The organism is Halosimplex marinum, assembly GCF_051414075.1.
GTDB lineage: Archaea > Halobacteriota > Halobacteria > Halobacteriales > Haloarculaceae > Halosimplex > Halosimplex marinum.
Map to the genome: position 1 here is coordinate 941094 of NZ_JBLKNY010000004.1, position 55440 is coordinate 996533.

Below are 55440 nucleotides of genomic sequence, written 5' to 3' on the forward strand. Positions count from 1 at the left end.
GTTGTCGTCGAGGTGGGCGACCAGCCGCTCGCGGTCGGGCGCGCGGACGGTGTACTGGTGGAAGGCGTGGTCGACCTCCTCCGGGACCGTCGGCGGGTCGAGCGGCGTGTCGGCGAGGGCGGCGTCGAGCGCGGCGGCGTTGTCCCGGCGGGCGCGGACGAACCGCGACAGGCGCTTGAGCTGGACGCGGCCGATGGCCGCGGCGATGTTCGTCATCCGGAAGTTGTGACCGAGTTCGACGTGGTCGTACTGGTCGTTCCGGCCGTGGTTGACGAACCGCGCGGCGCGGTCGGCGACCGCCCCGTCGTCGGTGACGACCATCCCGCCCTCGCCGGTGGTCATGTTCTTCGTCGGGTAGAAGGAGAAGGCGGCGGCGTCGCCCAGCGACCCGACCGGCTCGTCGCGATAGCGGGCGCCGTGGGCCTGGGCCGCGTCCTCGACGACGACGGCGTCGTACTCCTCGGCCAGCGCGGTCAGTTCGTCCATCGGAGCGGGCAGGCCGTAGAGGTGGACCGGGAGGACGGCGTCCACGTCGCCGCCGCGGATCTCGATGGCCTCGCGGACCGCCGTCGGGTCGAGGTTGTAGGTGTCGGGGTCGATGTCGGCGAAGACGGGCTCGGCGCCGCAGAACCGGACGGCGTTGGCGGTTGCGACGAACGAGAACGGCGTCGTGACGACGGTGTCGCCCTCTCCGATCCCGCAGGCTCGCAGGGCGGTGTGGAGCGCCGTCGTCCCGTTCGAGGTGGCGACGCCGTGGTCGACGCGGCAGGCGGTGGCGAACTCCCGCTCGAACGCGCGGACCTCCTCGCCGTCGGCGATCATCCCGCTGTCGAGGACTTCCCGGACGCGCTCGCGCTCCTCCTCGCCGAGCGCAGGTTCGGCGATCGGGATCTGTCGGTGGTCCTCGAGGCTCACAGCTCGTTCCCCCCGTCCAGTTCGTCGGGCAGGGGTTCGTGGCGCGCGGGGTTGCCCATCGCCAGCGTCCCGGGCGGCACGTCCTCGGTGACGACCGAGCCGGCGGCGACGAACGAGCCCTCGCCGACGGTCACGCCGGGGAGGATCGTCGCGTTCGCGCCGACGGAGACGTTCGGTTCGAGCGTCGCGCCGACGAGCTCGCTCGTCTCGCGGACCGGGTACGGGTCGTTCGTGACGACCGCGTGCGGGCCGAGAAACACGTCGTCGCCGACGACCGTCTCGGGCGGGAGGTAGACGCCGGTCTGACAGCTGACCCGCGACCCGAGTGCTACGTCGCCGTCGAGGACCGCGTGGCTCCCCACGAGGACGTCGTCGCCGACCGTGGTCCCGCCGCGGACCAGCGCGTGGTGGCCCGTCGAGAAGCCGTCGCCGATCTCCACGTCCGTGTAGACGATGGTGCCACCGCGGACTGTCGCGTCGTCGCCGATACGGGTCGGTGCGTCGCCCGAGCCCCCGGGCTCGCCGACGACCGCCGTCTCGGCGATGTCGCAGCCCTCGCCGGTCCGGACGGTCGGGAGGTCGTGTTCGCTCATGTGACGGTCGACGGTCGGGACCGTTCGACCTTTGTTATGGAGCGCCTGTGGCTCCCGCCGCTCGTCGGCCGTCGCCGATCGTCCGCGCGACCTATGACTGGGCAGTCGCGGACGGTCGGGCCGTCGCCGACGGCTGGCCGGCCGCGACCGACCGGTCCGTCGGCCTCCGTCACTCCGCGGAGAACTGGTCCATCGCGAGTTCGAGGTACGGGACGGCGACGGCCGTCGACTCGGTGGGGCGGACCGTCCGGTCGTCGCGGTCGTACTCGACGAGTCCGGCGTCGTCGAGCTTCGGGAGGTTCGAGTGGACGAGCCGCGTCGCGACCCGGTCGCGGAACTCCGCCGCCGAGAGGCCGTCGGGCGTGTCCGCCCCGTCGACGACGTTCTCGACGAGGTCCTCGTAGGGCACGGGCCCGTCGGCCCGGTGGAGGTACGCCAGCGCGTACCGGTTGCCCGGCCGGGCGAGCAACTCGAACAGGTCGTCGACCGACACCGGCCGCTCGCGGGCGTCGCTGTCCCCCCGTTCCGTGTGCGATGCGTCCGGCACGTCCCGGTCGGACGGCTCGGTGTCCCGCCGGTCTTCCCCCGAACCGGCGGGTCGCCGTGCGTCGTCGTCGTCACTCGACCGGCTCTCCGGTGGCTGCTCTGACCCCATACGCCCCACTTCTCACCCCGCTGTTATATATTCTCGGCCCCTACCACGTGGTGGTTAGCCCGCGAGCCGAAAACTACAGTCGCTCCGCGCGGTCCGGCCGCGCGAGCGCCCGGGGGAGGCCCGGTCGCCCGTCCACCGTCCAGACCCAGCCCGCGAGCGCCAGCAGGAGGAGTTCCGCGACCAGGTACGCCAGCCCGAGCGGCGTCGCGAGGAAGGCGACGAACTGCTCGACGAGCGCCAGCACGTACGGGAGAGTGCGCGCGGGGCCGTCGCCCGGTGCCGCCCGGAGCGGCCACAGGAGGAACCACAGTTTGGCGTCCCCGCCGAGGACCATCGGGTAGATAACGTCGCCGGGCAGGTGGCTCAGGTAGCCGACGGCGAACGCGAGGGCGGGTCGCTCGCGGCCGAGTGCGACCCCGGCGGCCAGGACGACCAGAGAGAGCGGGACCGCGGTCAAAAGCGAGTGGGCGAGCGTCGTCCCGCCGGGGAGCACGCCGAGCCACCAGCCCAGCGGCTTGTCCACGAGGTCGGGGAACTGCGTCCCGAGGGCGACGGCGGCGACGACCGCCCCCGTCGGCGGCTCGCGCCAGGCGACCCGGCCGACCACCGCGTACGCGAGGTAGCCGACGGCGAGGTGTTCCCAGGGCCACATCCTACCGCCCGCCGGTCGGCCGGGTGCGGTCGTCCGACGCGGGACGGTCGACGACCCCTCCGCGGGTCGGCGGGCGCGAGCGCTCCGAGCGGGGCGGCGAGTGCATACGCGGGTCCGCGCGAGCCGGCCGGATTGTTATGCCGAGGTTACGGTCCCGCGGGCGGGGTCAGGCCGACCGTTCGGACCGCCGTAATCGCGGTACGGAGAGCGAACTATCTGGAGCGTCGAAACCTCTATACGTGGTAGCCGACTCGGTGTGAGTACAGCGGAAAGTGGGACGCAACCGGGTCCCGACGGCAGTCTCCGCGTGAGTTCCCGGTCACCGACCGCCAGCAGGACGCATCCGTCCGACACTACATCGCAACAATGAGCACAGATTGGGACGACGTCAGCTTCGTCATCAGTTCGCGGTACCGCGTCGCGGTTCTCAAACGACTCGCAGACGGCCCCTCGACGCCGTCGCAGATAGCCTCCGACGAGGACGTGGGCATCGCGCACGTCTCGCGGGCGCTCCAGCGGCTCCGCGAGCGGTCGCTCGTCGACCTGCTCGTCTCCGACGACCGCAAGAAGGGCCGCGTCTACGGCCTCACCGAGCAGGGCCGCGACGTGTGGGACAAGATCGAGGCCGAGAACATGATCTGACAGCGAGCCGCCGACGGCACCGCCCGGGAGCCGCCCGCCCCGCCGGCCCACCGCCCGCCCCGCTGACCCACTGCTCGCGTATCCGACGAGTAAGCCGACCCAACTCGCGAGTACGACGCCCATACCCCGACGCTCGCTCCTTCTGCGCCGATTCTTCCGCCCCGTCGCCGCGTTCGACCGGCCGGGCGGCGGCGCGCGACTTTACAGACATAGGTTTGTAATGGCCTGCTCCGGAGTAGGCCGGCGTTACGGGTTCGACCGGGGGCAGAATAGACCTAATTCCGGGCGGTCCCGGCAGCCGGGTGCTGGCTGTGCCTCGGCGGCGCCCCCGACCACCGACCCGGTGATCGCCGGGCTCGGGCGCGCGCGAGTCCCGTCGCCTGCCGGGCCGTTGCGGCTCGCGAGCGGGGTCCGTGCGAGTCGATACCGCGGACCGGTCGCCTCCGGGCCCGGTGGTTATCGGGCACGTGCGGATACCCTGCCGGGACGCCCTCCGGCGGTCACGCGCCGCGAAGCGGCTTTAGGGGACGGATTACTATCGGTCGGTAGGACGGGATCACAGCCGATGACGGAACACCTCTCAGACAGCGACCTGGAGCGGATCGCCCAGTTCGTGGACACACCGGCCTACGAGCGCGAGCCCGAGCAGCTGTTGCCCGAGGAGATCGAGGAGGAGTAGTCGCCGACCGCGGCTGCGACGCACGCCCGTCACTCGCCCGTGGCCGCCGTTTCTGACGGTCGCTCTCGCCACCCAGCGGCGCGTCCGCGACCGCCGAGCGGCCCCGACGGCGGGAGTTTCGGTCGGTCCCGACGACCACAGCCTCCGAAGCCGTCCTGTCGACCGCGCCGACGAGCCGGTGGCTCGTCGCTGAGGCGGCGTGTCCGCCGGGGACGGGTCAGGAGTGTCGGCGGAGGTCGTCGGGGACCTGCCGGCGGTTCATGGTCCAGACGACGATGTGCGCGCCGACGGTGAGGAGGAATCCGGAGAAGATGATGACGCCGAGCGTGACCTCGGTCATGTCCGCGAAGATCCAGACGTTCAGGTTCGACAGCGCGACGAGGGTGAGCCCCAGGATGGCGAGCGGGAGGTACAGGTACTGCCAGGGGACCTCCCGGTCGCCCGGGTTGAGGTACTGGTCGACGTCGCTGGCCGCCGGGGTCAGCTCGACCTCGCCGGTGTCCTGGTCGTAGCGGACCAGGCCGGCGTCCTCGAGTTTGGGGACGTGCGTCTGGTAGAGCGAGACGTACACGCGCTTGCGCTGCTGTTTCGTCAGCTCCTCGACGGTCGTGTCGTTCTCCCAGGCCGCCACGTCCTCGGCGAGCTCGGTCAGCTCGACCGGGGCGTCCTCGGTGCGGAGCAGGTACAGCACGTAGCGCCGCCTGGCGCTGCTGAGGATGTCGAAGACGACGTCCTGCGTGAGGGTTCCCTCGTCTGTCGACATCCGCATCAGCCCTCGCGTCGGTCCGTCGGTGTGCTGTCACTACTGGCAGCCACCCCTCTGTCGTATCTCGACACAAAGGTGCAGATCAGTGGGTCGCACTTTGTTACGAACCGGTTACCCGGCCCCGGATCTCGGCGGTCCGACGGATCGGGTGCGAGTCCGGCTCAGGCGAACGAACACGCGACATCGGGGCGGACGGATCGCCCCGCCGTGCGCGTATCGACCGGCTACCGGTCAAAAGAAACGCATAACAAAGCCGACGCTCGGCGCTACCCCCGGGTGATTCATGAACCACGGACGGTCGACATCGGCGGCCAGCCCCGCGTTGCACAACCGCGCTCCGGACGCCTCGAACTGCCCCTCCGAGCGGGTCGTACGAGCGCGGGGAGCGCCGAGCGCGGGTTGCGGCCGCGGCGACGCCGGGAACGGGGGACGGGCATGAGCGAGCGGGTGCGGGCCGGCGTCGTCGGCGTCGGGAACATGGGGCGCCACCACGCCCGCGTCTACAGCGAACTCCCCGGGGTCGACCTGGTGGGGGTCGCCGACGCCGACGCCGACACCGCCGCCGAGGTCGCCGCGGAGTTCGACACGACGGTCCGCGACCGCGACGCGCTGCTCGCTCGGGCGGACGCCGTCTCGGTGGCCGTCCCCACGCGGTTCCACGAGGCGGTCGCCCGCGCGGCCATCGACGCCGGGACGGACATCCTCGTCGAGAAGCCGTTCGTCGCCGACCCGGAGGTGGGCCGGGACCTCCTCGCGGACGCCCGCGAGGCGGACTGTCTCGTCGGGGTCGGCCACATCGAGCGGTACAACCCCGCGGTCCGCGCGCTCGGGGACGTGATGGTCGAGGCCGACCCCATCGCCTTCGCCGCCCGGCGCCAGGGCCCGCCGGTCGACCGCGACAGCGTCGACAGCGTCGTCTTCGACCTGATGATCCACGACATCGACGTGATCTGCTCGCTGACCGACGAGCCCGTCACCGACGTGTCGGCCGTCGGCGCGGCCGACGGGGGCCACGTCGTAGCTGTCCTCCAGTTCGCCGACGGCCGCGTCGCGTCGCTGACCGCCAGCCGCGTCACCCAGGAGCGCGTCCGCGACCTGGCGGTGACCGCCGAGGACTGCCACGTCGAGGTCGACTACATCGACCAGTCCGTCGAGATCCACCGTCACTCGCTGCCCGAGTACGTCGCCACCGACGGCGACGTGCGCTACCGCCACGAGAGCGTCATCGAGCGGCCGACCGTCGAGACGGGCGAGCCGCTGAAAAACGAGCTGTCCGCGTTCGCCGACGCGGTCCGCGAGCGGTCCGAACCGGAGACGGCCGGCGAGGACGGCATCCGGGCGGTCGAGCTCGCCCGCCGGATCGAGGCCGCCGCCGAGCGCGACACCGACGTGACCCCCGCGGAGGTGCCCAGCCCATGAGCGGTCAGCGCTCGGAACCCGCCGGGCTCTACGGCGCCGACGCGAGCGAGCGCGCCCAGCGACGGGCGTTCACCGGCGGTTCGGTCCCCGTGGCCGTCTACGGCCTCGGGAAGATGGGGTTGCCGCTGGCCGCCGTCTACGCCGACGTCTCCGGGAACGTGACCGGCGTCGACATCGACCCCGAGGTCGCCCGCGCGGTCGACGCCGGCGAGTGTCACGTCGGGGGCGAGCCCGGCCTCCCGGACCTCGTCGAGCGGCTGGCCGCCGACGGGTCGCTGTCGGCGACGACCGACGCGGCCGGGGCCGCCGCCGACGCGAGCGTCCACGTCGTCATCGTCCCGACGCTCGTCTCCGACGACCGGCCGGACCTGTCGGCGCTGGAGGCGGCCGTGCGGTCGGTCGGCGGGGGGCTCGACCCCGGCGACACCGTGGTCGTCGAGTCGACGGTCCCGCCGCGGACCTGTCGGGACCGCGTGACCCCGTGGCTCGAAGCCGAGAGCGGGCTCGAACTCGGCGAGTTCGGCCTCGCCTTCTGCCCCGAGCGGACGATGAGCGGGCGAGCCCTGGAGGACATCCGCGGCGCCCACCCGAAGGTCGTCGGCGGCGCCGACGACGAGAGCCAGCGGGTCGCCGAGCTGGTCTACGGGGAGGTCACCGACGCGGAGATCTACGCGGTCAGCGACCCCACGACGGCGGAGTGCGTGAAGGTGTTCGAGGGGCTGTACCGCGACGTGAACATCGCGCTGGCGAACGAGCTGGCGACGCTGGCGGGCGAGTTCGGGGTCGACGTGCCCGAGGCCATCGAGGTGGCCAACACCCAGCCGTTCTGCGACATCCACGACCCCGGCCCGGGCGTCGGCGGCCACTGCATCCCCTACTACCCGTACTTCGTCATCTCGGAGGCCGACGGGGCGACGTCGCTGCTGGAGACGGCCCGCGGCGTCAACGAGTCGATGCCGGCGTACACCGTCGACCGGGCGGCCGAGGCGCTGGCGGCCGACGGCCGGGACCTGGCCGACGCCACCGCGGCGGTGTTCGGCCTCACCTACCGGCCCGGCGTCGACGAGACGCGCGCCTCGCCGGGGATCGACGTGGCGGCCCTGCTGGCCGACCGCGCGGAGACGGTGTACGCGGTCGACCCGGTCTGCACGGATTCGCCGCCGGCGGGCGTCGAGCGGGTCGCCCTCGACGAGATCGGGGCCCGCGAGCCGGACCTAGCGGTGATCGCGACGGCCCACGAGGAGTTCGAGTCGGTGCCCTGGGCGGCGTTCGACGACGTGGTCGTCCTGGACGGGCGACGGCAACTGGACGCCGAGGCCGTCCCGCATCCGGTCGCTCGGCTCGGCGACGGGTCGGGCGAGAACTAGCGCGGTTCGACCTGTCTGACGAGGACGTCGCCGTTGGACTGTACCGTGACCTCGTGGGCGCCGAGCTCGAACACGACGCGACCGGCGAACTCCTCGTCCCCGCGCTCGGTGAACAGTCGGTCGAGCGCATCCGGGTCGACGGTCCCGTAGAGCGTCTCGCTCATCTCGACCGGCTCGACACCCTTCGCCTCGGCGACGGCCTCGACGACGGCGATGCTCAGCCGGGTCCCGTCGTCGCGGTCGGCCGCCCGCGAGTGGACCACCCGCGACCCGCCGGCGGTACCCGCCGGCTCGTCGCCCTCCGTCGTTCGTTCTGACATCGTCACTCCACCCGATCCGATCCCGCAGTCGTTTCGGACACCATTCGAGTACACCACGACGAAACCGACTCCCCCGCAAAGAAACTTCGGGATCGGCGGCTCTCGCCGGCCCGTCGCGGCCGCTGGGTCGTCACGCCGTCGGTCCACGCGAGAAATATTCGAATGTAGACAGGATCGTTGTGCGGGATCACCAGCCGGAGTAAGCCGGTCCTGCGTCGGCGGGGCGGACGTGCCGGGTCCGCGAGCGGGCAGTGAGCGCCCGGGAACCGCGTCCGACGGTCCGGTCACGATTCGGCGGTTTCAACGGCTCTGATCGCCGGAAAGGACCCTATTCTGCTTCGAACGGTGTCCATACCGACGGCCCCCCGATCGTAACGGGTACATTACTCGCGAGCCGCCGAGACGGGGTCGGGTAGCCCCACCGTTATGCGCCCGTTGGGGATTGTTCAATCAAGAAAGATTAAGTGGCCGTGCGCCATCACGGTCACACGGCGCAACGCACTCTGTGGAGGGGTCTCCAGCGCCGGGGGTACGGACACATGAATGCCGACACATCCCACGAATCGACCGCGAATCGAACGCTAACTGTCACGGATGCGCACCGGCGGGCGACTCATGAGTGAGCGCCCGTCGTCGCACACCGCCGCGGACGCGCCCGCGGGTCGAAGACGCGGCTATCGGGGGGTGACGGCCTGATGTCGTCGACCTCGCAGCGCGCGAGCGAGGACATCGTCCCCGAGGAGGCCGACGAGCCCGAGCCGGAGGCGGTCGCCGAGACCGAATCCGTCCCGGAGGAGGAGGCCGACTCGGCGGAGGTCGCCGACCTGCCGCTCGACCACGTCTTCGAGATCCTGAAAAACGAACGGCGGCGCACGGTGCTCCACTACCTGCGGGAACACGGGGGAACTGTCTCGCTGGGGGAGCTCGCGGAGCACGTCGCGGCCGTCGAGAACGACACGACCGTCGCGCAGGTGACGTCCAACGAGCGCAAGTGCGTCTACGTCGGACTCTACCAGTGTCACCTGCCGAAGATGGACGACATGGACATCGTGGAGTTCAACCAGAACCGCGGCCGGATCTCGCTGGGTCCAAACGCGGCCCAGCTCTACGAGTACCTGGAGGAGTCCGACGACGTCGACCGCCCGTGGCCGCTCTACTACGGGTCGCTCGCGGGCGCCGGCGTGCTCGGGCTCGTCGCGAGCGGACTCGGCGCCGCCGCCGTCGGCCTGACGCCGACCGTCGTCGCGACGGTCGTGCTCGTCGGCCTCGTCGGCGTCTCGGCCGCCCAGACGCTCGACCGCCGCGAGGACTGACTCCGTCGGCCGTTCTTCTCTCGTTTTCCCGCCGGTCAGCGGCGGCTCCGCCGTCTGTCGGAAGCCTCCGACGAGCACCGCGGCTGCGACGAGTTCGGGTCCGGAACGTACCGTTCGCGATGTCCTCGTGTCGAGAAGTGCGTCGGCCGCGTGGCCGTCTGGAACCGGGGGTCGCGCGGTCAGCGGACCGCGTCGAGTTCGACGAACGCGGGCTCGGTCGCCGAGACCCACGTCGCCATCCGCGTGTGCTCGTCGACCCCGGCGGGGTAGATGGTACACTCGTCGGGGGCGTCCTCGTAGCGCTCGACGACCGCCCGCAGCTCCCACGCCGGCGCCTCGCGCTCGCCCTGACTCCGCCGCGTCGTGTCCGTCGACATACCGTCACGGACGGGTCCCCGGCTCATTGTAATTGGTCGTCTACAGTCGGCGAAAATCTCGTATAGGACGGATAACACCGTAGAACTGACAGCAACCGTCGCAACTGTCACTCCCGTTGACCCGTCCGGTCCGTCGCGCGGCGACCGCCGGACGGGACGGTCACGGACCGCAGCGGTAGACCTCCCGGCCGGCGACGACTGCGCGAGTGACCGTCGGGGTCGGGTCGGGGTCGACGACGACCAGGTCGGCCCGCGCGCCGGGTTCGAGTCGGCCGCGGTCGCCCAGGCCGGCGACGCGGGCGGGCTCGCTCGTGACGCGGGCGACGCGGCGGGCGAGCGGTTCGCCCGTGTCGACGAACACCGAGGCCAAAAGCGCCTGGGGCCGGTAGTCCGAACACAGGAGGTCGACGACGCCCGCGTCGATCGCCGCGCGCGCGTCGAGGTTGCCCCAGAGGCTCCCGCCGCGGACGAGGTTGGGCGCGCCCATCGCGGTCGCGGCGCCGCGGTCGGTCGCGCGCTCGGCGGCCGCCAGCGAGACGGGGTACTCGCAGAGGTCGACGCCGTGCCCGACGGCGTGGTCGACGGCCGCCGGGTCGGCGTCGTCGTGGGAGGCGACCAGCACGTCCTCCTCCCCGAGGTCCGCTGCGAGCCCGGCGACTCGCTCCCGGACGGTCGCTTCCGGGACGCCGCTACGCTCGCGGCCGGCGCGGGCGGCCTCGTCGGCGGCGGCGCCGCGCCCGTCGGCGTAGCGGCTCGCGAACGCCTCGGCGTCCTCGAACTGGCCGCGACCCGGGGCGTGGGCCATCAGCGAGACGATGTCGACGGCCGGCCGGTCGGCCAGGTCCCCGACGGCGGCGACCGAGGCGGGGTCGGTGACCTCGCAACGGGCGTGGACGCGGTGGTCGGCCACCAGGTCGACGCCGTCGGCGACGGCCTCCAGCAGCTCGGTCGCCCCCTCGATCGAGCGGTTCTTCTCCGGGGCGTCCTCGAAGGCGATGGCGTCGAACTTCGTGGTCACGCCCGCCGCCAGGGCCAGCCGGTCGGCCGTCGCCAGCGCCGTCGCCGCGTCGACGCGCTCGCCCGACCGCGGGAAGCGGTAGCGCTCGACCTCGTCGCCGTGCAGGTCGACCAGTCCGGGGAGGACGACCCGCCCGGCGGCGTCGATCCGGCGCCGCTCGCCCGGTCCCGCCGTCCGGTCGTCGGTCGCCGTCCGGTCGTCGGCCGACTCGACCGCGGCGATCCGGTCGCCCTCGACGACGACGCGGCCGCGGTCCAGCGCGCCGTCCGGCGCGACGACGGTCCCGCCGGAGACGACGAGTGGCTCGGTCGGTTCGCTCATCGTCTCCCGGCAGGGCTCCGACCGGGTTAGTAATGGGTCGGCTACGGTCGGCCCGCGCGCGTCCGGTGTCGTCGGCGCCGCGTCGGCGCCGCTGGGCGCTCGGGTTCCAAATAATGGACAGGGCGTTCAGGGCGGCGCCCGCCTGGCCGCGGCGGCCTGGCGGGCCCGTTGGCCCCCTTCGCGGAAGGGGCGGCGGTGGGATCGTTCCCCCGACCCCCGACCGACTCGACGGGGGGCACGGACTTGGTTATACTCCGCATACGGCTGTTTTCACGTCAGATACTGCCGGTTTCCCGCACCGGAGCCCGCGCGGAATCAGGCGATCCCGGGCCGTAGCGCCCCGTCTACCCGCCAGTGCGGGTCCGCCGTCCGGGACGGGACCGGAAGCCGTACGCGGGGGTCGAAACCACCGTCTGCTCGGTCGTAGTCGCGGTTTACCGGGCTCCCGCGGCGTGAACGGTCGGCCCCGTTTAACAGTCTCACCCCCCTTCGATCGGATGCCGTCGACCCATCGACCGGCACCACCTGACACGCCCGAACCCCTGTGCATCGCCGGCGAGGCTCCCGTTCCCGTCGGCTTCCCAGCCCACCGGTCGGCCGCTCCTTCGGTGTGGTGCCCCCGCCCGGGGCGCCACGCGGGAAGACGGCTGCGTCTACCAGCGGTCCGCGGCCGCCCCGCCGGCTCGCCAGCCCGTGACCCACGGGCCGGCGGGGCGCCGATCCGACCCGCTGTCTACAACTCCCCGACCACCGACAGGTATACGGTCCTCCCCCGCGAGCCCCGCCCATGGGTTCGGACGACGGGGACGGAGGCCGACGGAGCAAGGTCGAACGGCTCCTGACGGCGTACGATCTGGAGCGGACGGGCGACGAGCTGGTCGAGCGCTGGACCGGGGCGAGCGGGTCGCGGACGAGTCTCCGGGACCTGGCCGACGAGTTCAACAGGGCCGTCCTGCGGTCGGCGATGGAGCGGGCCGGCCACAGCCCGACCGAACGCGAGGTCGAGGAGGCCTACGAGCGGCTGACCGACGACGACGTGAGCGAGGGCCGGCGGGCCGAGACGCGCAACGACCTCGCCCGCGCGGGCGTCGATGTCGACGCACTGCTGGACGACTTCGTCTCCCACCAGGCGGTCCACACGTACCTCACGGAGGTCAGGGAGGCGACGCCACCCACCGCCGCGACGGACCCGGTGGAGACGGACGTGAAGTCGCTCCAGCGGCTCGTCGGCCGAACGACGACCGTCGCCGCCGGGACCCTCGACCGCCACCGCGACGCCGGCCGGCTGACCCTCGGGGAGTTCGACGTGTTCCTCGACGTGCGCGTCATCTGCCACGACTGCGGCGAGGACCGCGACGCGATCTCCCTGCTCCGGGACGGCGGCTGTGCCTGCGAGGCGACCGCCGGCGAACAGCCCCGCTGACCGCACGGCGGAGGCCCGTGGCGTCGGCCGCGGAGTGTCAAACATGAACGCATTTGGGCGTTCGGTACGCGGGTCCGCTCATGGACGGTGACGCGGGGCCGGAGGGACCCGACGGGGAGGCCGTCGGGGGAGACGGCGATGGACCGCCGCGCGACGCGGGGCCCGAAGCGGCCGGTGACGGCAGGCTACCGGACGACGGGGACCCCGATGCGGGCGCGCGGACCGCGTCCGTCTCGGTCCGGAACCTCGGCGGTATCGACGAGACGACCGTCGAGTTCGACCCGGGCGTGACGGTGCTCGCCGGCCGCAACGCGACGAACAAGACCTCGTTGCTCCGTGCGATCCGGGCGGTACTCGGCGGGGATCCGGCCCCGCTGAGACGCGGCGCCGACGCGGGTCGGGTCGAGTTGACGCTCGACGGGGAGACCTACAGCAGACGGTTCGAGCGGACCGACGACGGCGTGGTCGCCGGCGGCGAGCCGCACCTCTCGGACCCGGGACCGGCCGAGACGTACGCGGTCCTGCTCGAAGACAACGACGTCCGGCGGGCGGTCAGGTCCGGCGGCGACCTCGCGGAGGTGGTCATGCGGCCCGTCGACACCGAGGCCATCGAGGCGGAGATCGAGCGACTGACCGCCGAGAAGCGCCGCCTCGACGACGAGCTTGACGACCTGTCGGGGATCGACGACGAACGGGCAGAGCTAGAGGCGGAACGGGAGCGCCTCGACGAGGAGATCGACCGGCTGGCGTCCGAGCTGGCCGACTTGGAGGAGGAGATCGAGGCGGCCGACGCGTCGCTCGACGACGGGATCGAGCGCGACGAGCGCCTGGAGGCGAAACTCGACGAACTGCGCGAGGCGCGGGCCGAACTCGAGTCGGTGACCGACGACCTGGCCGCCGAGCGGGACACGCTCGCGGCCGTCGAGCGCGAGCACGAGGGGATCGAGCGGGACCTGGCCGACACGGACCCGGTCGACGAGGCCGAACTCTCGGCGCTCGCCGACGACATCGCGACGCTGCGCGAGCGCAAGCGCCGCCTCGACGGCGACGTGAGCGCCCTCCAGGGGATCGTGCGGTTCAACGAGGACCAGCTCGAATCCGGCAGCCTCGACGAACTCGGCGAGGGGCTCCGGGAGGACCGCGGCCGGGTCGACGGGGAGTCGGCGTCGGCGACCCCGGCGGCGCAGACCGACGCGGAGGACCACGTGACCGACCGCCTGACCGGCGAGGACCGGGTCACCTGCTGGACGTGCGGCTCGACCGTCGACCGGGCGGCCATCGAGGAGACGCTCGATCGGCTGCGGGACCTCCGGGAGCGGACGCTCGCGCGCCGTCGGGAGCTGGTCGACCAGGTCGACAGGCTCGCGGCTCGCCGCGAGCGCCTGGAGAGCCGCCGGGAGCGGCGATCGGACCTGCGGGCCGAGCGCGACCGCGTCGAGGCCGAACTGCGGCGCCGCGAGGAGCGGATCGGCGACCTCGAACGGCGGCGCCGGGAGCTGAACGAGCGGGTCCGGGAGCTGGAGGGGACCGTCGAGGACCTGCGGACCGACGACTACGCGGAGCTGCTGGACTTACACCGGCGGGCCAACGAGCGCCAGGTCGAACTCGAACAGCGGCGGTCGGACCTGGCGGCCGTCGAGTCGGAGCTGTCGGCCGTCGAGGAGCGCCTCGCCGAGCGCGAGCGCCTGGAGAGCCGCCGCGAGACGGTCCAGTCGGACCTCGTCGAGTGCCGGACGCGACTCGACCGGACCGCCGCCGAGGCGGTGGCGACGTTCAACGAGCACGCCGACGCGGTCGTCGACGCCCTGGGGTTCGAGAACATCGCGGGGGTCCGCCTGACGCGGACGACCGGGACCGACCGCTCGGGCGCCGACGTGGGGACGTTCGACCTCCGGGTCGTCCGCGAGGGCGACGGCGGCGGCCTGGAGGACTCCCCGGCCAACCTCAGCGAGAGCGAGCGGGAGGTCGTCGGGCTCGTCCTGGCGCTGACCGGCTATCTGGTCCACGACGTGGCGGAGACCTGCCCGTTCCTCCTCCTGGACTCGCTGGAGGCGATCGACGCCGACCGCGTCGCCGCCCTCGTCGAGTACTTCGCCGACCACGCCACGTTCCTCGTCGTCGCGCTGCTCGAAGCCGACGCGGCGGCCGTGGAGACGCCCCACGACCGCGTCACGGAGATCTAGGCGGCGACTCCCACCTGGGCTCGGGCGGAGGCTCCGATCCGGGGTCGCCGTCGGCCGCGCTCACGCGCGACCCCGCGCCTCGGTCGGGTCGGCGTCCTCCACCAGGCGAACGCGGTCGTTCGTGCTCTCGGCGACCCGTCGCCGGTCGATGGTGACAGTCGTCCGCGAGCCGCTCTCCGCCGTCGGGTCGGACTGCCCGGATCGACTCGGGTCCAACAGCACGCGCGCCCTGTCGCCGTTCGTCCGCACGATCGTCCCGACCGCCGAGCCGTCGTCGGCGACCACTCGCTTCCCCCTGTCGGTGCCCTCGAACTTTCGTCTCATGTGTAACGGTCCCCCCCTCTGGTGCCGGCGGGGATTCGCGTCCCTCTAGCGGGGTGCTCACCATAAACCCGGACGGCCGTCCCGCCGACGCGACCCCATCGTTTCGACCGTCCCGGCCGCTGCCGACAGGGGTAACGCTCCCCTACCTGACGGCTCTCGTCACCCCATCGACGATCGGCCGATTCACTCTCCCCCAGTATAGCATAATTTTTACCTTTATCTAGAAGTAGTATAATTCTGTCAGTTACCGACTCGATCGGAAATACTCTCCTGTATTCCCATCAAAACACCTATAAATCGATATTTCCGAAACAGAAACAGTCAGGAACGATTTCGGGAAAGAGCATACTAACCCACTCTGTGCCGAAAATTACCGTCTTCTTCCGTTATAATAATCAGACTTAGAAGTATAATCTGATATAACTTCGAAAATGGTAGATATGGCTCCGTCCGTCTCCCGGGTGCGCCTCAGGGAGCGCCGGCCAGGACGAACGTGCTTTCGGTGTCGCCGTTCTCGATCTGTCGGCGCTCGTCGGGGTCGATCCGGAGGGCGTCCCCGGCGGACATCGCGATGTCCTCGCCGTCGACGGTGACGGTTGCCTCGCCGTCGACGAGGACGTAGACCTCCTCATGTCCGTCCTCGGCGTGGTCGTGCGGTTTGCCGCTCCACCCTGGGTCGCACTCCAGCACGGAGACGCCGAAGTTCTCGCAGTCCAGTTCGTCGCGCAGGAAGTGGAGGCCACCGCCGACGGCGTCCACGTCCTCGTAGTTGGCTTTCGTCGGCATCGCCGGGACGTACGGCAACCGGCCTCAAGTTTGCTGTGGCGGTCGCGCCGGCCCCCCGTCCGTCGGACCGATCGGCGAGGTGGCCGCCGACCGTCGGCGACCGGCTCGGCCTAGAACGTCTCGGGAACGTCCGGGTCGACTCCGCCGCCGTCGTCGGCCGACTGGTCCTCGTCGAACAGGGTGCCGCCGTAGGGACGGAAGTCGAAGTCGTAGACGGCGGTCACCGACTCCAGCGCGTCCTCGCGACGGGCGATCTGCGTCGTGTCGAATTCCGAGCGTTCGACCGCCGCGACCAGTTCCTCGTCGTCGATCCGGCCCTCGGCGTAGGCGGCGGCGACGCCGTCGCGGAAGGCGTCGGCGTTGCGCCGCAGCCGTTTGGCCTCCTCGAACGACGATCGGATCTCGGGGGTCGGCTCCGCCCGGTTCGTGGGGATGCGCTCCAGCTCGTCGGTCGCCCGGCGGTCGTACTCGGCGGCCCGCCGGAGCACCTCGACGGTCTGCTCGACCGCCGACAGCTCCGCCCAGTCGTCGCGGGCCGCCGAGGCGACCATCGCGTCGACCACCTCCGCCCAGGTCGTCGAGCGCTCGGCGTCCTCGAACGCCTCCGCGACGAACGCCCCGACGTGCTCCTCCGGGATCGGGACGCCCCGCGCCTCCTCGTCGCCCGGCGACTCCTCGCTGTCCTCGGTGCTCTCCGGCTGTGCGTCCAGCGAGTAGGTCTCGGTGTCGTCACTCATGGTCGGAATCACTCCCGTCGTGGTGTGGCGGCTCGCGAGGCAGTCCGTCCCCGTAGCCCTGCGGCCGCGGGTCCGGACCGGGGTGAGAGCCCACCCGGCCGGCCGTGCCATCGACCGGGCGGGGGCCGTCGGCCGGCCCGTCGTCGACGCGTCCCGGCGGCGCGTCGGTCCCGCCGGGCGGGCGCGGTCGCTCGCCGTCCGGTTCGCCGCGCGTCCCGGCGGCGTCGATCTCCTCCGGGTCGACGCCCTTCGAGCGGGCCAGCGCCCGCTCGGCCGTCTTCCGCACGTCGTCGCTGCGGTCCTCCAGCCCGTGGGCCTCCAGGGCCTCCTCGGCCCGGTCGGTGCCCAGGTCGCCCAGCCCCTCGGCGGCCTTCGCGCGGACGAACGACCCCGGGTCGCGAGCCAGCACCGCCGCGAGCAGGCGGACCGCCCGCTCGGTCTCGGCGGCGTCGGGCAGGTACTGGGCGGCGTACTCTCGGACGGCGGGGCTGGGGTCGGACTTCAGCCGGTCGACCAGCGTCTCCGCGCCGGCCGCGCCGGTCTTCGCCAGCGCGATGAGCGCGTTCCGCCGGACGGCGCCGTGGTCGTCCTCCAGCGCCGCGCGCAGGCGGTCGGCGGCGCCGGGGTCGACCCGCGACAGCGCCACCACGGCCTCGGCGCGGACCCACTCGTCGGGGTCGTCGAGCGCGGCCGCGACGGTGTCCTCGCCGCGCCCGGCGACGCCGAGCGCTTCGACGGCGAACTGCCGGGTGTCCGGGTCGTCGGCCGAGCGGGCCGCGTCGGCCAGCGCGTCGACCGTCTCGTCGGCCAGTCCCGCCTCGGCTTCGTCGACGAGCGCGAGCGCGGCGTCGCGCCTGCGCGGTTGGTCGTCGTCGAGGGCCGCGCGCAGGCCCGCCTCGTCGTCGGCCGGGGCGCGCCCGCGGGCGCTCCAGTTGTCGTACTCCTCGGTCATACTGCCCTCCAGTAGGTGACCAGCCAGACGAGGACGGCCGCGAGGACGACCCCACCGACGAAGCCGGGGATGGCGAGCGCCCGGCCGTCCGACCCGCCGGTCTCGTTGCCGCCGCCGACCTGCAGGACGCTCCCGCTCGCTGCCCCGCCCGCGTCGGGCACCGAGAGGTTGCCCGTGTCGGGGTCGAGCGTCGAGTACTGCAACGTGATCGACTTCTGGCCGTTGGCCTCGTCGGCGCTGCCGTTCCAGACGGCGAAGGCGACGTACACCTGCTCGTCGGTCAGCGGCGCGTCGTACTGCCCGGCGCCCGTGCGGTTGCGGACGAAGGTGACCCGCCAGCCGTCGTCGGTTCGCTCGCCGGTCGCGTCGACCGGCTGGGCCGGCGCGTAGCTGAGCGAGCCGTAGCCCTTCGCGTAGTAGTTCTGCGCGCCGTCCTCGTAGCTGGCCCGCGAGAGCGGGTTGCCGGCCTGCCGGCCCGGCATCGTCAGCGAGTCGTTGTGCGGGTAGGCGTACATGTCCCCGGTCCCCGGCGCCTGCTCGGGACCGTGGCGCCAGCTGGCCCGCCAGTACCAGATGTTGACCGGCGTCCCCGCGGCGCCCATCGTGATGGGCGGCTGATTCCCGGCCTTGAGCATCACCGCCGCGCCGTCGCTGAAGTTGTTCGGCGAGGCGATGTTGGCGTCCATCGTCGGGTCCTCCCACGAGAGCCGCACCGCGACGTGGCTCCCGTTGGCGACCGTCTGCACGTCGAGTTCGTCGACGCTCCCGCCGCCGAACGGCGGCGCCATCTGCTGTTTCGACAGCGACACCGTCCGCGTCGGCGCGTCCTCCCAGGCGGCGGCCGTCGGCTCCGAGGGCACCTGCTGGACCTGTTCGAGCGGCTGGCTCCCGCCGGTCACCGCCGCGGCGACCGCGGCCTGGGCCGCGAGCAGGAGCGCGACGGCCACGACCGCGAGCGTCGTCGCCCGCGTCGCCGCGCTCCGGTCGAGCGGCACCCGGCCGGCGAGCCACCCGGGCGTCCGACCGGACGCGTCGTCACTCGCCATCGCCGCTCACCTCCTCGGCGGCGTCGCCGGCCGCACCGTCCGCACCGTCGTCAGCCTCGTCGCCCCCGCCGCGGGCCGCGTGGTCCCGTTTGACCAGTTCTGCGGCCAGCCGCGCGGCCGCCCGGTAGGCCCGCTCGCCGTCGGAGGGGTCGTCGCCGACCGCCGCGTCCACGTCGTGGGCCAGCGCGGGGACGAACTCCGCGAGGTGCGTGTCGACGACCGTCCGCTCGGCGTCGGCCAGCCGCGCGGCCGCTTCCTCGTCGCCCTCGTGGACCGCCGCCGCGCGCTGGGCGGCGACGACCTGCATCAGTTCCAGTTCGGCGGCGACGTGGTCCTGGCGCTCGGCGAAGTCGTCGGCCGGCTCGACGCCGAACGTCTCCATCAGCCCGACGACCGCCGCGATCCGCCGCTGGGACTCGCCCACGTCCGAGCCCGTCGTGTAGTGGGCCTCGTAGGGGACGACCGGGTACTCGCCGCCGTCGGGGAGGCCGAACAGGTCGTTGTACGCCGCCTCCAGGTCCGAGACGGCGGCGTCGGCCACCGCGTCGAGGAACGCCTCGGCCTCGTCGTGGAGGCCGAGCCGCTCGGCGGCCTGCAGGACGCCCTCGCGGGCGTCGTGGGCGGTCAGCGTCGCCCGCGTCTCCACGTCGGGGTAACAGAACGCGCCGCCGACCGCCGCGTACAGGGTCGCCCGGGCGCTGTGGAGTCGCTCGCGGGCCTCCCGGTCGCCGTCGCGGTCGTCGGTCGCCGGGCCGGCGGCGGGCGACCCGTCGGTCGCCGCTTCCGAGTCGATGCCGGACCGTGCGGACGAAGCGTCCGCGTCGTCGAGTCGTGTCATGGCTGGTTGGTCCACATCTCGCCCTCTTTGACCTCCAGCTGTTCCTCGAAGGGCACGTCGACGACCTTGTTGCCGTCGCGGTCCCAGCCCTTCACGCGGTGTTCCTTGACGTTGTACGTCTCGATCAGCTTCGTCGTCGCGCCGAACAGCTGGAGGATGCCGAGGACGTGATGCGAGGGGTTGCGCACGCGGTCCTGGACTATCTCGATCGATTCGCGGTAGGTGTCGCCGGGCCAGTCGTTGCGCTTCTCCTCGGTGTTCGGCGTGAACATCTGCGTGAGGAACTCCGGCGGCACGTGGTAGGGCGGCATGTAGAACACCTGCGGCCGGGTGCCGAACTGCGGGTACAGCGGGAGCGCGACCTTCTCGTCGGAGTGGACGAGGTAGTTGATCGGCGACCGCCCACCGGGGGCGTCCCCGCCCGGCGACTCGGCGTCAGGGCCGCGGTTGATGTTGCCGTGCAGCCGCGTCTTCCCGATACAGGAGGAGACGCAGCGAGGGACGAACCCCTCCTCGATGCGGGGGTAACAGCCGACGGGCTTCTCTGAAACCCCGGTCTCGGGGTTGTACATCGGCTTGTGGTACGGACACCCCTTCACGCACTTGCGGTAGCCCCGACAGCGCTCCTGGTCGAGCAGGACGATGCCGTCCTCCTCGCGCTTGTAGATGGCCTGGCGCGGACACGCGGCCAGGCAGGCGGGGTTCTTGCAGTGGTTGCACAGCCTGGGCAGGTAGAACTGCCAGATGTCGTGGTACTCGCCTTCGTCGAGGTCCGACTCGACAACCTCGCCGGTGGGGTACTCGCCGTGGACTTGGTCGTCCCCCAGCGCGGGGTACTCCCACTCCTCCTTGTCGGCGATGTACCCGCGGACGCGCTCGCCGGACTCGGCGGCCTCGTAGATGGTCTCCCCGGAGTCCAGATCGTCGAGCAGGCGCATGTCCCAGCCCATCGGGTAGCCGCCGTAGGGCTCGGTCTCGACGTTCATCCACCACATGTACTCCTCGCCCTCGCCGCTGGTCCAGGTGGACTTGCAGGCGAACGAGCAGGTGTTGCAGTTGATACAGCGGTTCGTGTTGACGACCATCCCCCAGTGGTAGTCGCGCTCCTCGTCGCGGCGCTCGTAGGGGTAGTCGTGGCTCCGTCCGAGCTGTGGGTTCTCGACCTGTGGCATCAGTCGTCACTCTCCGTCGTGGTCGCGTTCGATCCGTTCGCTCCGCTCGATCCGTCCTGCAGCGACCCGCTCACGTACGACTGGAAGGCGTCGTCCCGTCGGGCGTCGGCCGGCTTCCAGTCCGCCTCCTCGTACTTCTCGACTTTGACCAGCGCGTCGCGCTCGACGCCGGTCGGTCCCCAGACGGCCTCCTCGTAGCCCTGTGCGAACGCGGAGCCGTGCCAGGAGATGTCCTCGTCGACGAGGTCGCTGACGTTCGGGTCACCGAACGTCGGCTTGTGGACCACGTCGTCGGTCTCCAGGATCGGGTCCAGCCAGATGTTCGTGGCGACGTTGTAGCCGACCACGTCGTCCTCGTCGTCCGATTCGTCGGGGAGGTGTTGCTCCCACCAGCCGTGCCAGATGGTCAACTGGCCCACGTCGCCGGCGTCGCTGGGCCGCTGGCGGTCGCTGACCATCACGCGGATGACCAGGTCGCCGCGGTCGCCGGTGATCTTCACGTAGTCGCCGTTCTCGACGCCGATGTCCGCGGCGTCGCTCGGATGCATCTCGACGAACGCCTCGCCCAGCGGCGGCGCGGTGTCGGCCTCGCCGTCGCCGGTCGGGAACGAGAAGTCGTCGACGAGCCGCTCGGTCCCCTCGGGGTCGGCGTTCGGACTCCCGAAGTCCCGGGAGGCCCAGATGAGGTTCCAGTCGGTCATCCCCCACGAGGAGTGGGTCCGGTACTTCGGATGGGGGGTGTTGTAGTGGAACTGGTAGCCGTCCTCGTAGAGGTCGTTCGTGCCGCCCTTCGCGTCCTCCCAGGTCTCCCCGGTGTCGTAGGGCGTCCCCTCCGGGCTCTCGAAGTGGTCGATGTCGTCGCGGCCGAGTTCGATGAACCGGTCCTCCTCCTTGTGGAACTCCATCCGGCCGGTCTTCGTGTAGAACGGCCTGTCGTCGTGGACCTGCGAGTAGAACGGGATCCGCGGGTAGGTCTTGAGGTTCAGCCGCTCGGGACCGTCCCGGAGGTCCTCCACGTCGATGTCCTGCGTCGTGATCCCCGCGTCGAACGCCTCCTGGATGTACCTCGTGGGGTCGCCGTCCTCGTCCAGGAACTCCGCGAAGTACTCGCGGTAGGAGTCGACGTTGCGCTCCTCGGGCGGGATCTTCTCGTCTAACTTCTCGGCGACCATCGCGACGACTTCCCCGTCCTGTTTGGTGTCGTAGATGGGGTCCATCACGCCGTGGTCCATGTGGACGAACGGGTTCTCCGGACCGACGGTGATGTCGGGGTACTCGCACTCCAGCCAGGAGGGGGCCGGGAGCACGATGTCCGCGTGGCGCGCGGAGTAGGTCATGTGCATGTCCGAGACGATGAACAACTCGTTGGCGGTGTCGGGGTGTTTCACGAAGTTGTTCATCACGTGCTCCTGGTGTTTCGTCTGGTTCAGGAGGTTGCAGTTCATCGTCCAGAGGACCTCCGGCCTGGCCATCGTGTAGGAGTCGGTCCCCTCCGGCAGGACTGGTTCGTCCTTGTCGCCGTGGGGGACCAGGTCGAGTTCGCGCTCCTCGTCGCCGCGGATGGCGTGGGGGTCCAGCGTCTCGCCGCCGAAGAAGGCGAAGGCGTGACCGGGGTACATCCCGTGGGCCTTGTGGCCGTCCGGGTTGACGTACTCGGGGTAACCGTCCAGCAGTTCGATCTTGTACTGCCCCGAGTAGTTGTAGTAGCCGGCGCCCCGTTCCCCGATGTTGCCCAGCATCGACTGGACGAAGAAGATCCCGCGCTGGACCTCGCTGGCGCCGTAGAACCAGTGGTTGATCCCCTCGCCGGTGAACCACTGGCCCTTCTCGGCGTCGGCGAACTCCCGGGCGGTCGTCCGTAGCGCCTCGGCGGGGATCGTGGTGATCTCCTCGACCTGTTCGGGCGAGTAGTTCTCCATGACGTTGGCCTTCTGACGGGCGAAGTCCGACCGCACGGAGACGGTCGACCCGTCCTGGAGTTCGACCTCGGTCTCCACGTCCAACTGCGGGTCGGCCGGGGTCTCCGCGCCGACCGCCTCGCGGTCGACGGCGTACAGGTCGCCGTCCTCGCCCAGTGCGACGAACTGTCCCCAGTCGCCCTCGACGTGGTGGCCGGGTTCGCCCTCGACGCCGCCCTCCGGCGGTTCCACGTCCTCGAACACCTCGTGGGCCCGCAGGTACTTGCCGGTGTCATCGCGGACGAGCAGTGGCAGGCTGGTGTACCCGCGCATGAACTCGGCGTCGTACAGCTCCTCGTCGATGATGACGTGGGCGAATCCGAGGGGGAGTGCGGGGTCGCTGCCCGGCCGGATGGGGAGCCAGCGGTCGCACTTCTGGACCGTCGGGGAGTAGTCCGGGTAGACGCCGACCATCTTCCCGCCGCGCTCGCGGCTCTCCTGCAACCAGTGGTTGTCCGCGAGTTTGTTGTGGATCAGGTTCTTCCCCTGGATGATGGTGTAGTCGGCCGCCCGCCACGCGGAGGCGTCGGAGTCCGAGGTCTGGTAGCCCGTGGTCATCACGTGGCCCGGCGGCAGGTCGGCGTACCAGTCGTACTCCGTCCACTCGCAGCCCCCGAAGATGGAGGCCAGCCGCCGGCCCGCGCCGTGGCGGGTGAACAGCCCGTCGGCCTTGATCGCGTTGAAGACCTGGAAGTGCTTCGTGTCCTCCAGGTTGGCCATCTTCGCGGCGATGAGGTCGACGGCCTCCTCCCAGGAGACGCGCTCGAACTCGTCCTCGCCGCGGCCCTCGGGGTTGGGGTCGTCGGGGTCCCACCCCTTGCGGACCATCGGGTACTTGATCCGCGAGGGCTCGAACGTCCGGCGGTGTAGCGTCAGCCCCTTCATGCACCCTCGGGGGTTCCAGTGCTGGGAGACGCCGGCGTCCTCGTAGCCCGACGGGCCGACCGAGGGCTCCTCGTTGTGGTAGACCTGCTCGGCCCTGATCGGGACGCCGTTTTTCATGTAGAAGTTCAGCGCGCAGGACTGGGTGCAGTTGGGGTGACAGACCGTCCAGTCGACCGCGTCGTACTCGTAGATGTCGTGGTACACCTGCTCCCAGTCGCGGTTGGGGTACGATTTCAGGGGGTTGTCGACGGACGTGACCGGGTCGACCGCCTGGGTCGCCCCCCAGGCGGTCCCGACCAGGGCGCCGACGCTCCCGGCGCCGGCGGCCGCCAGGAAGTCGCGTCGCGACAGCGTCACGCCCGGTCACCTCCCTGTACCCGTGTCGCCGCTGTGTGGCGCATGTCCGTGGCCACGTCCCCGGCGTCCGTCAACCCGCGAGGGCGTTCCTGCGAGTCAGGAACGGCCGCGAAAATATTCCCACGGAGGTTCAGCCCTGCCGCCCCCGACACTGTGGCCGTTTATGTGGCCGGGGACGGGGCCCGAACATGTTTGCTCGCAGTCACGCTTATGTGGTCGGCGGACGGACGGAATTCCATGTCGACCGACGGGCTCCGGGTCGAGTTGCGGGTCACCGACCCGGGCCACTGCACGCCCGCCCGGGCCGCCCGGACGACGGGGGCGAGCGTCGACGGCGTCTCGCGGACCGTCGACGACGGGCGGCTCGTCCAGGAGTTCACGCTCCGGGGCGACGCCGACGATATCCGCGAGTGCGCGGGGGACGACGACGACCTGGAGGCCGTCTTCGAGTGGGAGGAGGGCGTCCGCTACCGCGAGCGCGGCGTCGACGAGTCGACCTGTGTCTGTGGCGTCCTCTCGGAGTACGGCTACCCGCTCGACGAGATCTCCGCGACCGACGACGGGCTCAGGCTCTCCTTTTACACCCCCGGCGCGGACCGCCTGGAGGAGGTCGTCGAGGTGCTGCGCTCGCGGTTCGGCGGCGTCGCGGTCGTCGGACTCGAACGCGACTGCGACCTGGCCGACCACGACCCGGTGGCCGTCGACCGCGCGGCGCTGACCGACCGCCAGCGGGAGGTGCTGGAGACGGCCTTCGAGATGGGCTACTTCGAGACGCCCAAAGGCGCCAACGCCGGCGAGGTCGCCGAGGAACTGGACATCGCGCTGTCGACCGCCTGCGAACACCTCGCGACCGCCCAGCGGACGGTCCTCTCGATGGTCCTCGACTCCGGCTGACGACATAAGCTAGCCGAACAACTTCGCCGTGAGTTCCCGAACTCTGGGAGCGCCGAACGGGCTTCTTTTGGCGGGAGCGCCACCGCCCGCACATGGGAGTCGAACCGACAGGCGGCATCCGGGTCAGGCTCGCGGTCGAGGCGGCCGGGGCCTGCCCGGTGGCGGCGTCGACCGGCGGCGACACCATCGCTCGGTCGGCGAGGTGGAGTTCGGCCGGCGAAGGCGAGGTAGTCGAGGAGTTCGACCTCGTGGGCGAGGCCGACGAGGCGGACCTCCCCGAGGGCGCCTCGGTCGTCTTCGAGACAGACCGCTCGGAGCGGGTGCGGTTCACCCGCGAGACCGGCGACTGCATCTGCGAGGCGGTCGAGCGGCTGGGGGTGCCGGTCACCGACGTGAGCGCCTCGCGGGGCACGCTCCGGCTGAGCTTCCACGCGACGGACGTGGAGACCGTCCGGGCGGCCGTCGACGACCTCGACGCCGCCTACGGCTCGGTCCGCATCGACCGGCTGGCCCGAACCGGCGAGGGCGAGGACGACGACATGGTGCTGGTCGACCGGGGACGGCTCACCGACCGCCAGCAGGAGGTGCTGGAGACGGCCATGGAGATGGGCTACTTCGAGCGACCCCGCTCGGCCAATGCGACCGAGGTCGCCGCGGCGCTGGACATCTCCCCCTCCACGTTCGCCGAGCACCTCGCGTCGGCCCAGTCGAAGGTGCTCGACTCGCTGCTGGAGGGGTCGGCGTGACGGTTCTCGGCGACCCTCGCCGTGGCGCCCGCCATTGGCCGGGACTGTCACAGCGCCCTCCTGCGGTTTTAGATCGCGGTACAAGTACGACCAAAATATTCGGGGAGCATCGCTATCCGCGACGGCGGTACATATTCGGCCCGATGTCTCGTCTGCCGACCGACCGACCGCGACCGCGGCGTCCGACGGGGCCGGACGCCCGGGGGGTGCAGACCCGGAGCACCGACCGACGGGAGGAGGGGGGGTGGCGATGAGGCGCAACGGCTACCTGATCGTCGCGCTGGTCGTGATGACCCTGCTGCCGATGTGGTACGTCGGGCTGCACGGCGAGCCGCCGAGCGAGGAGATCGCCATCGACCAGAGCGTCTCGGAGCTGCGGCCGCTCGACGGGTTCGTCGACACGCCGAACAAGCTCTCGCCGAGCCAGGTGGGCGTCATCGTCTGGGTGGCGCTGCTGGCGCTGGTGGCCGTCCTCTCGGCCGCACACCGGTTCATGAACCGCGCAGTCAGGCCCGACGAGCCGGCCACGGCGGCCGCGGCCGACGACGCGGCCGTCGCCGACGGCGGGCGGGCCGACGCGACGGGCGACGCGTCAGCGGCGGCGCGCCCCGACGGCGGGACGATCGGGTTCCCCTGGCTCTCGACGGAGGAGCGCTGGGTCGTCGAGTACCACGACGCGAGCGACGCCATCGAGGGGCTGGTCGCGATGGGCGGGCTGACCGTCCTCGCGATCGTCTTCGCGGCGCTGTTCACCGGCGAGTACCTGACGCTGGCGCGCACGCAGTACTTCGGCGTCTACGCCGCGGGGATGTTCCTCTCGCTGGCCGGCTCGACGGTCGCCTACTACGCGTGGTTCATGCCCCACATCGAGGTCGCCGAGCGGAGGGACCACTGATGTATCGCACGACCGACAGCACCGCGGTCCGCGGAGGGAGCCACCGATGAGCGACGACTGTGACACCTGCGACGGCTGCTGCGGCGACGAGGAACCGACCCGGCCGAGCATCTACACCGACGCCCGCGCCGAGATGGAGCGCCGCGACTACGCGAAGGTGCTGGCGACCGTCGGCGGGCTGACCGCCGTCGGCAGCCTCGCGGCGCCGCTGATGGGCCTGACTCGCGTCTTCGAGCGGGGGTACTCGGGCCCGGTCTACTCCGACGGCGTCGCGCTGGTCGACGGCGAGGGCAACCGCGTGACCGAGAACACCCTCTCCGAGGGCGAGCAGATGACCGTCTTCCCGGAGCCGCGCCCGGGGATCGCCGACGCGCCGACGCTGCTGGTCCGCTACCCGGAGGACGCCTACGGCGGCGAGACGGCCATGGAGTCGACCGTCGGCGGCTACGCGGCCTACTCGAAGGTCTGCACGCACGCGGGCTGTATGGTCTCGGACACCGAGGGGTCGACGCTTGTCTGCCCGTGTCACTTCGGGAAGTTCGACCCCACCAGCGGCGCCTCGGTCGTCGGCGGCCCGCCGCCGCGGGCCCTGCCGCAACTGCCCATCACGCTCTCCTCGGACGGCTACCTCGTCGCCACCGGGGACTTCGAAGGGCCCGTCGGCCCGGGGGGTGAATGATGGTGAGGAGCGACGGCGGCGACGGCGAGGGAACCGGGCGCCTGGGCCGCGCCTACGACTGGATCGACAGCCGCCTCGACCTGGATTCCGAGACGGACATCCTCGGCAAGGCGTTCCCCGCCGAGGACTCGTTCCTGCTCGGCGAGGTGGCCCTCTTTTGCTTCCTCGTGCTCGTGCTGACCGGCATGTTCCTCGGCTTCTTCTTCGAGCCCTCGACGAGCGAGGTGGAATACGAGGGCAGCGTCGAGCGCTTCCAGGGCGAGGAGGTGCCGGAGGCGTTCGCGAGCGTCCTCAACATCACCTACGACGTGCCGTTCGGGATGCTCCTGCGCCGGATGCACCACTGGGCCGCCCACCTGTTCATCGCCTCGATGGCGCTGCACATGCTCAGGGTGTTCTTCACCGGCGCCTACCGCAACCCCCGCGAGCCGAACTGGCTCGTCGGGACCGGCCTCGCCGGCCTGTCGATGGGCGCCGCCTACACCGGCTACGCGCTCCCGTTCGACGAGTTCGCCAGCACCGCGACGGGCATCGGCTACAACCTCGCGAAGTCGGTCCCGCTGCTCGGGGACCCGCTCTCGAAGCTCGTCTTCGGCGGATCCTTCCCCTCGTCGGCCACCATCCCGCGGTTCTACTTCCTGCACGTGTTCGTGATACCGCTGGCCATCGCGGGGCTGATCGGGATCCACATGCTGATCCTGATGCGGCAGAAACACACCGAGGCCGAGCGCGAGGACGACGTGCCCGGCCCGGCGCCGCCCGCCGAAGGTGCGGCCGCGACGGGCGGCCCCGCGACCGACGGCGGAGGAGCCGCGACCGCCGACGGCGGTGACGGGGTCGCCACCGACGGTGCCGGCGACGGCGCGACCGCCGCGGACGGCGGCACCGCCGGCGGGGTCCGCGCGACGGTCGCGGGCGCCGTCGACCGCGACGACGACAGCGTCATCGTCGGCCTGCCCGCGTTCCCGAACCAGGCGGCGGTGAGCGCGGTCGTCTTCTTCCTGACGCTGGCGACCCTCTCGATCCTGGCCGGGTTCCTCCCGGTCCACAACGTCGCGGAGTACGGCCCCAACGACCCCGCGGGCACGCCCGCGCTCATCATGCCCGACTGGTTCCTGATGTGGGTCTACGGGTTCCTGAAGCTACTGCCGTCGTGGCTCGCGTTCCACGTCCCGATCCTCGGGGAGGTCAACGCCGAGTTCGTCGGCGGCATCCTCATGCCCGGGCTCGTGTTCGGGGCCGTCGCCGTTTGGCCCTTTATCGACTACTACCGCGAGCCCGAGCACTTCGCGCTGAACCCGCTCGACCGGCCGAAACAGACCGCCGTCGGCGTCTTCGGCGTCACGTTCATCATGGTCGCCTCCATCGCGGGCATGAACAACATCGCCGCCGACGTGCTCAACACCAGCACCGGCCCCGTCAACGCCGTGCTCTGGTGGGCGCTCGTCGGCTGGCCGACGCTCTGTGCCGCCATCACGTACGGTCTCCTGCGCGGCAACGACGAGGGCCCCGACGAACCGGATGGTGACGGATCGGACGCGTCGAACGACGACGCCGACGGGGAGGGCGAGTCATGACCGCCGTGACCGTCACCGAGCGCTCCTATCGCTGGATCGACCGACTGAGCAAGCTGCTGGGCGTCGCGCTGATAGCCGTCGGGCTCGACGCCGGCGGCGACACGCTGGCCGGCATCGCGTTCGCCGCCGCCGGCGTCGCCTGCGGACTCGCGACGATCTTCGTCTCCAAACAATGACCGACGACCACTCGACCGACCACGACCGAACCGACGACCCGCCGACCGACAGCACCGACAGCGAAGCGACCGACGGCGTCGCGGAGGGAGCCGCCGGGGCTGCGACCGACGGGACCGCTACCGACGGTGCCGCGACCGATGGCGGGGCCGACATCGACGTGTCCCGCCGGGACTTCCTGAAGGGCGTCGGCGCGGCCGGCGTCGCCGGTGCGGGCGCCACGCAAACCGGCCTCGCTCAGGACTTCCTCCAGATGACCCGGCTGAAGGTCGTCAACGACCCCATCGGCGACTACCCCTACCGGGAGTGGGAGGACCTGTACCGCGAGGAGTGGGACTGGGACTCGAAACACCGCTCGACCCACTCGGTCAACTGCACCGGCTCGTGCTCGTGGGAGGTCTACGTCAAGAACGGGCAGGTCTGGCGCGAAGAGCAGGCCGGCGACTACCCGAACTTCGACGAGAGCCTGCCCGACCCGAACCCGCGGGGCTGTCAGAAGGGGGCCTGCTACACCGACTACGTCAACGCCGACCAGCGGATCAAGTACCCGATGCGACGCACGGGCGAGCGCGGCGAGGGCAAGTGGCAGCGCATCTCCTGGGACGAGGCCCTCACCGAGATCGCCGAGCACGTCGTCGACGAGGTCGAGGCCGGCCGCTACGACGCCATCTCCGGGTTCACGCCGATCCCGGCGATGAGTCCGGTCTCCTTCGCCTCGGGCTCGCGACTCATCAACCTGCTCGGCGGCGTCAGCCACAGCTTCTACGACTGGTACTCGGACCTGCCTCCGGGCCAGCCGATCACCTGGGGCACCCAGACGGACAACGCCGAGAGCGCCGACTGGTACAACGCCGACTACATCATCGCCTGGGGGTCGAACATCAACGTCACCCGCATCCCCGACGCGAAGTTCTTCCTCGACGCCGCTTATAATGGCACCAAGCGCGTCGGAATCTTCACCGACTACTCACAGACCGCCATCCACACCGACGAGTGGCTCTCGCCGCAGGGCGGCACCGATACCGCCCTCGCCCTCGGGATGGCCCAGACCATCGTCGACGAGGAGCTGTACGACGAGGCCCACCTGAAAGAGCAGACCGATATGCCGCTGCTCGTCCGCGAGGACACCGGGAAGTTCCTCCGCGCGAGCGAGGTGCCGGGGCTCGGCGAGGGCGTCGAGGACCCCGAGAAGGTGTTCGTGATGGTCGACGAAGAGGGGGACCTCCGGCTGGCGCCGGGGTCGCTGGGCGACCGCGACGGGCAGAAGGACCCCGACTCCTCGATCGAGCTCGGCTTCGACCCGCAGCTGTCGGTCGAGCGGACGGTCGCCCTCGCCGAGGGCGCCGACGCCGACAGCGTCGACGTGCGCTCCGTGTGGGACAATCTCCGCGACGAACTCGCGGAGTACACGCCGGAGTTCGTCACCGAGGAGACGACCGTCGGCGAGGAGACCTACCAGCGCATTGCCCGCGAGTTCGCCGAGGCCGACAAGGCGAAGATCATCCACGGCAAGGGCGTCAACGACTGGTACCACAACGACCTCGGCAACCGGGCCATCCAGCTTTTGGTCACCCTGACCGGGAACCTCGGCGAGCAGGGGACCGGCCTCGACCACTACGTCGGCCAGGAGAAGATCTGGACGTACGAGGGCTGGCAGACCCTGTCCTTCCCGACCGGGTCGGTCCGGGGCGTCCCGACGACGCTGTGGACCTACTTCCACGCGGGCATCCTCGACAACACCGACGAGCAGACGGCCCGGATGATCCGCGAGTCCATCGACAACGACTGGATGCCGGTCTACCCCTCCGAGCGCGAGGACGGCTCGCGCCCGGACCCCTCGACGATGTTCGTCTGGCGGGGCAACTACTTCAACCAGGCCAAGGGGAACATCGCCGTCGAGGAGGAGCTGTGGCCCAAGCTCGACCTCGTGGTGGACATCAACTTCCGGATGGACTCGACGGCGCTGTACTCGGATATCGTCCTCCCGGCGGCGAGCCACTACGAGAAGTACGACCTCTCGATGACGGACATGCACAGCTACGTGCACCCGTTCACGCCCGCGGTCGAGCCGCTCGGTGAGGCGAGGACCGACTGGCAGATCTTCCGCGACCTCGCCGAGAAGATCCAGGAGGTCGCCCAGGAACGGGGCGTCGAACCGATCGACGACCGCCAGTTCGACCGCGAGATCGACCTGCAGTCGGTGTACGACGACTACGTGCGCGACTGGCAGACCGGCGAGGAGGGCGCGCTCGCGGAGGACCGGGCAGCCTGCGAGTACATCCTCGAACACTCCGAGGAGTCCAACCCGGAGGGCACCGACGAGCAGATCACCCTCGACGACACCATCGACCAGCCCCAGCGGTTGCTCGAAGCGGGCGACCACTGGACCTCCGACATCGAGGACGGCGAGGCGTACACCCCCTGGAAGCGCTTCGTCCAGGACAAGGAGCCGTGGCCGACGTTCACGGGGCGCCAGCAGTACTACGTCGACCACGACTGGTTCCTCGAACTCGGCGAGGAACTGCCGACCCACAAGGAAGGCCCCGCGAACACCGGCGGGAGCTACCCCCTGTCGTACAGCACGCCCCACGGCCGGTGGTCGATCCACTCGACCTGGCGCGACAACGAGACGATGCTCAACCTCCAGCGGGGCGAGCCCGTCGTCCACATCAACCCCGAGGACGCCGCGGAGCGCGGTATCGAGGACGGCGACACGGTCGAGGTGTTCAACGACCTCGACAGCGTCGAGGTGCAGGCGAAGATCTACCCGTCCAGCGAACCGGGGACGATCCGCCACTACTTCGCCTGGGAGCGGTTCCAGTACCCCGACGGGAACAACTTCAACTCGCTCGTCCCGATGTACATGAAGCCGACCCAGCTGGTCCAGTACCCCGAGGACGAGGAGAGCCACCTCTACTTCTCGCCGAACTACTGGGGCCCGACCGGCGTCAACTCCGACGTGCGCGTCGACGTGCGACCGGTCGACCAGGGGGCCGACGACGCGGAGGGCGAGTCGAGCGACGACGGTGAGAACGAGCAGGCAGACCTTCGGCTGGCCGACGGCGGCGACGCGCCAGCGGACGGGGACGCTCGGGCGGGCGCGGACCCGCCGGACGGACCGGCCGCCGACGCGGGAGGTGACGGCTCGTGAGCACCGACGACGCCCAGGACGGCGACACGCACATCGACATCGCGGACGGGGTCGACCACCAGGTCGCGATGGTGATGGACCTCAACAAGTGCATCGGCTGTCAGACCTGCACGGTCGCGTGCAAGACCCTCTGGACCGAGGGCGGCGGGCGCGACTACATGTACTGGAACAACGTCGAGACCAAGCCCGGCGACGGTTACCCCAAAGACTGGGAGGACTCCGGCGGCGGCTGGCAGTCCGACGAGCACAGCGAGCGCGAGCCCGGCGAGATCCCCGCCAAGGAGCGCTACGGCGGCGACTGGGAGTTCAACCACTCGGAGATCATGTACGACGGCAGCGACGAGCCGCTGCGGCCCCAGAACGTCGACCCCGAGTGGGGGCCCAACTGGGACGAGGACGAGGGCGCCGGCGAGTACCCCAACAGCTACTACTTCTACCTCCCGCGGATCTGCAACCACTGTACCCACCCCTCCTGCGTGGAGGCCTGCCCGCGCCAGGCGCTGTACAAGCGCGAGGAGGACGGCATCGTCCTCGTCGACCAGGAGCGCTGTCGCGGCTACCGCTACTGCGTCGAGGGCTGCCCCTACAAGAAGGTGTACTACAACGCGGCGAAGAAGAAGTCGGAGAAGTGCATCTTCTGCTACCCGCGCATCGAGGGCGAGGGCCCGGACGACGAGGTCCACGCGACCGCCTGCGCCGAGGAGTGCCCGCCCCAGCTGCGGCTGGTGGGCTACCTCGACGACGAGGACGGCCCCATCTACAAGCTCGTCGAGGAGTACGAGGTGGCGCTGCCGCTCCACCCGGAGTTCGAGACGGTGCCGAACGTCTACTACATCCCGCCCTACGCCCCGCCCCAGCACTCCGAGGACGGCGAGAGCATCGAGGGCGTCGACCGCATCCCGCGGGACTACCTCGAGGAGCTGTTCGGCGAACGGGTCGACGAGGCCCTCGACACCATCGAGCGCCACCGCGACCGCGTGCGCCGCGGCGAGGACAGCGAACTCATGGAGATACTCCAGGACAAGAACCCCGCACAGCAGTACCGGCTGGAGGTGTTCGACGAATGAGTTCGCACGACAACTCCTGGGTCGGCGTCGCCGCGCTGGTCGTCCTCGCGGTCGTCGGCGCGGCCGTGTTGCCGACGCTGTCGAGCGCGCGGCCGGCCAACGAGGTGCCGGTCGGCGACGTGGACGCGAACGCGACGGACCCGACCGCCGAGTCGTGGACCGCCGTGCCGAGCGTGGAGCTCGCGCTGGCGAGCGCGCCGAGCGGGTTGCCCGAGGCGAGCAACGTCTCGGTACAGGAGGCGCAGGTCCGCGCGGCGACCAACGAGTCACACGCGTTCGTCCGGGTCTCCTGGCCGGACGCGACGGCCGACCGCAACGCCACGGGTCTCCGCGAGTTCGCCGACGCCGTCGCCGTCCAGCTGCCCGAGAACGAGAGCGCCCGCCCGCCCATCGCGATGGGCGGCACGAGCAACCGCGTGAACGTCTGGTACTGGAGCGGGACCGGGACGACGGAGGAACTGCTCGCGGGCGGCGCCGGGACGACCACGTCGTTCAACCAGTCCGCCGTCGACGCCGAAGCCGTCCACGAGGACGGCGAGTGGCACGTCGCGTTCACCCGCGAGGCCGAGATGGCGGGCAACCGGACCGACCTGTCCGGCGAGCGGGACGTGGACGTGGCCGTCGCGGTCTGGAACGGCTCCTACGACGAGCGGGCCGGCCGCAAGTCCGTCAGCGAGTGGCAGTACCTCGCCATGGGACCGGGCCCGCAGGGGCCGCCCTACGAGACGATCCTCTGGACGGTCGCCGGCCTCGCGATCCTGTTCGTCGCGGTCGTGACCATCGAGGGCGTCCGCCGAACGCGGGGTGAGGCGGCGTGAGCGACGCCGAACCCGTCGACACCGACTCCGCGGAGGACGCCCCCGAGCGCGACGGCGCGGCGGTCGACGACGGCCCGCCGACCGACGCCGACCGCGACGCCGCAGCCCGAGGCGGGCTGTACGCGCTGGCCGCCCGGGCGCTGACCGAACCGGACGAGGAACTGCACGACGCGCTCGCGTCCGGCGCGCTCGACCGGGAGTGTCGGCGGCTACTCGACCGGACGACCCTCGACGTCGAGCCCCCCGACCTCACCACCGACGACGACCGCGAGACGGTCTGCGCCCGGTTCAACGACCTGTTCGTGCTCGGCCAGACCACCGTCGAGGACCGCACCGACGGCACCATCGACGCCGAGGGGCCGGACGTGTCGCTGTACGAGTCGGGCTACCGGCCGGAGGCGTCGTGGAACGACGTGAACCTCGACCTGGCGCGGGCCTACGACTACTTCGGCGTCGAGGTCGACGAGGAGCGGCGGGAGAACCACGACCACTACCGGCTGGAACTGGAGTTCGCCGGCTACCTCTGCCGGCGGGAGGCGGCGGTCGACCCGGACGCCGCCCGCGCGCGCCTGGACTTCCTCGACCGCCACCTCGCCGTGCTCGCCGAGGGGGTCGACGACGCCCTCGACGGCGAACCCGGAACCGGCTACTACGGCGAACTCGCCGCCTTCTGCCGGCGGCTGGTCGCCGCCGACACGAACGACCTGGCCGACCGGCTGGAGGGGGAGGGCGACCCGTGAGCCAGCCGACCGCGAACACGGGCGACTCGGCCGCCGACACCGGCGAGCGAACCGCCCTGTCCGACGCCCGCGAGCGCCTCGACGGGGGCCTCCCCGGGTCGCCGGCGACGCTCGCGGGAGCCGTCGCGCTCGTCCCGACCGCCGGCGTCCTGGTCCTCCGGCTCGTGCGGAACGCGCCCGGGGGCCTCCCGCCGGTCGGGCGCGCCGTGGCCCCGACCGTGACGACGCTGGCGGCAGTCGTCCCGGCGCTGGCGGTTCTGGGGCTCGCCGTCGGGACCGATGCGCGCGCCGAGCGGGTGGCGCTCGCGGCCGTGGGCGTCTTCGGGCTCGTGGGGGCGGTCGACGCCGCCGCGTGGCTCCCGGCCGCCGCCGCCGTCCTCGCCGGGACCGGCGCCGCGCTCGTGGTCGAACTCCGCGAGCGAGCGCACGCCCGCGCCGGCGCGGTCGATTCGCTCCGGGCCGCGCTGGCGCCGGTCGCGCGTCCCGGGGCGGTCGCCGCGCTCGGCACGCTCGCGCTCGGGTGGTCGCTCGCGGCCGCCGCCGGGCTCGGGACGACGACGCTCCGGCCGGCGGGCGCGGCCGTCGCGTTCGTAGCACTGGCCGCGCTCCCTCTGGTCCGTCGGCTCGACGGGCTCGTCGACCTCGGGCTGTGGGCGGTCGGGACGTTCGCGGTCGTCGTCGCTGCGGCGTCGGCGCCGTTCGTCGCGGGCGCCGTCGCGCTCGTCGCGTTCGACGCCGGGACGGTTCCCCTGTCGCTGCTCGCGCTGGGGATCGGTGGCGCGGTCGCGACCGCCGTCGCCGACGCGCGCCGTCGGGCGTTCGGCCCCGCGGTCGCTGCGGCGCTGTTGCTGACCGCTGGTGTCCCGGCGACGCTCCCCCGCGCCGTCGCGTTCGCGCTTGGCCTCGTCGTGCTGGTCCGCGAGTGGGACGGCTCCGGTCCGGGAATCGGGAAAACTACCGGGGGTGTCGCCGATGCGTGACCCCGAGGAGGCCACCGACGGGCCGACCGACCCCCGTGTCCACCCCGAGCAGAGCCCCGGATTCGACGTCGACCACGCCGGCCTCGAGGACATCGAGGTGAGCCGCGAGGACGTGACGATCGGCGAGGCGACGCCCCGGGAACTGTCGGCCGCCGACACGTCGCTCATCGCCAGCGAGACGGCCCAGGAGAAGCTCGAACGGCTCGCGACCGGCGACGCGGTCGAGCGCCAGCGGGCGGCGCTCGCGCTCGCGGAGGAGGACCGCGACCCGGCCGTCGTCGAGGCGCTGATCACCGCGGGGCTGGAGGACGACGACGCGGACGTGCGCCAGTTCGCCGTCGAGGCGCTGGCGAAGCTCGGCGGCGAGCGCGCGGGCCCCGCCGCCCTCGAAATGACGGAGGACGACGACCCGTGGGTCCGCGCCGAGGCGATCGTCGCGCTGGACCGCATCGACCGAGAGGCCTACGCCGACCGCATCGAGGCGGCGCTGGACGCCGACCACCACGCGGTCCGGCGCAACGCGCTGGTCTCGGTGTTCAAACGGCGCGGCGAGGACGCGCTCGACCCGCTGCTGGACGCCGCCGACGACGAGAGCGAGCGCGTCCGCGAGTGGGCCGTCCACCTCCTCGCCGGCGTCGACGACGACCGCGCCCGCGAGGTCCTGGCCGAGACAGCGGACGACGAGTCCGAACCGCGGATCGTCCGCGGCACGGCCGCGCGGGCGCTGGAGGCCGACCCCGGCCGCTTCCGCCGGCAGTTCACCGGCGCCCTCGACCGCGGCGACACCACCCTCCCGGGCGAGGACCACCTCAATCGCCAGCCCGACCTCTGACGTTCCCCTCGCTGTCCACCCTATCATGTCAGAACACACCGACCACGACAGACCGACCGACGACGCCGACGGCACCGAGCGCACGAGTAGCGACGACCAGACGAGCGGTGACGAGCGGACCGACGACGACCTGGAGGAGGCGGTCGAGGCCGCGCTCCGGCAGGTCCGGGATCCCGACGCGGGCAAGGACGTGTTCGAGGCCGGCCTCGTCTCCGACATCGCGGTCTCGGCGGGCGCGGTCACGGTCGTCGCGGACCTGAACGACTTCCGGCCCCAGCAGGGCGAACAGGTCACGAGCGCGATGCTGCAGGCCGTCTCCGACGTTCCGGGGGTCGAACACGCTCACATCGAGCGCGAGACGGCCCACGCCGCCGACGAGGACCGCTCGACCGGCCTCGCCGACGTGGACCGCGTCATCGCCGTCGCCAGCGCGAAAGGCGGCGTCGGCAAGACGACGGTCGCCACGCATATCGCCTGCGCGATGGCCGGCGACGGGCTGGACGTGGGGCTGTTCGACGCCGACATCCACGGCCCCAACGTCCCCGAGGTGCTGGAGGTCTCGGGGCCGGTCTACTCCGACGACGACGGCAATCCCCTGCCCGTCGAGGCCGGCGACCTCGACGTGATGAGCGTCGGGCTCATGGAGTCGGGCGCGCCGCTGGCCTGGCGGGGCGCGATGGCCCACGACGCCCTCTCGGAACTGTTCGAGGACACCGCCTGGGGCGACCTGGACACCCTCGTGGTCGACCTCCCGCCGGGGACCGGCGACGTGGTCCTCACCACGCTCCAGGAGGTCCACCTCGACGGCGTCGTCTTCGTCACCACTCCCTTCCACGCCGCCGTCACGGACACCGCCCGCTCGCTGGACCTCTTCGAGGAGAACGACGTGCCGGTCCTCGGCGTCGCCGTCAACATGGCCGGGTTCACCTGCCCCACCTGCGGCGACGAGCACGACCTGTTCGAACACGGCGAGCCGCTGGACGGGCTCGACGCCCCCATCCTCGCCGAGCTGGACTTCGACCCGAGCGTCCAGGCGACGCCCCGCCCCGGCGAGTTACCCGAGCAGATGCAACAGCTGGGCGAGGACGCCCACGAGCGCGTCGAGGAGGTGTGGTCGGTCGACGTACCGGACGAAGCCGCCGACCTGCGCGGCGTGGAGGCCGACGCGCGCCACGACCGCGTCCGCGAGGCGTTCGACGCGGCCGAGCGGGGCGACGAGCTCGTCCTCGTCTCCGACCGCGACCCGACACCGGTGCGGTCGTTCCTCGCCTCGCTGTCGGCCGAGGCCGACGGCCCAGGCGATCTCGACCCCTTCGAGGTCGAGCAGTTGAACCCCGAGACGTGGGTGCTCCGGACGGTCAGGCCGTAGTCACTGGCGACGCCGGCACGTCCACGTTCCCGTCCGGTCGGTTCGCGTCCGCTCTTGCCCGCTACGTTGCGCTATTGTGAGTTCATAGCAGCCCTCTTGTGGGCGACCCGACACCCTTCGAGTGAGCAACACGATGTCGGGACGACCCCAGCCAGCGGACGACGCCGTCTCCGAGCCCCGTTCCCCGTCGACCGGCCCCGACCAACCCGGCCGGACGGACCCGCCGGCGCTGGAACTCGCGCTCGTTCGATACGCCGACCGGCCGGACCGATGCACGATCCACCCGCCCGACGCGACCGGCGTCGAGCGGATGTCGACGTGGATCTCCGTCGACCGGACCCTCGTGGTCGACGCCGCGTCGATGCGGTAATCGCCGCGCCGATGTGGTAGTCGCCGCGACCTCGCGGCGTGGACACGACTGCGGTCCCGGACGGCTTTTTGTCCCAGCCGCCGAACCGCCGGCAATGGGACACGAGGGTTTCACGGAGGTGACGCGGCTGGCCGCCGCGCGCGAGGAGTTGCTATCGGTCGTCGACCCGCCGACCGGGGCCGAGTCGGTCCCCGTCGCCGAGGCCGACGGACGGACGCTCGCCGAACCGGTCGACGCGACGCGGGACGTGCCGGGGTTCGACCGCGCGGCGATGGACGGCTACGCCGTCCGCGCGACCGACACCCACGACGCCGGCGACCGCTCGCCGGCCGCTCTCGACAAGACCGACGGCGACGTGGGCGCCCGGCGGGCCCGCTACGTCCACACGGGGAGTCCGATGCCCGACGGCGCCGACGCAGTCGTCAAAGTCGAGGAGACGGAGGCCCGCGGCGAGCGGGTCGAGGTGTTCGCCGCCGTCGCGCCCGGCGAGAACGTCGCGCCCGCCGGCGAGGACGTGGCGGCCGGCGACCGGCTGTTCGACGCCGGCCGGCGGCTCCGCCCCTCGGATCTCGGTCTGCTGAAGGCCGGCGGCCACCGCTCCGTGTCCGTCCACGAGCGACCGACCGTCAGCGTGGTCCCGACCGGCGAGGAACTCGTCGACTTCGACCCCGGCTACGGCGAGACGACCGAGACCAACGGACTGACCGTCTCGCGGCTGGTCGAGCGCTGGGGCGGAGCGGCCACCTACCGCGATATCGTCGGTGACGACGAGGCTGCACTCCGGGAGGCCGTCGAGCGCGACACCGACCACGACATCGTCGTCACGACGGGCGGCTCCTCGGTTGGCGAGCGGGACCTCATCGCCGACGTGGTGGCCGACCTGGGCGAGGTGCTCGGCCACGGCGTCGCGCTCAAACCCGGCCACCCGGTCGGCTACGGCGTCGTCGACGACACGCCCGTGCTGACCCTGCCCGGGTACCCCGTCTCCTGTCTCGTGACCGCCGTCCAGCTGTTGCGGCCCGCCGTCGCCCGCGCCGGCGGGTTCGAGCCCGAACCGTTCCCCGAGTTCGAGGCGACGCTCGACCGCAAGGTCGCGAGCGATGTCGGCGTCCGGTCGTTCGTGCGCGTCCGGGAGACGGGCGAGGGGTCGGTCGAACCCGTGCGGGGCGGCGCGGGCGTCCTCTCGTCCGTGGCGGCCGCTGACGGCTGGGTCGTCGTCCCCGAGAGCCTCGAAGGCGTCGCGGCCGGCGAGACCGTCACCGTCCAGCGGTGGGAGCCCCACTGCTGAGCCCGCCCGCCGACCGGCGCCGACGACGGCACACCCTCGAACTGTAGGGACCGGGCTTTTGCGGTTATCCGCTCTGGTTGGGGTAGCGAGGGACTTCTCTCAGTATGTACCGGACAGACCCAGCGAACACGGATTCGGACAGCACTACGACGCGGCACGACGGCGACCGCACGCTCCTCTCGGCGATAGTCGAGGCGGTCGCGGCGGAGACGGGGCGGGACCCGCTCGAACTGGACCCGCTGTACGACGCGCTCGACGCGGCGGCGCTGGAACGCGTCGTGGCGCCGGACCGCGACACCGGCTCCCTCGCGGGGCGGCTCCGGTTCCGCTTCGAGTCCTGCGAGGTGACCGTCACCGGCGACGGCCGCGTGACCGCCCGTAGCTAATCGGAACGGCCGAATCGGCCCGTTTCCCCGCCTCCGGGAGCGGTCACCGGTCGGCCGCGTCGAACATCGCGGCGAACAGTTTGCGCTCGGCGGCGTGGACGTGCTCGGAGAACGTCGCCGAGGAGATTCCCAGTTGCTCGGCGACATCCTCGCCGGTGGCCTCGCGGGGCCACTCGTAGTAACCCGCCTCCAGCGCCGTTCGGAGTACCTCGCGCTGCCTGTCAGTGAGGTGGGTGTGCAGCGCCTCCCGGAGAGGGGCGCCTGATAACAGCGGAGTCAGCGAGTCTACCTGTCGCTTGATGGCCAGGTCGGCCTCCGGGACGGCGTCGAGGAACGAGTCGACGACCTCTCCCGGGTCGTACGGCGGGGGGATCTCGGCCCTGATGCGCCCGCTCCCGTCCGCGCTCCGGACCTCCCGCGGGAGCGCGCCGCGCTCGGCCAGCGCCATCGCCGGGCAGTCGCCGTCGACCACGAACTCGACGAGGCCGCCCCGGTCCCACTCCTCGACGACTCTGGCCTCCAGCGTCTCGAACTCCTCGGCCTGCTCGGCGATCCGCCGGGCGTCGGTCCCCGCAACGTCGAAAAACTCCGCGTACTCCCCGTCCTGCCGTGGGACCATCTCGGCGAGTTCGAACCTGCACGTCTCCGCCTCCGAAGCGCCCACGAACGGATATTTCGGGTCCCGGATCGTGAACTCGACCTCGAACACCGACTCACCCGGATCCGACGGCGAGGGGTGACTCTCCATCCTCTCGGCGTACGCGGTCGGTTTCAAAAAGTCTCACGCCCGAATACGGCGGCCGGTCCGGGGTCGCCGCTCACCGCTCGGGCCGCTCGTGGGACCAGAACGTCTCGTCGACGGTGACCTCCTTCTTGAACAGCGGCACCTCGTCTTTCAGCCGGTCGATGCCGTCCTCGACGGTCTCGAAGGCCTCCCGGCGGTGGCCCGCCAGCACCACGACGAAGACGATGTCCTCGCCCGCCTCGACGACGCCGGTGCGGTGGTGCAGTCGGACCTCCTGCACCCCGTCGCGCGCTTCGAGCTCTTCGCGGATCGCCGCCATCCGCTCGGCGGCGACGCCGTCGTACTTCTCGAACTCCAGGTGTTCGGTGGGTTCGTCGTCGGGGCCGTCCTGCGCCCGGACGCGGCCGGTGAACGTCGCGACGGCGCCGGCGTAGCGGGCGTCGGGCGAGCGCTTCACCTCGGCCACGAGCGACGCCAGCGACTCGTACGGTTCGAGGTCGTCGAGGGCGGCGACCACCGATTCGAGGTCGACAGCGTCGGCCTCTGGGGCCGTCGCCACGGTCTCGCCGGCGTGGTCGCGGCCGCCGAGCGCGACCGTCGGGAGCGGCCGGTCGCTGTAGCCCTCGACGAGACAGTAGTCGAAGTCGGCGGCCAGTTCGTCGAGTGTCTCCGTCAGCGAGCGCTCCGCGCCGGTCGCGAACCAGCCGGCGTCGTCGGTGATCCCGCAGGTGGCGTCGGCGCCGGCGGCGCGGTGACGGGCGGTGTCCTTGCCCTCCGTGTCGACGGTCGGCTCGGTCTTCAGGTGTTTGACCGTGGCGACGCGCCCGCGGTCGGCGAGCCGGTCCGCGAGGCGCTCGACCAGCGTCGTCTTGCCCGAGTCCGACGGCCCGGCGATCCCCAGGACCTGCATACCCGTACTCGGCGGCCCGGCGGCTTGTAAATTCCGCGTCACCGGTTCGGGCGGGGCGACCGGCGGTTCGAGCGTGGCGACTGGCCGCCCGAGCGGCCGCGTCCGATGGACAGCCACAAATCCGAGGCCGCCCCAGGGGAGCGTATGAGCGACCCGGACCGCCCGCGGGTCCGCGGGGTCGTCCTCGCCGGCGGCCGGAGCACCCGCTTCGGCGACGCGGACAAGGCGCTTGCGACCTTCGAGGGGCGACCGCTCGTCGCCCGCGCGGTCGACGCCGTCGCCGCGGCGACCGATCGGCCGCCGTTGCTCTCGGTCGCGACTGACGAGCAGGCCGAGCGGCTGGGCGACGCGCTCGGTGACCGCCCCGTCGAGCCGGTCCGGGACGACCCCTCGCTGTCGGGGCCGCTGGCGGGACTGGCCGCCGCGGTCGCGGCGACCGACGCGCCGTGGCTGTTCGCCTGCGCCTGCGACATGCCGCTGGTCTCGCCCGAGAGCATCGAAGCGCTTCGGGCGCGACTGCCCGCGACCGACGCGGCCACCGAGCGCACCGCGACCGAGGGCGGGGAGCGGCCCGAGGCGGTCGTCCCGATCGTCGACGGGTACGACCAGCCGCTACACGCGCTCTACCGGCGCTCGGCGCTCGACCACGCGCTGGGGGACCTCGCGGCGGGGGACGCGCTGATGGCGCTGCTCGACGGGCTGGCCGTCGAGCGTGTCGCGGCGGAAGCGGTCGACGCGCCGCTGGCCGAGGCGACGACGAACGTCAACACCCGCGCGGAGCTGGCGGCGCTCCGCGAGGGCGACCCGCGTGAGTAGCCGTCTCAGGCCCGCGAGTCGGTTGCGCCTGCAGGCCGCCGGGCTATTCCGTTCGGCGCCCAAATCCGGTCGCAATGGTCGACGTAATGGGACACGTAGCGATGGCACTGCTCTGGGCGCTCCCGGCGTGGTTCGTCTGGCACGACCGGGTCAGCGTCGTGTTCGTCGCCATCGCCGCCGTCGTGGCACCGATACCCGACGGGGACAAGTACCTCGCGATGGCGTTCCCGGACGCCTTCCACCACCACGGGATCACCCACACCGTGATATTCGCCGTCGCGGCGGCGCTCGTCGCCGGCGCGCTCGCGGCCTGGCTGCTCACCGACCGGGTCGACGGGTGGGTCCAGGGCGACCGATTCGACTCGTCGAGCATGTTCGTGTTCGCGACCGGCGCCGTCCTCGTCAGCTGGCTGAGCCACGTCTTCGCCGACATGCTGTCGGCGCCGGACATCTCGACGCCCATCGAGCCGCTGTGGCCCTTCGTCGACGGCTCCTGGGGCATCGACCTGATCTGGTACAACAACCCGCTGTGGAACGTCGTCTTCCTCGCCGTCATGCTCCTCGCCCACGGCGTGCTGGCTTACAGCGCGTTCAAGGTCGACCACCCCTACCGGATCGAGAAAGCCTGAGCGGGCGGCGGTCCCGCCCGTCTCCCCGCCCCCGCGGTCCCGCCGGTTTCAGTCCGTCTCGCGGCTATACGGCTCCAGCAGCGCGGACGGCGCGCCCAGTCGCGAGTCGTCGAACCGGACGACCGTCACGACCAGCACGACGATGGTGGCGAGGTAGGGGTAGGTCGCCATGATCGTCGGGTGCATCAGCAGCTCCAGCAGCGGGTTGACGACGCCGGCCAGCGGCGCGCCGGGGTCCAAGGCGAGGTCGATCCCCTGCGAGCGCAGCCGGAGGGCGTCGAGCAGGCCGAACAGGTACGCGCCGACCAGCGCCCGCTCGGGCCGCCACTGCGCGAAGATGACCAGCGCGACCGCGATCCACCCGCGGCCGGCGACCATCCCGGTCGCCCACAGCTGGGAGAACGCCAGCGAGAGGTGCGCGCCCGCCGCGCCGGCGAACGCGCCGCCCAGCAGGACACAGAGGTAGCGCATCTTGAACACGTCGACGCCCATGGTGTCGGCCGTCTCGGGGTCCTCCCCCACCGAGATGACTTCGAGGCCGAGGTTCGTCCGGAAGAGGAACCACCACACCGCCGGGACCAGCGCGAGCGCGATGAAGTCCGGCGCGGTCGAGCGGAACAGCGCCTCGCCGATGACGGGGATCCCGACGAGGTACTGGCCGACGAGCGGGAGCGTCATCTGGGGGAAGCCGTCGATGGACTCGCTGACCCAGTCGGTCCCGAAGTAGGTGGTCAGCCCCGTCCCCAGGAGCGTCAGCATGACGCCGCTGATCACCTGGCTGGACTTGAGCGTGATACAGAGGAAGGCGTGTATCAGCGCCAGCGCGGCGCCGAACGCCATGCCGGCGAGGAAGCCCAGCCAGTAGCTGCCGGTGACGACCGTCGTGGCGAACCCGCCGAGCGCGCCGACGAGCATCATCCCCTCGACGCCGAGGTTGAGCACGCCCCCGCGCTCGCTGATGATCTCCCCGAGCGCCGCGAAGATGAAGACCGTCGACGCCCGCACCGCCGCGTCGAGCAGTCCCGCGGCGAACCCCGACATCAGACCGCACCCCCCGCCGGCCGCGGCGACCGGGTCGCCGGTCGCGGCGCTCGGCTCGCCATCAGGCCGCACCTCCCGGTTCGCCTTCGGCGGGCGTCCGCTCGTCGGCGAACTCCAGATCGACGCTGTATCGCTTGAAGAATTCGGCGGTGATCAGGCAGAGGATGACCAGCGCCTGGATCACGTCGACCAGCGCCGCCGGGACGCCGTAGGTCACCTCGATGCTCGACCCGCCGACGAACAGCACGGCGAAGAAGGCCGCCGCCAGCAGGACGCGGACGGCGCCGTTCCGCCCGAGCAGGGCGACCGGGATCGCCGTGAACCCGTAGTCCGGCGAGAACTCCGGGCGGAGCCGACCCTGGACGCCCGATATCTCGCTGAAGCCGGCGATGCCGGCGAACGCGCCGCCGACGAGGAAGACCAGCAGGTAGACGCGGAAGGTGCTCATCCCGGCCTGGGCGGCCGCGAACGGGTTCGACCCGACGAAGGTGATCTCGAAGCCCACGCGGGTCCGGGCGACGAGGACCGCCGTGGCGGCGACCGCGAGCAGGCCCACCAGGAAGCCGGCGTGTACCTGCAGGACCGGAACCGCCGGGAACCGCGCGGCGGCGGGGAGCTGTTCGCTCCCCGGGATGTTGCCGAGGCCGCCCTGCATCGGCCCGCGGACGAGGTAGCTGGCGATCTGGATGGCGACGAACGTCAGAAGCAGCGTCGTGATGATCTCGTTGACGTCCCACTTCGCCCGCAGGTAACCGGGGATGGCCGCCCAGAGACCGCCGGCGACCCCCGCGCCGACGATCGCCAGCGGGATGAGCGCGACCGTCGGCAGGGAGACGTTCACGCCGACCCACGTGCCGACGACCGCGCCCATGTACAGTTGCCCCTCGGCGCCGACGTTCCACAGCCCCGCCCGCAGCGGGAGGTAGACGGCGAGGCCGGTCAGCACGAGCGGGACGGTCCGCGTCGCGGTCTGTCGCAGCCCGAAGGGGTCGGTCAGCGTCTCGACGAACATCGTCCCGTAGGCCGCGAGCGGGTTCACCGACAGCGCCACCAGCGCGACCGCCGACAGCGCGAGCGCGCCGACCACGGTGAACACGGGCGTCCCGTAGGCCAGCCACGCCGGCACGTCCTCGCGTGCCTCCAGCTCGACCGAGACGTTCACCGCCGCTCACCCCCCGGGAGCGCGTCCCGGTCGTCGCCCCGGCTGCCGTCGTCCGGTCCGCCGTCCCCCTCGGCGCTCCGGGGTCCGGTCGCCCCGCCGTCCGTCATCGCGCGGTCCGCGGCGTCGGTGTCCGCGCCGTCGCTCTCGCCAGTCTCCGACGCCCCGCCGCCGTCGTCGGCGCCGCCGGTCATCCGCATGCCGACGCGCTCGCGGTCGGCCGCCTCGGGCGTCGTCTCGTGGACGATCTCGCCCTCGTAGATCACCAGCAGGCGGTCCGACAGGTCGAACAGTTCGTCCAGATCCTCGGAGATGAGGACGGTCCCGGTGCCCTCGGCGCGCTGGTCGAGGATGGCCTCGCGGAGGAACTCGATGGCGCCCACGTCGACCCCGCGGGTGGGCTGGTGGGCCACGAGCAGGTCGGGGTCCCGCGCGAGTTCCCGCCCGAGGATGAGCTTCTGGAGGTTCCCGCCGGAGAGGTCGCCGGCTGACACCTCGCGCACGTCGTGGACGCCGCGCACGTCGAACTCGTCGACGACCGCCTCGGCGTAGCGCTCCAGTTCGTCGTAGTCGAGGAAGGGGCCGTCGTCGAAGCGGCCGTCGCGGAACTCCTTGAGCGCGGCGTTGTGCATCACCGACAGCTCCGCGGCGCAGCCGTACTCGTGGCGGTCCTCCGGGACGAACGAGACGCCGCTGTCGACGAACGCCCTTGTCGGCTCGCCCGTCAGGTCCCGCCCGTCCACGGCGACGGTCCCGGCGGTCGGGTCGCGGACGCCCGCGAGCACCTCCGCCAGCTCGCGCTGGCCGTTGCCGCTCACGCCGGCGATGCCGACGACCTCGCCCGCCCGGACGGACAGGTCGACCCCCGACAGCGCCTCGATGCCGCGGTCGTCCTCGGCGCGCAGCCCGCTCGCATCGAGCACTGGGTCGCCCGGCTCGACGCGCTCCCTGTCGAGCGAGAAGAGCACCTCGCGGCCGACCATCATCCGCGCCAATTCGGCCTGGTCGACCGCCTCCGTCTCGACGGTGCCGACGGCCTCGCCCTCGCGGAGGACGGTCACCCGGTCGGTGACCGCCGTCGCCTCCGCGAGCTTGTGCGTGATGAAGATGATCGAGATGCCGCTGTCGGCCAGCGTCCGCAGGGTCTCGAACAGCCGCTCGGCCTCGGTCGGCGTCAGCACCGCCGTCGGCTCGTCGAGGACGAGCAGGTCCACGTCCCGATAGAGGGCCTTGAGGATCTCGACGCGCTGGCGCTCGCCCACGTCGAGTTCGGCGACCGGCGCGCGCACGTCCACGTCGAAGCCGTAGTCGTCGGCCAGCGCCTCGATCTCCGCCGCCGAGGCGTCGAGGCCGATGGTGAACCGCTCGGCGAGCGCCCGGGCGACGCGGTTCGTCCGGACGGCCTCGGGGAGCCAGCTGTCGGACTCGTCGGTGTCGTCGCCCCCATCGGCGCCGTCAGCCCCGTCGACGCCAGGGACGCCGTCGGCGGTCCCGGCCCTGCGACGGTCGCGGAACGGGCCGGCGGGTTCGCGCTCGCCGAGGACGACGTTCTCGGCGACGGAGAGGCGGGGGATGAGCTTGAAGTGCTGGTGGACCATGCCGATGCCGCGGTCGATGGCGTCCTTGGGCGAGTCCAGGTCCAGGGGCTCGCCGCCGAGGTGGACGCTCCCGGCGTCGGCGTCGTAGAGCCCGTAGAGGATCTTCATCAGGGTGCTCTTGCCGGCGCCGTTCTCGCCGAGGAGACCGTGGATCTCGCCGCGGCGGACGGAGAAGTCGACGTCGTCGTTGGCGACGACGCCCGGGAACTCTTTTCGGACGCCCGACATCCGGAGGAACGCGTCCTCGTCCATTACGATCCGGGACGGCCGCGAACGTCCTTGAATATACCGTTCCGCGACCGGCGCCGTGGGACGGGTTCGCGGGGTAGCCGGTCGCAGGCGGCCGTGCCTAGAGGGTCTCGATAGTCCTAATAGGCGTACGTAGTCCGCTATAGGTAGCCTTATGGACCCCCACCGATCCCTATCGGACGAGGAGCGGTCGGGCGGGGGCCCGGTCGGCGGGTCGCCGGTCGGCGGCGACAGGTCACGGGACACACCATGGCGACAGACATCACACGACGACGGGCGATCAAGGCACTGGGACTCGCGGGCGCGACCGGACTGGCGGGCTGTTCGTCGGGCGGCGACACCACGCCGACCAGCGGCGACGGGACGGCCACGAGCGGCGACGGCGGTTCGGGCGGGACCGACACCGTCCGCGCCGCGTTCGTGTTCAACTCCCTGGTCGGCGACCAGGGCTGGTCGTGGGCGCACGACCAAGGCCGCCAGGCCGTCGACGAGCAGTACGACTGGCTGGAGACAGACTTCTCCGAAGACGTGGCCCCGGCCGACGCGCGGACCGTCTTCGAGCAGTACGTCCAGGAGGGCTACGACATCGTCTTCGGCAACACCTTCGGGTACATGGACACGATGGTCTCGGTCGCCGAGCAGAGCCCCGACACCCTCTTCGAGCACTGCTCGGGCTACCAGACGGCCGAGAACCTCGGCCGGTACTTCGGGCGGATGTACCAGGCGCGCTATCTCGCCGGCATCGCCGCGGGGATGCTGACCGAGGCGGACTCGCTGGGCTACGTCGCGGCGCTACCCATCGCCGAGGTCATCCGCGGCATCAACGCCTTCACGCTCGGGGCGCGGTCGGTCAACCCCGAGGCGACGACGAAGGTACGCTGGACGAACACGTGGTACGACCCGCCGACCGAGCAGGAGGCGGCCAACGCGCTCATCGACCAGGGCGTCGACGTGATGGCCCAGCACCAGGACTCCGCCGCGGCCGTCCAGGCCGCCGCCGAGGCGGACATCTGGGCGACCGGCTACGACGCCCCGATGCTCGAACAGGGCGGCGACAACTACGTCACCTCCCCGATCTGGCACTGGGAGGAGTTCTACGGGCCCACCCTGGAGGCCGTCCACGAGGGGTCGTGGGAGTCGGACTTCTACTTCGAGGGCCTCGACGAGGGGATCATCGGGCTCTCCGAGTGGGGACCGGAGGTACCCGACGACGTGAAGTCGAGCGTCGAGGAGACTCACAGCGCCATCGAGAGCGGCGACACGGACGTGTGGGCCGACAGCAAGTTCGCCGACGCCGACGACGCGACGCTGTTCCAGGACATGGGCAGCTACGTCGAGGGCGTCGAGGGTTCGGTCCCCGAGTAAGTCGGCTCGCGACCCGCGTTCGGGGACGCACCGCCCGGCTTCGCCGCGCGGCCGCCCGGCGGCCGCGGCCGGCGAATGAGGAGCTTTTTCCCGTCGCTCGGCTACCGCCAGGCATGGAACGGCTCCGCGCGTCGCTGCACGAGGCGCCGATCGTCGACAAGGACGGCTACGAGTACCTCGTCCACCCCATCAGCAACGGCGTCCCGATGTTAGACCCCGCGCTCCTGCGGGAGGTCGTCGTCGGCATCGTCCGCAACGCCGACCTCGACGTCGACAAGATCGTCGCCCCCGAGGCGATGGGCATCCACGTCGCCACCGCCCTCTCGCTGCAGACCGACATCCCCCTGGTCGTGATCCGCAAGCGGGAGTACGGCCTGCCCGAGGAGGTCTCCCTGGAGAAATCCACCGGGTACTCCTCCTCGGAGATGTACATCAACGACATCGAGGACGGCGACCGGGTGCTCGTCGTCGACGACCTGCTCTCGACCGGCGGCACGCTCGCGGCGATCACCCAGGCGCTCGACGACATCGGCGCCGACGTGGCCGACATCGTCGTCGTCCTCAACAAGGTAAGTGACAGCGCCCTCGACGAGACCGACTACGAGGCGACCAGCCTGCTCGACATCACCGTCGCGGACGGCGAGGTCACCGTCCACTGATACGGATTATTGCAAGTCATTCCGGGATCGACCGCACGACTGCGTGTGGTCGACCCGGGAAACGCTTGCAATAATCCGTATGAGGCCGACCCGCTCGCTGCATCGAGCCGCGTGGCCCCGGCTCACTCCCCTGGGTCACTCCCCGCCCGGCGTGACGACCTGGTTCCGGAGGCCGTCGGTGCGGCCGTCGTCGATCCGCTCGACGTTCTCCGTCAGGATGTCGGCCAGCCGCTCCCAGTACTTCGGCGTCGAGCCGGCGTTGTGCGGCGTGATCCGGACGTTGTCGAACTCCCACAGCGGGTGGTCGGCAGGCAGCGGCTCCGGGTCGGTCACGTCCAGCGCCGCGCCGCCGAGCTTGTTCCCGCGGACCGCGTCGACCAGCGCCTCCGTGTCGACGATCGGTCCCCGACCGACGTTCACGAGGACGGCCTCGGTCGGCATCGCTGACAGCTCCGCGGCGCCGACGAGCCCGCGCGTCTCGTCGGTCAGCGGGGCCGCGACGACGACGTACTCCGACCGCGAGAGCGCTCCCTGGAACGCGTCCGCGTCGGTGAACCCCACGACCTCGTCGGTCGGTCCCCCCTTCTCCGGGCTGTAGCGGGCGCCGATCGTCTCGACGCCGAACCCCTCTAGGCGCTCGACGACCGCCTCGCCGATGGCGCCCATGCCGACGACCGTCACCGTCGACCCCTGGAACTCGCCGCCGCGGAAGTGCTGCCAGGTGTTGTCCTGCTCGCGGCGCCACCCCTCGTCGAGGCGCCGTGCGAAGCCCAGCAGCCAGCCGACCACCTGCTCGGCGATGTTCGGCCCGTGGACGCCCGAGGCGTTGGTGACAGCGACGCCGCGCTCGCGGAAGGCGTCGAGCGGCAGGTGCCCGACGCCCGCGGAGCCGCCGGCGAACAGTTCGAGGTCGTCGGCGCGCGCGAGCAGTTCCTCGTCCATGTGCATCCCGGTGACGATCCGGGCCGTGCCGATCGTCTCCCGGGTCTCCCCCTCCGTTCGCGGGAGCTTGACGTGGTAGCCCGGGAGCCGCGACCGGAGTTCCGCGGCGTACTCGCTCGCTGGAACCCCGTGTGCGGGCTGGTTCAACACGACGATCCGGTCTGATTCGGTCATGGTGGCGTGTCGGCCGTGACCCGGATAAGCGTTCGCGCGACCGAAGGACTCGCCGGCTCGTCCCCGAACGCTTTACCCACTCCCCGTCTCATAGCCGTCCATGAACCGACGGTTCATCTCTCCCCGCGCCTACGTTCAGGGCGCCGGCGCCCTCGACGACGCGGGCGCCGAGTTCGACCGCCTCGACGCCGAACGCGCGTACGTCCTCGGCGGCGACACCGCGCTCGCGACCGCCGGCGACGCCGTCTCGGCGGGGCTGGCCGACGCCGGGATCGAGGTGGCCGACACCGCCGCGGGCGTCGACCGCTGTACCGACCCCGCGCTCGACGACCACGTCGACGCCGCCGCGGCCGCCGGCGCGGATCTCGTCGTCGGCGTCGGCGGCGGGGTCTCGATGGACGTGGCCACCGCTGTCGCCGACCGTACCGACGCCGTGCTCGCGGTCGTCCCCACCATCGCCAGCACGGACGCCCCGACCAGCACAGTCGCCGTCGTCTACGACGACGCGGGGAACTTCCGCGAGGTTCGCCACCGCGACCGCAACCCCGAACTCGTCCTCGTCGACACCGCCGTCGTCGCCGAGGCGCCGGCCCGCTTTCTCGCCTACGGCATGGGCGACGCCATCGCGACCCGCTTCGAGGCCGAGGCCGTCGCCGCCACCGGCGGGCGTACCGACGCAGACGGGGCGTCGAGTTTCGCCGCCGGCGCGCTTGCCGAGGAGGCCTACCACCGCGTCCGCGAGCACGGCACCGACGCCCTCGCCGCGGTCCGCCGCGACGCCGCCACCCCGGCCGTCGAGCGCGTCGTCGAGGCCAACACCCTGCTGTCGGGGCTGGGCTTCGAGAGCGGCGGCACCGCCGGCGCCCACGCCGTCCAGATCGGCCTCACCAACGCCGGCGTCCGCGAACCCCACGGCCTGCTCGTCGGCTTCGGTACCGTCGCCGAGCTCGTCGCAAGGGACGCCGACCCCGGTACCGTCTCGGACGTGCTCGACCTCCTGTTCGAGATCGACCTCGACGTGACGCTGGCGGATTTGGGCGTCGGAGAGGCCGATCTGGAGGTCGTCGGAGAAGTCGCCTGTGAGCACGGGATGGGGCTGGAGCCGATCGACGCCTCGCCCCGGCGCGTGGCCGACGCCGTCAGAACGACCGACGAACTGATCCGGGAACGGCGGGCCGATTGAGACGGCTGGTTGGACGGCGACTGGCGACCCGTCGTCCGGTACGACCACGATCGCGACGCCGAGGGCGGCCACGACATCACCGACGAGGGGCTGCACATAGACATCTACCGCGACGGCGAGAAAGTCGACGTGAAAGACGTGTACGGCCCGGTTCCCGCCGCCGAGGGGTTCGACCACGCCGAAGACGACTTACGTGAGAACGTGCAACGATACATCAAGAGGTTCGAGCGATGGCACGACATCAGGAACGGGAGTGACCTGTGAGCGACGACGAACTGGGGGGGGGGGATGCCCGACCGGGTGAGTGACTACTTCGACCGGGTCCGGGAATCGCCTGAGGGGTCATTCGAAGACGACGAGTAAGTTCCGCCCGGATAATTTTAGTTCGTTGAGACAATATTCGTTCTTGCACCGCGACCGCCGACGGGCTCTGGGCTGGTTGGCGTCCGGTCAACTGACACCAAACCCGTCACTGGTGTCCCGCTCTGGTGCTGTTCACCGCATCTCCCGGGTCCATCCCGGTTTTCCGAGGTATAAACTGTCTCGCTCGGATTCAATAGACGCTTGACCTGTTTGTCTCACAGTGAAGCGACTCGATAGGTGTGCCTGGACTGATAGTACCACAAAACAACAGGTATCTTTTAACATACTATCCGGATTGTTGCCGATCGCACTCATGCAGCTAAAGCAATTACTCAACGACGACGACGCGGTGTCGCCGGTCATCGGCGTCATCCTGATGGTCGCGATCACGGTGATCCTCGCGGCCGTGATCGCATCGTTCGTGCTCGGACTCGGGAATCAGGCACAGCAGGGCGCACCAACCGCGACGATCGGCTTCGACTACGAGCAAGTGGTCGAAGATTCTGGCCAGCCGAACGCGGGTGTGCTTGAGGTGTCCCATGAGGGTGGTGATTCGGTAAATTATAAGGAATTATACATCCGTGGGAGTGGGATCAACCAATCCTACGACGAGGCTGACGACGCCGATTCCTGGAAGAGTGACACTTGTACCAATGGTGCCGACACTGACCTGTGGACGGCCTGTCACGACGTTGCCGAATGGGCTGATTCGGACGTGAATCTACACATCAATTCGACCGGTCAGTGGAACGCAAGTCAGGCCAGTGGTGACGACAGTGCTGTCCTCTCCGGCGACTACGTGAACGTTCCGGTCAACTCCGACTACGAGATCGACGTTGTCTACCAGGCGCAGGAGGGCGACACCTCCTCGACGCTGAACAGCGACGAAGGCCCCGACGCCTAATCGGAACCTCACTTTTCGCGGTTTTCACCGTCCGACACACGCCACTTCTGAGCGGTCCGCCAGTCGCGCTAGCGGCGACCCGCCGCTCATCGATCGCACCTCGCTCGACCGCGACCGGCTCGTCTATCACCAGCTCATGAAGATGGGGGGTGACGGTGAGCCCGAGAGGTAGATATAAGTCATTATCGCAGTAATCATTACTCAGAGTATGACCTTCTACGACCGGGCGGAGGAACTCGACGCCCTCGACACGGCGTTCGAGTCACCGGGCCACGACTTCTACGTGGTCTACGGCCGGCGTCGCGTCGGGAAAACCGGACTCCTCAAGGAACTCTGTGCCGACCGGCCGCACATCTACTTTCTGGCGGCCCAGGAAGCCGAAGACCGGCAGCGCGAGAAGTTCGTCGAAAAAGTGGCCGACTACTTCGACGACCGCGTGCCCCGTATCGACGGCTGGGACGAGGCCCTCGACTACCTCGGCGAGAAACTTACGACTGAACGACTCGTCGTCGCTATCGACGAATTCCCCTACCTCGTGGAGGAAAACGACTCCCTCCCGTCCTACCTCCAGTCGTTCGTCGATGAGCAACTCCAGGGGACCGAGTCGATGCTCGTGCTGTGTGGCTCGAGCGTCAGCACGATGGAATCAGAAGTGCTCGGCCACGAGAGCCCGCTGTACGGTCGCCGCACGGGCCAAATCGACGTGCAGCCGTTTTCCTTCCGGCAGGCCCGGGACGTCATCGCCTACGATCTCGAGGACGCGATCCGGTCATTCGCAGTCACGGGCGGCACACCGATGTATCTCACCCTCTTCGACTACGACCAACCCCTCGAGAAGAACATTCGGGCGCATGTTCTCTCCCCGACTGCCGTCCTGTACAACGAACCGGAATTCCTCCTCCGCACGGAGCTACGGAACCCCGCGCGATACATGAGCATACTTGAGGCGATCGCAACCGGACACACGACGCCCAACGAGATCTCGGGGGCGACCGGCATCGATTCGGGACCGCTGTCGAAGTACCTCCAGACCCTCCGGCGGCTGCGGCTGATCGACCGCAAAGTGCCCGTGACGGCGTCGGCAAAGCAGTCCAAGCGGTCGCGGTACCAGGTGGCCGACGAGTTCCTCCGATTCTGGTTCCGGTTCGTGGAGCCGAATCGCTCCAGCATCGAAGAAGCACCCGACGTCGTCTACGACGGAACCATCGAAACGAACCTTCCCGACCACGTCGCAACGACGTTCGAGGATGGCTGTCAGGAGGCTGTCTGGGAAGCGGTCCGTCGTGGCGAACTCGAGTCGTATTCCGAGGTCGGGCGGTGGTGGTACGGCGAAGACGAGATCGACATCGTCGGGCTCGCCCCGGACGCCGACCGGATCTTGTTCGCGGAATGTAAATGGACGAACGAGCCGGTTGGTTCGGCCCTCGTGTCGCAACTGCGGGAGAAAGCCGAGCGTGTTCGCTGGGGATCGGACACGCGTGACGAGGAATTCGCGTTGTTCTCGAAGAGCGGATTCGCTGATGGGCTCGCTGACAACGTCGGCGACAACTGGTCGCTGTTTGGGCTAAGTGAGCTGGAAGACGTTCTGTAGCTGTATTTCCCTCACTCCCGGAAACGAATCAATTCACCTCAAAAGGTAGCCTAAGACCGCTCAATACGGATTTCTTGCCCATGAGCAGAGGATCGCGGAACTGCTGGAAAGATGACCCACCAGATGAATCGGCGCCACGTTATCAACTCGTCGATGATCTCGGCGAACTGGTGGCAGAGACAGCGGGACTCCCACTCGACCAAGCAGAACACATTCTCCGGACGGAGACTCCGGTTGGGATCACGACCTCATCAATCACCAGACGACGATCGACACAAAGGCAACAGCAACGAGTGCCTCACATCCGAAGTTCGTCGTCTCAGCCGACGATACCCCGCCAGCAGATGGCTTCCTGCTCGTCCATATCCTCAGGGACGAATCCATCGGCCGTGTCGTCGGGTTCACCCATCGAGAGTCGCTCACACCGTAATCCCCAGCGCTGGCCTGGCGATTCGCTCAATTACGTCGCGGATTGGTCTGAGCTGTATCCTCCGCGATTCATCCAACCCCTCATCATTGGGCGAGTAGTAACGGAGACCCGTGGCGAGGACTACATCGACGAGAGGGGGTGCCAGCTCTGCGGCGCTCATCTCGACAAGGAGACCGAAGCCAGACGGTACATCGACGAACTCGGTACTGAAGTCGGAGTGTGTATTGACACCTGTCAGTCGTTACTCGACGCGGCCCGTAACCAAGGTCGAGTGACCGAATTCAAACTCTACGAACGCCCCTGAACGATTCACAAACCGATAAAGGACGCCTAACAGCGTGTGGCGAGATTCGTAACCGAGGCCCGTTTTCTCTGTCTCGTTATCAGCGAGAATCAGTTGTCATGTGCACTGCCGACACTGCAATCCCGTGACCCCCATCTTGACGGGATTATCAGACGAGAGCGTCGCCTGGCAACTTGGACAGTTGACTGTGTCTGTATATCCGGCACCCGCTGCGTAGGGAGCTCGTATAGTCTTTTTCCGCTCGGAATCAGCTAGTCGGAGTTCGATTTCGCCACGTTCGTACGAGACTAGGGTAGTCGCTACTGGCTTCGTCCGAACTCCGAGCTGATGACGCTGATAGATCTCGCGTCGCTCGTCTTCGAATCCCTGTTGTTTCGACTCGAGGATGTCTGCTCGCTTCTGCTCGAGTTCCTCTTGCTTCGCTTGGAGCTCTTCTCGTTTTTGCAGGGCATCAACCCTGTCTTCGTGGGAGGACGCGGTATCGACGTCGTCCGCGACGTTCTGAAGACGGTTCGTCACCGACTCAATTTCATCTCGAAGGTCGCTCAGTTGTTGATTCTGTAGCTGTCGGTACTCATCAAACTCGGCATCGGCAGCACGCGAGGCCGACTCACGGATATCGGCGATGGCTTCACGAACGTTTTCAAGCGCAGTTTGCTGGCACTCGCTGACGGCTGCTTCGAAGACTTCCGTTCCGACCGACTCGGTACAGTC

At 70.6% G+C, this 55440-nt stretch carries 53 protein-coding genes (2 of these 53 running past the window's edge); 30 read left to right on the forward strand and 23 right to left on the reverse strand.

Annotated features, from left to right (window positions below; translation table 11 throughout):
• The 4 genes from ACMGFI_RS12890 to ACMGFI_RS12905 form a co-directional block, all read right to left on the reverse strand.
• Window positions 1–915: the 5' portion of a DegT/DnrJ/EryC1/StrS family aminotransferase gene (locus tag ACMGFI_RS12890; protein ID WP_436910126.1), read on the reverse strand. It extends 189 nt beyond the left edge of the window; only the first 915 of its 1104 coding nucleotides appear in the window; it begins with the start codon at window positions 913–915; the stop codon falls past the left edge of the window.
• The gene (locus ACMGFI_RS12895) at window positions 912–1508 is read right to left on the reverse strand and encodes an acyltransferase (protein WP_436910128.1); all 597 of its coding nucleotides are present in this window, start codon (window positions 1506–1508) and stop codon (window positions 912–914) included. Before ACMGFI_RS12895 ends, ACMGFI_RS12890 begins: the two co-directional genes overlap by 4 nt.
• Window positions 1509–1677: 169 nt before the next feature.
• On the reverse strand, window positions 1678–2163 hold the full coding sequence (locus tag ACMGFI_RS12900; protein ID WP_436910130.1) for a DUF7344 domain-containing protein: 486 nt from the start codon (window positions 2161–2163) through the stop codon (window positions 1678–1680).
• Window positions 2164–2236: 73 nt separating this feature from the next.
• On the reverse strand, window positions 2237–2815 hold the full coding sequence (locus ACMGFI_RS12905; RefSeq protein ID WP_436910131.1) for a metal-dependent hydrolase: 579 nt from the start codon (window positions 2813–2815) through the stop codon (window positions 2237–2239).
• Window positions 2816–3181: 366 nt separating this feature from the next.
• Between ACMGFI_RS12905 and ACMGFI_RS12910 the strand changes: the two genes are divergently transcribed.
• Entirely contained in the window at window positions 3182–3457 is a 276-nt protein-coding gene (locus ACMGFI_RS12910) for a winged helix-turn-helix domain-containing protein (protein WP_436910132.1), read from the forward strand.
• Window positions 3458–4353: 896 nt separating this feature from the next.
• Here ACMGFI_RS12910 and ACMGFI_RS12915 read toward each other — a convergent pair.
• Window positions 4354–4899 (reverse strand): DUF7344 domain-containing protein, encoded by a 546-nt coding sequence (locus tag ACMGFI_RS12915; RefSeq protein ID WP_436910134.1) that lies wholly within the window; start codon window positions 4897–4899, stop codon window positions 4354–4356.
• A gap of 438 nt (window positions 4900–5337) precedes the next feature.
• On the opposite strand from ACMGFI_RS12915, the gene ACMGFI_RS12920 reads away from it, so the two are divergent.
• Window positions 5338–6321, forward strand: coding sequence for a Gfo/Idh/MocA family protein (locus tag ACMGFI_RS12920; RefSeq protein WP_436910136.1), 984 nt, complete (start codon window positions 5338–5340; stop codon window positions 6319–6321).
• Window positions 6318–7688: a nucleotide sugar dehydrogenase gene (locus ACMGFI_RS12925; RefSeq protein WP_436910137.1), complete on the forward strand. Its 1371-nt coding sequence runs from the start codon at window positions 6318–6320 to the stop codon at window positions 7686–7688. Before ACMGFI_RS12920 ends, ACMGFI_RS12925 begins: the two co-directional genes overlap by 4 nt.
• On the opposite strand, the gene ACMGFI_RS12930 is transcribed toward ACMGFI_RS12925, so the two are convergent.
• A complete protein-coding gene (locus ACMGFI_RS12930; protein ID WP_436910138.1) occupies window positions 7685–8008 on the reverse strand; it encodes a HalOD1 output domain-containing protein in 324 nt (107 codons plus the stop codon). The genes ACMGFI_RS12925 and ACMGFI_RS12930 overlap by 4 nt on opposite strands.
• Window positions 8009–8703: 695 nt before the next feature.
• Between ACMGFI_RS12930 and ACMGFI_RS12935 the strand changes: the two genes are divergently transcribed.
• A complete protein-coding gene (locus tag ACMGFI_RS12935; protein WP_436910139.1) occupies window positions 8704–9321 on the forward strand; it encodes a DUF7344 domain-containing protein in 618 nt (205 codons plus the stop codon).
• A 179-nt stretch (window positions 9322–9500) separates the two neighbouring features.
• Here ACMGFI_RS12935 and ACMGFI_RS12940 read toward each other — a convergent pair whose 3' ends face one another.
• Together ACMGFI_RS12940 and ACMGFI_RS12945 are read right to left on the reverse strand one after the other, a co-directional pair.
• Window positions 9501–9698, reverse strand: a complete 198-nt coding sequence (locus tag ACMGFI_RS12940; RefSeq protein WP_436910141.1) for a DUF7511 domain-containing protein — start codon at window positions 9696–9698, stop codon at window positions 9501–9503.
• 160 nt (window positions 9699–9858) lie between these two features.
• On the reverse strand, window positions 9859–11037 hold the full coding sequence (locus ACMGFI_RS12945; protein ID WP_436910142.1) for an alpha-D-ribose 1-methylphosphonate 5-triphosphate diphosphatase: 1179 nt from the start codon (window positions 11035–11037) through the stop codon (window positions 9859–9861).
• 787 nt (window positions 11038–11824) lie between these two features.
• On the opposite strand from ACMGFI_RS12945, the gene rdfA reads away from it, so the two are divergent.
• Both rdfA and ACMGFI_RS12955 read left to right on the forward strand, forming a co-directional pair.
• Entirely contained in the window at window positions 11825–12460 is a 636-nt protein-coding gene (rdfA, locus tag ACMGFI_RS12950; protein ID WP_436910143.1) for a rod-determining factor RdfA, read from the forward strand.
• Between the two features lie 80 nt (window positions 12461–12540).
• A complete protein-coding gene (locus ACMGFI_RS12955; protein ID WP_436910144.1) occupies window positions 12541–14643 on the forward strand; it encodes an archaea-specific SMC-related protein in 2103 nt (700 codons plus the stop codon).
• 60 nt (window positions 14644–14703) lie between these two features.
• Here the strand turns inward: ACMGFI_RS12955 and ACMGFI_RS12960 are convergent, their stop codons facing one another.
• The 8 genes from ACMGFI_RS12960 to ACMGFI_RS12995 form a co-directional block, all read right to left on the reverse strand.
• Window positions 14704–14967, reverse strand: coding sequence for a hypothetical protein (locus ACMGFI_RS12960; protein ID WP_436910145.1), 264 nt, complete (start codon window positions 14965–14967; stop codon window positions 14704–14706).
• A 468-nt stretch (window positions 14968–15435) separates the two neighbouring features.
• Window positions 15436–15753 carry a cupin domain-containing protein gene (locus ACMGFI_RS12965; protein WP_436910146.1) on the reverse strand — a complete coding sequence of 106 codons (318 nt, stop codon included), beginning with the start codon at window positions 15751–15753 and terminating at the stop codon, window positions 15436–15438.
• Between the two features lie 110 nt (window positions 15754–15863).
• The gene (locus ACMGFI_RS12970) at window positions 15864–16490 is read right to left on the reverse strand and encodes a hypothetical protein (protein WP_436910147.1); all 627 of its coding nucleotides are present in this window, start codon (window positions 16488–16490) and stop codon (window positions 15864–15866) included.
• The gene (locus ACMGFI_RS12975) at window positions 16483–17442 is read right to left on the reverse strand and encodes a HEAT repeat domain-containing protein (RefSeq protein WP_436910149.1); all 960 of its coding nucleotides are present in this window, start codon (window positions 17440–17442) and stop codon (window positions 16483–16485) included. The genes ACMGFI_RS12970 and ACMGFI_RS12975 overlap by 8 nt, the downstream gene beginning before the upstream one ends.
• A complete protein-coding gene (locus tag ACMGFI_RS12980; RefSeq protein ID WP_436910150.1) occupies window positions 17439–18488 on the reverse strand; it encodes an ethylbenzene dehydrogenase-related protein in 1050 nt (349 codons plus the stop codon). Before ACMGFI_RS12980 ends, ACMGFI_RS12975 begins: the two co-directional genes overlap by 4 nt.
• Window positions 18478–19326 (reverse strand): TorD/DmsD family molecular chaperone, encoded by an 849-nt coding sequence (locus ACMGFI_RS12985; protein ID WP_436910151.1) that lies wholly within the window; start codon window positions 19324–19326, stop codon window positions 18478–18480. Before ACMGFI_RS12985 ends, ACMGFI_RS12980 begins: the two co-directional genes overlap by 11 nt.
• Window positions 19323–20498 (reverse strand): 4Fe-4S dicluster domain-containing protein, encoded by a 1176-nt coding sequence (locus tag ACMGFI_RS12990; RefSeq protein WP_436910153.1) that lies wholly within the window; start codon window positions 20496–20498, stop codon window positions 19323–19325. The genes ACMGFI_RS12985 and ACMGFI_RS12990 overlap by 4 nt, the downstream gene beginning before the upstream one ends.
• The gene (locus ACMGFI_RS12995) at window positions 20498–23698 is read right to left on the reverse strand and encodes a molybdopterin-containing oxidoreductase family protein (RefSeq protein ID WP_436910154.1); all 3201 of its coding nucleotides are present in this window, start codon (window positions 23696–23698) and stop codon (window positions 20498–20500) included. Before ACMGFI_RS12995 ends, ACMGFI_RS12990 begins: the two co-directional genes overlap by 1 nt.
• A 237-nt stretch (window positions 23699–23935) precedes the next feature.
• Here ACMGFI_RS12995 and ACMGFI_RS13000 point away from each other — a divergent pair, with 237 nt between their 5' ends.
• The 16 genes from ACMGFI_RS13000 (at window position 23936) to ACMGFI_RS13075 (ending at window position 39664) form a co-directional block, all read left to right on the forward strand.
• Complete coding sequence (locus tag ACMGFI_RS13000) at window positions 23936–24592, forward strand: helix-turn-helix domain-containing protein (protein WP_436910155.1); 657 nt, start codon at window positions 23936–23938, stop codon at window positions 24590–24592.
• 92 nt (window positions 24593–24684) lie between these two features.
• Window positions 24685–25338, forward strand: a complete 654-nt coding sequence (locus ACMGFI_RS13005) for a helix-turn-helix domain-containing protein (protein ID WP_436910157.1) — start codon at window positions 24685–24687, stop codon at window positions 25336–25338.
• Window positions 25339–25588: 250 nt separating this feature from the next.
• On the forward strand, window positions 25589–26233 hold the full coding sequence (locus ACMGFI_RS13010) for a hypothetical protein (protein ID WP_436910158.1): 645 nt from the start codon (window positions 25589–25591) through the stop codon (window positions 26231–26233).
• Window positions 26234–26279: 46 nt separating this feature from the next.
• On the forward strand, window positions 26280–26912 hold the full coding sequence (locus tag ACMGFI_RS13015) for a QcrA and Rieske domain-containing protein (protein ID WP_436910159.1): 633 nt from the start codon (window positions 26280–26282) through the stop codon (window positions 26910–26912).
• Complete coding sequence (locus ACMGFI_RS13020; protein WP_436910161.1) at window positions 26912–28489, forward strand: cytochrome b; 1578 nt, start codon at window positions 26912–26914, stop codon at window positions 28487–28489. Before ACMGFI_RS13015 ends, ACMGFI_RS13020 begins: the two co-directional genes overlap by 1 nt.
• Entirely contained in the window at window positions 28486–28665 is a 180-nt protein-coding gene (locus ACMGFI_RS13025; protein ID WP_436910162.1) for a DUF8120 family protein, read from the forward strand. Before ACMGFI_RS13020 ends, ACMGFI_RS13025 begins: the two co-directional genes overlap by 4 nt.
• On the forward strand, window positions 28662–31814 hold the full coding sequence (narG, locus tag ACMGFI_RS13030) for a nitrate reductase subunit alpha (RefSeq protein ID WP_436910164.1): 3153 nt from the start codon (window positions 28662–28664) through the stop codon (window positions 31812–31814). The genes ACMGFI_RS13025 and narG overlap by 4 nt, the downstream gene beginning before the upstream one ends.
• Window positions 31811–32881, forward strand: coding sequence for a nitrate reductase subunit beta (narH, locus tag ACMGFI_RS13035; RefSeq protein WP_436910165.1), 1071 nt, complete (start codon window positions 31811–31813; stop codon window positions 32879–32881). The genes narG and narH overlap by 4 nt, the downstream gene beginning before the upstream one ends.
• Window positions 32878–33699 (forward strand): ethylbenzene dehydrogenase-related protein, encoded by an 822-nt coding sequence (locus ACMGFI_RS13040; protein ID WP_436910166.1) that lies wholly within the window; start codon window positions 32878–32880, stop codon window positions 33697–33699. The genes narH and ACMGFI_RS13040 overlap by 4 nt, the downstream gene beginning before the upstream one ends.
• Window positions 33696–34439, forward strand: a complete 744-nt coding sequence (locus ACMGFI_RS13045) for a molecular chaperone TorD family protein (RefSeq protein WP_436910168.1) — start codon at window positions 33696–33698, stop codon at window positions 34437–34439. The genes ACMGFI_RS13040 and ACMGFI_RS13045 overlap by 4 nt, the downstream gene beginning before the upstream one ends.
• Window positions 34436–35419, forward strand: a complete 984-nt coding sequence (locus ACMGFI_RS13050) for a DUF8068 family protein (RefSeq protein ID WP_436910169.1) — start codon at window positions 34436–34438, stop codon at window positions 35417–35419. Before ACMGFI_RS13045 ends, ACMGFI_RS13050 begins: the two co-directional genes overlap by 4 nt.
• The gene (locus tag ACMGFI_RS13055) at window positions 35412–36251 is read left to right on the forward strand and encodes a HEAT repeat domain-containing protein (RefSeq protein ID WP_436910171.1); all 840 of its coding nucleotides are present in this window, start codon (window positions 35412–35414) and stop codon (window positions 36249–36251) included. Before ACMGFI_RS13050 ends, ACMGFI_RS13055 begins: the two co-directional genes overlap by 8 nt.
• Window positions 36252–36276: 25 nt before the next feature.
• Complete coding sequence (locus tag ACMGFI_RS13060) at window positions 36277–37620, forward strand: P-loop NTPase (RefSeq protein ID WP_436910172.1); 1344 nt, start codon at window positions 36277–36279, stop codon at window positions 37618–37620.
• A 133-nt stretch (window positions 37621–37753) separates the two neighbouring features.
• Window positions 37754–37990 (forward strand): DUF7511 domain-containing protein, encoded by a 237-nt coding sequence (locus ACMGFI_RS13065; RefSeq protein WP_436910173.1) that lies wholly within the window; start codon window positions 37754–37756, stop codon window positions 37988–37990.
• 94 nt (window positions 37991–38084) lie between these two features.
• Entirely contained in the window at window positions 38085–39278 is a 1194-nt protein-coding gene (locus ACMGFI_RS13070; RefSeq protein ID WP_436910175.1) for a molybdopterin molybdotransferase MoeA, read from the forward strand.
• A 104-nt stretch (window positions 39279–39382) separates the two neighbouring features.
• Complete coding sequence (locus ACMGFI_RS13075) at window positions 39383–39664, forward strand: HalOD1 output domain-containing protein (RefSeq protein ID WP_436910176.1); 282 nt, start codon at window positions 39383–39385, stop codon at window positions 39662–39664.
• 43 nt (window positions 39665–39707) lie between these two features.
• Here the strand turns inward: ACMGFI_RS13075 and ACMGFI_RS13080 are convergent, their stop codons facing one another.
• Together ACMGFI_RS13080 and ACMGFI_RS13085 are read right to left on the reverse strand one after the other, a co-directional pair.
• Entirely contained in the window at window positions 39708–40412 is a 705-nt protein-coding gene (locus tag ACMGFI_RS13080; RefSeq protein ID WP_436910178.1) for a helix-turn-helix domain-containing protein, read from the reverse strand.
• A 70-nt stretch (window positions 40413–40482) separates the two neighbouring features.
• The gene (locus tag ACMGFI_RS13085; protein WP_436910179.1) at window positions 40483–41319 is read right to left on the reverse strand and encodes a molybdopterin synthase; all 837 of its coding nucleotides are present in this window, start codon (window positions 41317–41319) and stop codon (window positions 40483–40485) included.
• A 144-nt stretch (window positions 41320–41463) separates the two neighbouring features.
• Between ACMGFI_RS13085 and mobA the strand changes: the two genes are divergently transcribed.
• Window positions 41464–42135 carry a molybdenum cofactor guanylyltransferase gene (gene mobA / locus ACMGFI_RS13090; RefSeq protein ID WP_436910180.1) on the forward strand — a complete coding sequence of 224 codons (672 nt, stop codon included), beginning with the start codon at window positions 41464–41466 and terminating at the stop codon, window positions 42133–42135.
• Window positions 42136–42221: 86 nt separating this feature from the next.
• Entirely contained in the window at window positions 42222–42764 is a 543-nt protein-coding gene (locus ACMGFI_RS13095; RefSeq protein ID WP_436910181.1) for a metal-dependent hydrolase, read from the forward strand.
• A 48-nt stretch (window positions 42765–42812) separates the two neighbouring features.
• Here ACMGFI_RS13095 and ACMGFI_RS13100 read toward each other — a convergent pair whose 3' ends face one another.
• The 3 genes from ACMGFI_RS13100 to ACMGFI_RS13110 form a co-directional block, all read right to left on the reverse strand.
• The gene (locus ACMGFI_RS13100; RefSeq protein WP_436910183.1) at window positions 42813–43805 is read right to left on the reverse strand and encodes an ABC transporter permease; all 993 of its coding nucleotides are present in this window, start codon (window positions 43803–43805) and stop codon (window positions 42813–42815) included.
• A gap of 61 nt (window positions 43806–43866) precedes the next feature.
• Window positions 43867–44967 (reverse strand): ABC transporter permease, encoded by a 1101-nt coding sequence (locus tag ACMGFI_RS13105; protein WP_436910184.1) that lies wholly within the window; start codon window positions 44965–44967, stop codon window positions 43867–43869.
• Window positions 44964–46814: an ABC transporter ATP-binding protein gene (locus tag ACMGFI_RS13110; RefSeq protein ID WP_436910186.1), complete on the reverse strand. Its 1851-nt coding sequence runs from the start codon at window positions 46812–46814 to the stop codon at window positions 44964–44966. The genes ACMGFI_RS13105 and ACMGFI_RS13110 overlap by 4 nt, the downstream gene beginning before the upstream one ends.
• Before the next feature lie 246 nt (window positions 46815–47060).
• Between ACMGFI_RS13110 and ACMGFI_RS13115 the strand changes: the two genes are divergently transcribed.
• Entirely contained in the window at window positions 47061–48176 is a 1116-nt protein-coding gene (locus ACMGFI_RS13115) for a BMP family ABC transporter substrate-binding protein (protein WP_436910187.1), read from the forward strand.
• 113 nt (window positions 48177–48289) lie between these two features.
• Entirely contained in the window at window positions 48290–48835 is a 546-nt protein-coding gene (hpt, locus tag ACMGFI_RS13120) for a hypoxanthine/guanine phosphoribosyltransferase (protein WP_436910188.1), read from the forward strand.
• Window positions 48836–48970: 135 nt separating this feature from the next.
• On the opposite strand, the gene ACMGFI_RS13125 is transcribed toward hpt, so the two are convergent.
• Window positions 48971–49951, reverse strand: a complete 981-nt coding sequence (locus ACMGFI_RS13125; RefSeq protein ID WP_436910190.1) for a D-2-hydroxyacid dehydrogenase — start codon at window positions 49949–49951, stop codon at window positions 48971–48973.
• Window positions 49952–50051: 100 nt separating this feature from the next.
• On the opposite strand from ACMGFI_RS13125, the gene ACMGFI_RS13130 reads away from it, so the two are divergent.
• The 4 genes from ACMGFI_RS13130 to ACMGFI_RS13145 all read left to right on the forward strand — a co-directional run bounded on the left by ACMGFI_RS13130 (window position 50052) and on the right by ACMGFI_RS13145 (window position 53992).
• Complete coding sequence (locus tag ACMGFI_RS13130) at window positions 50052–51134, forward strand: iron-containing alcohol dehydrogenase (protein ID WP_436910191.1); 1083 nt, start codon at window positions 50052–50054, stop codon at window positions 51132–51134.
• A 9-nt stretch (window positions 51135–51143) separates the two neighbouring features.
• Window positions 51144–51398 (forward strand): DUF7718 family protein, encoded by a 255-nt coding sequence (locus tag ACMGFI_RS13135; RefSeq protein ID WP_436910192.1) that lies wholly within the window; start codon window positions 51144–51146, stop codon window positions 51396–51398.
• A 412-nt stretch (window positions 51399–51810) separates the two neighbouring features.
• Window positions 51811–52401 (forward strand): type IV pilin domain-containing protein, encoded by a 591-nt coding sequence (locus ACMGFI_RS13140; RefSeq protein ID WP_436910193.1) that lies wholly within the window; start codon window positions 51811–51813, stop codon window positions 52399–52401.
• Window positions 52402–52609: 208 nt separating this feature from the next.
• Entirely contained in the window at window positions 52610–53992 is a 1383-nt protein-coding gene (locus ACMGFI_RS13145) for an ATP-binding protein (protein WP_436910194.1), read from the forward strand.
• Between the two features lie 830 nt (window positions 53993–54822).
• Here ACMGFI_RS13145 and ACMGFI_RS13150 read toward each other — a convergent pair.
• Window positions 54823–55440: the 3' portion of a hypothetical protein gene (locus ACMGFI_RS13150; protein WP_436910195.1), read on the reverse strand. The gene runs 570 nt beyond the window's last position; 618 of the gene's 1188 nt are visible here — the last part of the coding sequence; its start codon lies beyond the right edge, outside the window — the gene reads right to left on this strand; the stop codon is at window positions 54823–54825.

What these genes read in the sequence shown, in the direction of transcription:
- ACMGFI_RS12895 (WP_436910128.1), bottom strand. Translation starts at nt 1,508, where the DNA reads ATGAGCGAACACGACCTCCCGACCGTCCGGACCGGCGAGGGCTGCGAC.
- ACMGFI_RS12900 (WP_436910130.1), bottom strand. Translation starts at nt 2,163, where the DNA reads ATGGGGTCAGAGCAGCCACCGGAGAGCCGGTCGAGTGACGACGACGAC.
- ACMGFI_RS12905 (WP_436910131.1), bottom strand. Translation starts at nt 2,815, where the DNA reads ATGTGGCCCTGGGAACACCTCGCCGTCGGCTACCTCGCGTACGCGGTG.
- ACMGFI_RS12910 (WP_436910132.1), top strand. Translation starts at nt 3,182, where the DNA reads ATGAGCACAGATTGGGACGACGTCAGCTTCGTCATCAGTTCGCGGTAC.
- ACMGFI_RS12915 (WP_436910134.1), bottom strand. Translation starts at nt 4,899, where the DNA reads ATGTCGACAGACGAGGGAACCCTCACGCAGGACGTCGTCTTCGACATC.
- ACMGFI_RS12920 (WP_436910136.1), top strand. Translation starts at nt 5,338, where the DNA reads ATGAGCGAGCGGGTGCGGGCCGGCGTCGTCGGCGTCGGGAACATGGGG.
- ACMGFI_RS12925 (WP_436910137.1), top strand. Translation starts at nt 6,318, where the DNA reads ATGAGCGGTCAGCGCTCGGAACCCGCCGGGCTCTACGGCGCCGACGCG.
- ACMGFI_RS12930 (WP_436910138.1), bottom strand. Translation starts at nt 8,008, where the DNA reads ATGTCAGAACGAACGACGGAGGGCGACGAGCCGGCGGGTACCGCCGGC.
- ACMGFI_RS12935 (WP_436910139.1), top strand. Translation starts at nt 8,704, where the DNA reads ATGTCGTCGACCTCGCAGCGCGCGAGCGAGGACATCGTCCCCGAGGAG.
- ACMGFI_RS12940 (WP_436910141.1), bottom strand. Translation starts at nt 9,698, where the DNA reads ATGTCGACGGACACGACGCGGCGGAGTCAGGGCGAGCGCGAGGCGCCG.
- ACMGFI_RS12945 (WP_436910142.1), bottom strand. Translation starts at nt 11,037, where the DNA reads ATGAGCGAACCGACCGAGCCACTCGTCGTCTCCGGCGGGACCGTCGTC.
- rdfA (WP_436910143.1), top strand. Translation starts at nt 11,825, where the DNA reads ATGGGTTCGGACGACGGGGACGGAGGCCGACGGAGCAAGGTCGAACGG.
- ACMGFI_RS12955 (WP_436910144.1), top strand. Translation starts at nt 12,541, where the DNA reads ATGGACGGTGACGCGGGGCCGGAGGGACCCGACGGGGAGGCCGTCGGG.
- ACMGFI_RS12960 (WP_436910145.1), bottom strand. Translation starts at nt 14,967, where the DNA reads ATGAGACGAAAGTTCGAGGGCACCGACAGGGGGAAGCGAGTGGTCGCC.
- ACMGFI_RS12965 (WP_436910146.1), bottom strand. Translation starts at nt 15,753, where the DNA reads ATGCCGACGAAAGCCAACTACGAGGACGTGGACGCCGTCGGCGGTGGC.
- ACMGFI_RS12970 (WP_436910147.1), bottom strand. Translation starts at nt 16,490, where the DNA reads ATGAGTGACGACACCGAGACCTACTCGCTGGACGCACAGCCGGAGAGC.
- ACMGFI_RS12975 (WP_436910149.1), bottom strand. Translation starts at nt 17,442, where the DNA reads ATGACCGAGGAGTACGACAACTGGAGCGCCCGCGGGCGCGCCCCGGCC.
- ACMGFI_RS12980 (WP_436910150.1), bottom strand. Translation starts at nt 18,488, where the DNA reads ATGGCGAGTGACGACGCGTCCGGTCGGACGCCCGGGTGGCTCGCCGGC.
- ACMGFI_RS12985 (WP_436910151.1), bottom strand. Translation starts at nt 19,326, where the DNA reads ATGACACGACTCGACGACGCGGACGCTTCGTCCGCACGGTCCGGCATC.
- ACMGFI_RS12990 (WP_436910153.1), bottom strand. Translation starts at nt 20,498, where the DNA reads ATGCCACAGGTCGAGAACCCACAGCTCGGACGGAGCCACGACTACCCC.
- ACMGFI_RS13000 (WP_436910155.1), top strand. Translation starts at nt 23,936, where the DNA reads ATGTCGACCGACGGGCTCCGGGTCGAGTTGCGGGTCACCGACCCGGGC.
- ACMGFI_RS13005 (WP_436910157.1), top strand. Translation starts at nt 24,685, where the DNA reads ATGGGAGTCGAACCGACAGGCGGCATCCGGGTCAGGCTCGCGGTCGAG.
- ACMGFI_RS13010 (WP_436910158.1), top strand. Translation starts at nt 25,589, where the DNA reads ATGAGGCGCAACGGCTACCTGATCGTCGCGCTGGTCGTGATGACCCTG.
- ACMGFI_RS13015 (WP_436910159.1), top strand. Translation starts at nt 26,280, where the DNA reads ATGAGCGACGACTGTGACACCTGCGACGGCTGCTGCGGCGACGAGGAA.
- ACMGFI_RS13020 (WP_436910161.1), top strand. Translation starts at nt 26,912, where the DNA reads ATGGTGAGGAGCGACGGCGGCGACGGCGAGGGAACCGGGCGCCTGGGC.
- ACMGFI_RS13025 (WP_436910162.1), top strand. Translation starts at nt 28,486, where the DNA reads ATGACCGCCGTGACCGTCACCGAGCGCTCCTATCGCTGGATCGACCGA.
- narG (WP_436910164.1), top strand. Translation starts at nt 28,662, where the DNA reads ATGACCGACGACCACTCGACCGACCACGACCGAACCGACGACCCGCCG.
- ACMGFI_RS13040 (WP_436910166.1), top strand. Translation starts at nt 32,878, where the DNA reads ATGAGTTCGCACGACAACTCCTGGGTCGGCGTCGCCGCGCTGGTCGTC.
- ACMGFI_RS13055 (WP_436910171.1), top strand. Translation starts at nt 35,412, where the DNA reads ATGCGTGACCCCGAGGAGGCCACCGACGGGCCGACCGACCCCCGTGTC.
- ACMGFI_RS13060 (WP_436910172.1), top strand. Translation starts at nt 36,277, where the DNA reads ATGTCAGAACACACCGACCACGACAGACCGACCGACGACGCCGACGGC.
- ACMGFI_RS13065 (WP_436910173.1), top strand. Translation starts at nt 37,754, where the DNA reads ATGTCGGGACGACCCCAGCCAGCGGACGACGCCGTCTCCGAGCCCCGT.
- ACMGFI_RS13070 (WP_436910175.1), top strand. Translation starts at nt 38,085, where the DNA reads ATGGGACACGAGGGTTTCACGGAGGTGACGCGGCTGGCCGCCGCGCGC.
- ACMGFI_RS13075 (WP_436910176.1), top strand. Translation starts at nt 39,383, where the DNA reads ATGTACCGGACAGACCCAGCGAACACGGATTCGGACAGCACTACGACG.
- ACMGFI_RS13080 (WP_436910178.1), bottom strand. Translation starts at nt 40,412, where the DNA reads ATGGAGAGTCACCCCTCGCCGTCGGATCCGGGTGAGTCGGTGTTCGAG.
- ACMGFI_RS13085 (WP_436910179.1), bottom strand. Translation starts at nt 41,319, where the DNA reads ATGCAGGTCCTGGGGATCGCCGGGCCGTCGGACTCGGGCAAGACGACG.
- mobA (WP_436910180.1), top strand. Translation starts at nt 41,464, where the DNA reads ATGAGCGACCCGGACCGCCCGCGGGTCCGCGGGGTCGTCCTCGCCGGC.
- ACMGFI_RS13095 (WP_436910181.1), top strand. Translation starts at nt 42,222, where the DNA reads ATGGGACACGTAGCGATGGCACTGCTCTGGGCGCTCCCGGCGTGGTTC.
- ACMGFI_RS13100 (WP_436910183.1), bottom strand. Translation starts at nt 43,805, where the DNA reads ATGTCGGGGTTCGCCGCGGGACTGCTCGACGCGGCGGTGCGGGCGTCG.
- ACMGFI_RS13110 (WP_436910186.1), bottom strand. Translation starts at nt 46,814, where the DNA reads ATGGACGAGGACGCGTTCCTCCGGATGTCGGGCGTCCGAAAAGAGTTC.
- ACMGFI_RS13115 (WP_436910187.1), top strand. Translation starts at nt 47,061, where the DNA reads ATGGCGACAGACATCACACGACGACGGGCGATCAAGGCACTGGGACTC.
- hpt (WP_436910188.1), top strand. Translation starts at nt 48,290, where the DNA reads ATGGAACGGCTCCGCGCGTCGCTGCACGAGGCGCCGATCGTCGACAAG.
- ACMGFI_RS13125 (WP_436910190.1), bottom strand. Translation starts at nt 49,951, where the DNA reads ATGACCGAATCAGACCGGATCGTCGTGTTGAACCAGCCCGCACACGGG.
- ACMGFI_RS13130 (WP_436910191.1), top strand. Translation starts at nt 50,052, where the DNA reads ATGAACCGACGGTTCATCTCTCCCCGCGCCTACGTTCAGGGCGCCGGC.
- ACMGFI_RS13140 (WP_436910193.1), top strand. Translation starts at nt 51,811, where the DNA reads ATGCAGCTAAAGCAATTACTCAACGACGACGACGCGGTGTCGCCGGTC.
- ACMGFI_RS13145 (WP_436910194.1), top strand. Translation starts at nt 52,610, where the DNA reads ATGACCTTCTACGACCGGGCGGAGGAACTCGACGCCCTCGACACGGCG.